At 44.5% G+C, this 57,671-nt stretch carries 46 protein-coding genes and 1 pseudogene (1 of these 47 running past the window's edge); 23 read left to right on the top strand and 24 right to left on the bottom strand.

From position 1 onward, the window contains the following. From AB5903_RS09135 to AB5903_RS09115, 5 genes are all read right to left on the bottom strand, one after another. On the bottom strand, positions 1–567 hold the 5' portion of the coding sequence (locus AB5903_RS09135) for an RteC domain-containing protein (protein WP_004295489.1). 294 nt of this gene lie to the left of the window's left edge; the window shows 567 of its 861 coding nt (coding positions 1–567); the start codon lies at positions 565–567; its stop codon lies off the left edge, out of view. Between the two features lie 105 nt (positions 568–672). Beyond that, positions 673–1,530: a helix-turn-helix transcriptional regulator gene (locus AB5903_RS09130; protein WP_004294809.1), complete on the bottom strand. Its 858-nt coding sequence runs from the start codon at positions 1,528–1,530 to the stop codon at positions 673–675. A 376-nt stretch (positions 1,531–1,906) separates the two neighbouring features. Then, positions 1,907–4,405, bottom strand: a complete 2,499-nt coding sequence (locus AB5903_RS09125) for a heavy metal translocating P-type ATPase (RefSeq protein ID WP_368117804.1) — start codon at positions 4,403–4,405, stop codon at positions 1,907–1,909. Positions 4,406–4,607: 202 nt separating this feature from the next. Then, positions 4,608–5,195 (bottom strand): AraC family transcriptional regulator, encoded by a 588-nt coding sequence (locus tag AB5903_RS09120; protein WP_117917336.1) that lies wholly within the window; start codon positions 5,193–5,195, stop codon positions 4,608–4,610. A 105-nt stretch (positions 5,196–5,300) separates the two neighbouring features. Beyond that, a complete protein-coding gene (locus AB5903_RS09115; protein ID WP_270424468.1) occupies positions 5,301–6,608 on the bottom strand; it encodes an MATE family efflux transporter in 1,308 nt (435 codons plus the stop codon). Positions 6,609–6,779: 171 nt separating this feature from the next. Here AB5903_RS09115 and AB5903_RS09110 point away from each other — a divergent pair, with 171 nt between their 5' ends. Next, a complete protein-coding gene (locus AB5903_RS09110) occupies positions 6,780–7,463 on the top strand; it encodes a tetratricopeptide repeat protein (protein WP_368117803.1) in 684 nt (227 codons plus the stop codon). 37 nt (positions 7,464–7,500) lie between these two features. Here AB5903_RS09110 and AB5903_RS09105 read toward each other — a convergent pair whose 3' ends face one another. The 5 genes from AB5903_RS09105 to AB5903_RS09085 form a co-directional block, all read right to left on the bottom strand. Beyond that, positions 7,501–8,826 (bottom strand): zinc-dependent metalloproteinase lipoprotein, encoded by a 1,326-nt coding sequence (locus AB5903_RS09105; protein WP_272711000.1) that lies wholly within the window; start codon positions 8,824–8,826, stop codon positions 7,501–7,503. Between the two features lie 64 nt (positions 8,827–8,890). After that, complete coding sequence (locus AB5903_RS09100) at positions 8,891–9,664, bottom strand: biotin--[acetyl-CoA-carboxylase] ligase (RefSeq protein ID WP_151878123.1); 774 nt, start codon at positions 9,662–9,664, stop codon at positions 8,891–8,893. After that, entirely contained in the window at positions 9,648–10,004 is a 357-nt protein-coding gene (locus AB5903_RS09095) for an MmcQ/YjbR family DNA-binding protein (protein WP_005657644.1), read from the bottom strand. The genes AB5903_RS09100 and AB5903_RS09095 overlap by 17 nt, the downstream gene beginning before the upstream one ends. Before the next feature lie 23 nt (positions 10,005–10,027). Further along, positions 10,028–10,393, bottom strand: coding sequence for a YraN family protein (locus tag AB5903_RS09090; protein ID WP_117856958.1), 366 nt, complete (start codon positions 10,391–10,393; stop codon positions 10,028–10,030). A gap of 778 nt (positions 10,394–11,171) precedes the next feature. Further along, entirely contained in the window at positions 11,172–12,374 is a 1,203-nt protein-coding gene (locus AB5903_RS09085; protein WP_272710977.1) for an ROK family transcriptional regulator, read from the bottom strand. A gap of 324 nt (positions 12,375–12,698) precedes the next feature. Here AB5903_RS09085 and AB5903_RS09080 point away from each other — a divergent pair, with 324 nt between their 5' ends. From AB5903_RS09080 to AB5903_RS08995, 18 genes and pseudogenes are all read left to right on the top strand, one after another. Beyond that, positions 12,699–13,781 carry a DUF4434 domain-containing protein gene (locus AB5903_RS09080; RefSeq protein ID WP_272710979.1) on the top strand — a complete coding sequence of 361 codons (1,083 nt, stop codon included), beginning with the start codon at positions 12,699–12,701 and terminating at the stop codon, positions 13,779–13,781. After that, positions 13,765–15,207 carry a sugar porter family MFS transporter gene (locus AB5903_RS09075; RefSeq protein ID WP_272711002.1) on the top strand — a complete coding sequence of 481 codons (1,443 nt, stop codon included), beginning with the start codon at positions 13,765–13,767 and terminating at the stop codon, positions 15,205–15,207. Before AB5903_RS09080 ends, AB5903_RS09075 begins: the two co-directional genes overlap by 17 nt. Before the next feature lie 78 nt (positions 15,208–15,285). Beyond that, entirely contained in the window at positions 15,286–16,458 is a 1,173-nt protein-coding gene (locus AB5903_RS09070) for an AGE family epimerase/isomerase (protein WP_272710980.1), read from the top strand. 67 nt (positions 16,459–16,525) lie between these two features. After that, positions 16,526–18,388 (top strand): FAD-dependent oxidoreductase, encoded by a 1,863-nt coding sequence (locus AB5903_RS09065; RefSeq protein WP_272711003.1) that lies wholly within the window; start codon positions 16,526–16,528, stop codon positions 18,386–18,388. A gap of 21 nt (positions 18,389–18,409) precedes the next feature. Next, a complete protein-coding gene (locus tag AB5903_RS09060; RefSeq protein WP_272710981.1) occupies positions 18,410–20,599 on the top strand; it encodes a GH92 family glycosyl hydrolase in 2,190 nt (729 codons plus the stop codon). A 32-nt stretch (positions 20,600–20,631) separates the two neighbouring features. Continuing rightward, positions 20,632–23,652 (top strand): TonB-dependent receptor, encoded by a 3,021-nt coding sequence (locus tag AB5903_RS09055; protein WP_272710982.1) that lies wholly within the window; start codon positions 20,632–20,634, stop codon positions 23,650–23,652. Positions 23,653–23,667: 15 nt separating this feature from the next. Then, positions 23,668–25,542, top strand: coding sequence for a RagB/SusD family nutrient uptake outer membrane protein (locus tag AB5903_RS09050; RefSeq protein ID WP_117940842.1), 1,875 nt, complete (start codon positions 23,668–23,670; stop codon positions 25,540–25,542). A 33-nt stretch (positions 25,543–25,575) separates the two neighbouring features. After that, positions 25,576–27,585, top strand: a complete 2,010-nt coding sequence (locus tag AB5903_RS09045; protein ID WP_272710983.1) for a family 10 glycosylhydrolase — start codon at positions 25,576–25,578, stop codon at positions 27,583–27,585. A 21-nt stretch (positions 27,586–27,606) separates the two neighbouring features. Beyond that, on the top strand, positions 27,607–29,409 hold the full coding sequence (locus tag AB5903_RS09040) for a hypothetical protein (RefSeq protein ID WP_272710986.1): 1,803 nt from the start codon (positions 27,607–27,609) through the stop codon (positions 29,407–29,409). Between the two features lie 88 nt (positions 29,410–29,497). Continuing rightward, positions 29,498–30,370: a hypothetical protein gene (locus tag AB5903_RS09035; protein WP_272710987.1), complete on the top strand. Its 873-nt coding sequence runs from the start codon at positions 29,498–29,500 to the stop codon at positions 30,368–30,370. Further along, complete coding sequence (locus AB5903_RS09030) at positions 30,354–31,505, top strand: glycoside hydrolase family 10 protein (protein ID WP_272710988.1); 1,152 nt, start codon at positions 30,354–30,356, stop codon at positions 31,503–31,505. Before AB5903_RS09035 ends, AB5903_RS09030 begins: the two co-directional genes overlap by 17 nt. Positions 31,506–31,523: 18 nt before the next feature. After that, positions 31,524–32,927, top strand: a complete 1,404-nt coding sequence (locus tag AB5903_RS09025) for a DUF5009 domain-containing protein (RefSeq protein ID WP_272710990.1) — start codon at positions 31,524–31,526, stop codon at positions 32,925–32,927. Between the two features lie 30 nt (positions 32,928–32,957). After that, positions 32,958–34,157 (top strand): glycoside hydrolase family 10 protein, encoded by a 1,200-nt coding sequence (locus tag AB5903_RS09020; RefSeq protein ID WP_368117802.1) that lies wholly within the window; start codon positions 32,958–32,960, stop codon positions 34,155–34,157. Between the two features lie 458 nt (positions 34,158–34,615). Beyond that, a complete protein-coding gene (locus AB5903_RS09015) occupies positions 34,616–35,512 on the top strand; it encodes an IS982 family transposase (protein WP_272710993.1) in 897 nt (298 codons plus the stop codon). Then, positions 35,509–35,766: pseudogene (locus tag AB5903_RS09010) on the top strand (DUF4372 domain-containing protein); the annotation flags it as partial. The gene AB5903_RS09015 and the pseudogene AB5903_RS09010, both read left to right, overlap by 4 nt. Positions 35,767–35,784: 18 nt before the next feature. Next, positions 35,785–36,060, top strand: a complete 276-nt coding sequence (locus AB5903_RS09005) for a hypothetical protein (RefSeq protein ID WP_272711004.1) — start codon at positions 35,785–35,787, stop codon at positions 36,058–36,060. A gap of 586 nt (positions 36,061–36,646) precedes the next feature. Then, positions 36,647–36,880, top strand: a complete 234-nt coding sequence (locus AB5903_RS09000; RefSeq protein WP_004293731.1) for a hypothetical protein — start codon at positions 36,647–36,649, stop codon at positions 36,878–36,880. Positions 36,881–36,943: 63 nt separating this feature from the next. Then, positions 36,944–37,378: a nucleoside deaminase gene (locus AB5903_RS08995; RefSeq protein WP_272710994.1), complete on the top strand. Its 435-nt coding sequence runs from the start codon at positions 36,944–36,946 to the stop codon at positions 37,376–37,378. 107 nt (positions 37,379–37,485) lie between these two features. Here the strand turns inward: AB5903_RS08995 and AB5903_RS08990 are convergent, their stop codons facing one another. The 3 genes from AB5903_RS08990 to AB5903_RS08980 form a co-directional block, all read right to left on the bottom strand. Next, positions 37,486–37,800, bottom strand: a complete 315-nt coding sequence (locus AB5903_RS08990; protein ID WP_005657637.1) for a DUF4834 family protein — start codon at positions 37,798–37,800, stop codon at positions 37,486–37,488. A gap of 67 nt (positions 37,801–37,867) precedes the next feature. Beyond that, a complete protein-coding gene (pssA, locus tag AB5903_RS08985; RefSeq protein WP_117956126.1) occupies positions 37,868–38,575 on the bottom strand; it encodes a CDP-diacylglycerol--serine O-phosphatidyltransferase in 708 nt (235 codons plus the stop codon). A 2-nt stretch (positions 38,576–38,577) separates the two neighbouring features. After that, entirely contained in the window at positions 38,578–39,267 is a 690-nt protein-coding gene (locus AB5903_RS08980; RefSeq protein ID WP_005657633.1) for a phosphatidylserine decarboxylase family protein, read from the bottom strand. Between the two features lie 172 nt (positions 39,268–39,439). Here AB5903_RS08980 and dnaE point away from each other — a divergent pair, with 172 nt between their 5' ends. The 3 genes from dnaE to AB5903_RS08965 all read left to right on the top strand — a co-directional run bounded on the left by dnaE (position 39,440) and on the right by AB5903_RS08965 (position 44,006). Then, positions 39,440–43,237, top strand: a complete 3,798-nt coding sequence (gene dnaE, locus AB5903_RS08975; protein WP_368117801.1) for a DNA polymerase III subunit alpha — start codon at positions 39,440–39,442, stop codon at positions 43,235–43,237. A gap of 84 nt (positions 43,238–43,321) precedes the next feature. Next, the gene (trxA, locus tag AB5903_RS08970; RefSeq protein ID WP_005657629.1) at positions 43,322–43,636 is read left to right on the top strand and encodes a thioredoxin; all 315 of its coding nucleotides are present in this window, start codon (positions 43,322–43,324) and stop codon (positions 43,634–43,636) included. A gap of 37 nt (positions 43,637–43,673) precedes the next feature. After that, positions 43,674–44,006, top strand: a complete 333-nt coding sequence (locus tag AB5903_RS08965; protein WP_022103869.1) for a hypothetical protein — start codon at positions 43,674–43,676, stop codon at positions 44,004–44,006. A 93-nt stretch (positions 44,007–44,099) separates the two neighbouring features. Here AB5903_RS08965 and AB5903_RS08960 read toward each other — a convergent pair whose 3' ends face one another. From AB5903_RS08960 to AB5903_RS08925, 8 genes are all read right to left on the bottom strand, one after another. Continuing rightward, a complete protein-coding gene (locus AB5903_RS08960; RefSeq protein ID WP_005657624.1) occupies positions 44,100–44,318 on the bottom strand; it encodes an immunity 17 family protein in 219 nt (72 codons plus the stop codon). Positions 44,319–44,354: 36 nt separating this feature from the next. Beyond that, on the bottom strand, positions 44,355–44,780 hold the full coding sequence (gene tsaE / locus AB5903_RS08955) for a tRNA (adenosine(37)-N6)-threonylcarbamoyltransferase complex ATPase subunit type 1 TsaE (RefSeq protein ID WP_016661944.1): 426 nt from the start codon (positions 44,778–44,780) through the stop codon (positions 44,355–44,357). A gap of 81 nt (positions 44,781–44,861) precedes the next feature. Beyond that, complete coding sequence (locus tag AB5903_RS08950) at positions 44,862–45,683, bottom strand: metal ABC transporter permease (RefSeq protein ID WP_060385326.1); 822 nt, start codon at positions 45,681–45,683, stop codon at positions 44,862–44,864. Positions 45,684–45,693: 10 nt separating this feature from the next. Continuing rightward, the gene (locus AB5903_RS08945) at positions 45,694–46,116 is read right to left on the bottom strand and encodes a hypothetical protein (protein ID WP_005657616.1); all 423 of its coding nucleotides are present in this window, start codon (positions 46,114–46,116) and stop codon (positions 45,694–45,696) included. A gap of 163 nt (positions 46,117–46,279) precedes the next feature. Next, positions 46,280–47,554, bottom strand: coding sequence for a 3-phosphoshikimate 1-carboxyvinyltransferase (locus tag AB5903_RS08940; RefSeq protein WP_117856963.1), 1,275 nt, complete (start codon positions 47,552–47,554; stop codon positions 46,280–46,282). Positions 47,555–47,658: 104 nt separating this feature from the next. Continuing rightward, entirely contained in the window at positions 47,659–48,258 is a 600-nt protein-coding gene (locus tag AB5903_RS08935; RefSeq protein WP_272710996.1) for an aminotransferase class IV family protein, read from the bottom strand. Beyond that, complete coding sequence (locus AB5903_RS08930; RefSeq protein WP_005657611.1) at positions 48,242–49,225, bottom strand: aminodeoxychorismate synthase component I; 984 nt, start codon at positions 49,223–49,225, stop codon at positions 48,242–48,244. The genes AB5903_RS08935 and AB5903_RS08930 overlap by 17 nt, the downstream gene beginning before the upstream one ends. A gap of 4 nt (positions 49,226–49,229) precedes the next feature. Continuing rightward, positions 49,230–50,825, bottom strand: coding sequence for an aspartate:alanine exchanger family transporter (locus AB5903_RS08925; RefSeq protein WP_117903567.1), 1,596 nt, complete (start codon positions 50,823–50,825; stop codon positions 49,230–49,232). 130 nt (positions 50,826–50,955) lie between these two features. On the opposite strand from AB5903_RS08925, the gene AB5903_RS08920 reads away from it, so the two are divergent. Further along, on the top strand, positions 50,956–51,345 hold the full coding sequence (locus AB5903_RS08920; protein ID WP_005657607.1) for a DUF2721 domain-containing protein: 390 nt from the start codon (positions 50,956–50,958) through the stop codon (positions 51,343–51,345). A gap of 168 nt (positions 51,346–51,513) precedes the next feature. Here the strand turns inward: AB5903_RS08920 and AB5903_RS08915 are convergent, their stop codons facing one another. The 3 genes from AB5903_RS08915 to AB5903_RS08905 all read right to left on the bottom strand — a co-directional run bounded on the left by AB5903_RS08915 (position 51,514) and on the right by AB5903_RS08905 (position 57,385). Further along, entirely contained in the window at positions 51,514–54,780 is a 3,267-nt protein-coding gene (locus AB5903_RS08915) for a S41 family peptidase (protein ID WP_272710997.1), read from the bottom strand. Between the two features lie 71 nt (positions 54,781–54,851). Further along, positions 54,852–55,637 (bottom strand): TerB family tellurite resistance protein, encoded by a 786-nt coding sequence (locus tag AB5903_RS08910; RefSeq protein ID WP_005657604.1) that lies wholly within the window; start codon positions 55,635–55,637, stop codon positions 54,852–54,854. A gap of 689 nt (positions 55,638–56,326) precedes the next feature. After that, on the bottom strand, positions 56,327–57,385 hold the full coding sequence (locus AB5903_RS08905) for a hypothetical protein (protein WP_016661939.1): 1,059 nt from the start codon (positions 57,383–57,385) through the stop codon (positions 56,327–56,329). Between the last annotated feature and the right edge of the window lie 286 nt (positions 57,386–57,671).

Genomic DNA, 57,671 nt, shown 5'->3' with positions numbered 1-57,671 from the left:
GTTCCGGAGGTTCGTGCTCTCCAGTGATTCCAATTCGCCCATAAGATAAACCGACAACATATCGTTGGCCAGGATTTTCGCCACCTTGAAATCCGCGTTTGTCGAAAACTGCGGGTCGAGTTCATAGTAGAAGGTTTCCAGGTATTGCTCCGTGTCGGTCTGCCCGCGCAGGAAATAGAGGCTGTCCAGGTGTGTAGCGCCGCTGCGGAAATAGCGGATAAAGTCGAGGCGTTTCTGCGTGTACGCGTTGATGGCCCGAACATGGGCGTCCAGGTACTCCCGTTGTGCCTCGATACTTCCTACCGGACGGTTCATCTCGATATTGTAGAGCTTGCGGTAATAGATCAGACGGCAAAAAAGACGGGGTTTGATTTCTTTGAAGAACTTTATTTCCTCGTCATCGTTTTGAAAACGGTAGCCGATGATATATTGTTTCAAACGGTCGAACGCTTCTCCCAGGACACGTGACGCTTCAAGCGACTTTTTCAACACGTCGGTATCCCGCGATTCGATACGTTCGATACTCCGCAGGACTTCGCTGTTTAATTTTTCTATAAATGCAATCATAATCCGTCTTGTTACTTTCGCGTATAAAGTTAGCGAATCGAAAAACCGGCGGATTACGATTTTTATCTTTCTCTTCGTTTTTTTATCACGGAGCCGATTTTAATGTCAGATCCGACCTTCCTGGCGGATGGAAGTGGGATTGCTCCCCATATTCCGCTTGCAAAAGTCCGTAAAGTGGGATTGGGCGGAGAAACCGCACATGTAGGCTATTTCCTGCAACGTGTAGTGTGTCGTCCGCAACAACTCCCCGATACGTTCGATACGGCGCTGACGTAACCACGAGGAGGCCGAGCAGCCGAAAACCCGCTGGAAACGCCGGCGGAAGGTAATCGTGCTGGAATACCCGCAAACCCCGGCGAGTTCCGTGACGTTATCCGAGGCAAGATAATTCGATTTGACACGGGAGATGAACTCGTAATCGTCCCCCAGGTGCAACAGCTCCTCGAACTCCCCGACATCGGCGGGAGTGAGATGTTCATAAGAGGCGTCGAGCATTTTCAGCATGACAGCAGCGTTACATTCAACGGGCATACCCAATGTCTTACGGGCTTCACGCAGGTAATTCTTGAACCGCAGCCGCAGCGTGTCGTGATGCGGGTAGGAACACTCGGACAGAATGGTGCAAACCGTCCGCAGTTCATCGACACAACAGTAGCCGAAATACCACGTTACAAGACGCTCGACGTAATGGACGACATGAAATTCCTCCGAAAGCATCAGAAGAAGCAGGAACGGGGTGAAATCCTGGTATTCCCTCGTTATGGGACGGGGTGCTTCGTCAAGCAAGGAGGCGATGTCCCGCATCAGCAGAGAATCTCCCGAGTACGCTTTTATTTGTTCGGAACTGCGGGCATAATCCCGGTAACGCGATATGACCGCCGACAAAGCATTGAACTTCACGGCGTGAACGCCTTCTATAAAGGAAGGGCGAAGACTGTTGTAAATGGATAAGTCGGTTTGCATAAGTCATTTCTATAAAACGGAGCCGCATCCCCTTGTTGCCAAAACTCCGCAAGTCGTTACTTATGAACCGCTTGGAACACGGTACGAATCCTAATTACAAATATATCGCATCTGATAATCCGGAACAAATATCAGCAGGTAAAAATGAAAATAAACCTCGTTATTTTTGATTATTACCTGCAATAATATTATATTTGCAAACAAATAAGAGTTGTTTGACAGCATGAGAAATATAGTGTATCAAAGCACTTTACCAATTTCTTATCCGTTGCCCATTCTCATGCGAGTTTCTTTTAATCTATTTGTAGTCAATTAAATACCTTCAGACTACATCAAATATAGCAAAATAATGCCAATCGGTATAAACAAATTTCGGTTATTCTTTCAACGTGTAGTCGCCGGCTTGGGCGGTGACCACTGCCTGTAACTCGTCGAGTGTCTTTTCGCCTTCCGAAAACTCCACGACCGCTACCGGCGGGTTGAGGGTTACGGTGGCATGTACGCCTTCCATACTGTTCAATGCTTTTTCCACATGCATGCGGCAATGGTTGCACATCATGCCTTCCACTTTAAATTCTTTTTTCATGACGTTTTCAGTTGATGGTTCTACTTTATTTTCCGGTTGTCCTGCCGGGGTGGAGGCAGGGCTTTCCGCAGTCTCTATCTTTTTCCTTTTTAGCCGCAGACTGTTGGTTACTACGCTGACACTGCTGAATGCCATGGCTGCACCGGCTATCATTGGATTCAGCAGGAAGCCGTTGACGGGGTAGAGTACGCCGGCTGCAACGGGTATACCTATTATGTTGTAAATGAACGCCCAAAACAGATTCTGACGGATGGTGCGCACAGTCAGCCGGGAGAGTTTCAACGCTTCCGGTATCTTTGTAAGGTCGGAAGAGATGATGGTCATCTTGGCCACATCCATGGCGATGTCGCTGCCGCCGCCCATGGCAATGCTTAAATCGGCTTGCGCCAGGGCTGCACTGTCGTTGATGCCGTCGCCTGCCATTGCCACTTTCCTGCCGTTTTTCTGCAGGCTGCCGATAAAGGCGGCCTTATCCTGCGGCAGCACCCCCGCTCGATAATGGAGGATGCCGGCTTTGCGTGCAATCTCCCAGGCAGTGGCTTCGTTGTCGCCCGTCAGCATATAGACTTCGATGCCGGCGGCTTGCAATTCGCTGACGGCTTGTATGGAGCTTTGTTTTATTTGGTCTGTAATCCCGGCTATGGCAAGTGCGTTTTTGCTGTCGGCAAACCAGATGACGGTCTGCGCATCCGTTGCCAGGCGGGCGGCTTCATCGCTTAGCGACCGGCTGACGGTAATCCGGTTTTCTTCCAGCAGTTTCCGGTTGCCGGCATAATAGGTCTTTCCGTCCGACTCGCCTTTCACACCTCTGCCGGTAATACTTTCAAAGTTGTCTATACTTACGTCCCGGGCATTCTGTAAATGGCGGACTACTGCTTCGGCAAGCGGATGTTCCGATAACTTTTCCAGACTGTAGAAGATGTTTTCATGCGCTACCGTCTGCGTTGCCCAAATCAAATCGCCGACTACCGGCTTTCCTTCGGTCACGGTTCCGGTCTTGTCCAGTACCACCGTATCAATCTTTTTGGCGGTTTCCAGGCTTTCGGCGTCTTTTATCAGAATGCCCCGTTCCGCACCTTTGCCGATGCCTACCATGATGGCGGTGGGTGTGGCAAGTCCCAGGGCACACGGGCAGGCGATGATAAGTACCGTAACCAGCGCCAGCAATCCGTGTGTAAAGCCGTTCTGCCCATCCAGCAGCATCCATGCGATGAAGGACAGCACGGCAATGCCGATAATAACCGGCACGAAGATGCCCGCAATCTTGTCTGCCAATTGCTGGACGGGGGCTTTGCTGCCTTGCGCATCCTGCACCATGTGGATGATTTTAGCGAGCAGCGTATCTGTCCCTACTTTCTCCGCGCTGAACCGGAAACTCCCTTTTTGGTTGATAGTGCCGGCAAAGACTTTGGCGTTCTTTTGCTTGGCTACTGCTACCGGTTCACCGCTCAGCATGCTTTCGTCCACGTACGAACTGCCTTCCGTAACGATGCCGTCCACGGCAATCCGCTCTCCCGGTTTCACTAAAATAATGTCTCCCGGACGAATCTGTTCAATCGGAACAACCTTCTCAGATGAGGGACCGGTGATAACGGTTACCGTTTGGGGTTGCAGACCCATGAGTTTCCTGATGGCGGAAGAGGTATTTCCCTTAGCCTTTTCCTCCAGCAACCGCCCTAACAGGATAAAGGCGATAATGACGCTTGCAGCCTCGAAGTAGACGTGCGGATGGATGCCCCTTTCCAGCCAAAATTCAGGGAACAGCATGTTGAACAGGCTGAACAGGTAGGCGATTCCGGTGCTGTTGGCTACCAGCGTATCCATATTGGCGGTGCCGTGTTTCAGTTGTTTCCATGCGCTGGTAAAGAAACTTCTTCCCAACCAGAATACGACGGGAGTAGAGAACAGCCACATAATAAGATTGGCGTAAGGCATATCCATAAAGAACATGCCGATAACCATAACGGGCACGGACAAGACGATGGCCCATGTGGCGCGGAATTTCAGCGCGCGATATTTTTTGTCGTGTGCCTGCTCCACTTTATCCGGTGTATTCTCATCCTGTTTAATCAGCAAGTCGTATCCGGCATTCTGCACGGCCTGCTGCAGGGCTTCGGGAGAGCAATTCTGGGAGTCATATTCCACAGTTGCCGTTGCCGAAGCATAATTTACGGTTGCTTTTCGGACGCCGGGCTGGCGGTTCAGCGTCTTTTCCACTCTTGCGGAGCATGAGGCGCAACTCATTCCCATTACGGGAAAGGTTTCTTGAACGATGCTTTTGTTTGTCATATCAATAGTAGTACAATTTATTTCTTCCAGGATAAACTTCCGGTTTAATGGGAATAAACTTGAAGTTCAATAGGAGTAAACTTGAAGTTTAATAGGAATAAACTTTTAGTTTAATGTGGATAAACTTTTCTATGAAACAAAGATACGGCAAGGAAGTTGTCCGATAGTTGCAAAATTCGGGATATGATTTATAAGATTCTGCTTATATTTCGTCAAGCGGCTTGCGTTTGTTCCCCTTTATTTTCTTGAAGTGACTGGGAGTCATTCCGGTTACATGCTTGAATTGGGCGCTGAGGTAGGAGACACTCGAATAGTTCAGTATATCGGCTATTTCGTTCAGGGATAGTTCCCCGTACATCAGCAGTTCTTTGGCACGCTCTATCTTCTGTGCGATGAGGTATTTTTCGATAGTGGTGTTGGTTGTTTCCGAGAAAAGCTTGCTTAATGCGCTGTAGTCCCGGTGCAGCTTGGATGCCAGGTAATCGGACAGATTGGTTTTCAGTCCGTTGTCATCGTAATGTACCAATTCGATGATAGCATCCTTTATCAGCTCTACTGTCTGTGATTTCTTGTCGTCAATCAGTTCGAATCCGAATGTTTCAAGCGAGGCTTTTACACGCTGATACGTTTCGTCGCTGATTGCGTCGGGCAGGACGGCGATGCCCAATTCTACCGAAAGCGGGTGCAGCCCCAGTTGCTCAAGCTGGCTTTTCACCACCATGATGCAACGGTTGCAGACCATGTTCTTGATGTGCAGTGTGTTTTCGGGATTGGGTGTAATATCGGGCATTCCGTTCTTTTTCGGGCAAAGATAATAGGTATGGTTTGTTTTTGCTTTCATTTGTCTGCGAATAAATATTAATGGGGTTTATGGCAACCTCATCGTGAAATGCCTTTAGTGAAAGCTTTTTTCCATAACCTTCCGGCTGAGCAATGTCTGCATAGCGCCCCGCATGGACAGGTAAACAAGAAAAGCAAGCCACAGGGCATGGTTGCCTAAAACCGTGTGGAATCCGTAGTACACCGCAAAGAAGCTGACGGCTGAGGCTGCCATGGAGAGAAGCATGCCGCGCGTTGCCGTTGCGCCGATAAAGATGCCGTCCCAGATAAAGGCGGCAATTCCGGCAGCGGGTATGGCAAGCGCCCAATAGAAGTAAGTGTCGGCGGCGGTTATTACGTTCCGGTCATCGGTCAGCAGTGCCAGAAAAGCATTGCCTCCCGAGGCATAGACCAGCGTGAACAGTACGGTCAGCCCGGCGCCCCATATAAACAGATGCCGGACGGTATCGGTAAATGCTTTCCGGTTGCGGGCACCTATGTATCGTCCGCTCAGGGCTTCTCCCGCATAGGCGAAACCGTCCATCACGTAAGAGAAAAGGGTGAAGAGTTGCATCAGCAACGTGTTTACCGCCAGGATAATTTCACCTTGCGAGGCTCCTGCCGAGGTAAAGAATAACGTAACGGCTACCAGACACAATGTCCGCAGGAAAATGTCGCGGTTCACTTGGAAAAAGCGTATCATTGCTTCTTTTTGAAGCACTCCTTTCCAAACGATATACTTCTTCAGTTTGCCGTAGCGGTTCATCCACAGTGCCAGCCCCATAAGAAAACCCGCATATTGGGCAATCAATGTTCCCAAGGCTACGCCTTCCACTTTCATCCCGAAGAAACAGACAAGGCTGAGGCTTGCCATGATGTTGACAATGTTCTGCGTAATGGCTATGTACATGGGAATGCGGGAGTTCTGCATACCGATGTACCACCCGGAGAGTCCGTATAGCCCCAGCATGGCGGGAGCGCCCCATATGCAGATATGAAAGTAGAGTGTTGCCATTTCCCTGACTTCTTCCGTGGGGCGGATAATCTGGAAAGCCGCTTGCCTGATAGGAACTTGCAGCAGGATAAGGCATAATGCCACGGCAAGTCCTATCCCCACCGAACGTATCAGCAGGCGGACAATTTCCGGCAGGTCCCGCTTGCCGTAAGCCTGTGATGTCATGCCGCTGGTTCCCATACGCAGAAAGCCGAATATCCAATAAATGATATTGAACAGCATGCCGCCTACTGCAATGGCGCCGATATAGGCAGGAGAACCCAGGTGTCCTACAATGGCTACGTCAATCAGCCCGAGCAGGGGCACGGTGATGTTCGATACGATGGAGGGTAAGGCTATCTGTAATATCTGTCTGTCTATGGGATTCATTAGCAATGTTTTATTTAAGAGAACGCAAAGGTACGCAGAAAAAGAAAAAACAGTGGGAAAGATTAACTATATTTCTACTTTCATCTATTGACGATTGCTGCGGAAATCCGTAAATTTGTAGATGAATTTCTATTGGGATATTTCAGGCTGTTTAACTATATACACTTTAAAATGAAAACCTTGACTTTTCTTTTCTTCGGACTCCTGCTGTGTCCGATGACGCTTTTGGCACAATCGGCAGATGTATTGTTGCAGAAGGTGGCTGATGCCTTGTCGGCAGGTAAGGACGATTATGCCGTGAGTCTGTTCCGTCAGGCTGCCGATGCGGATGCGGGACAGACGGAGATGTTCTATTGGACAAGCGTTGGAAAAGCCACTGCGGCAGCTCCGCGGCTTGCGCAGGAACTGGCCGTTTGCTACAGAGACAAACGGAATTACGACAAGGCATACCTTTTTTATAAGGAGTGGCTGCAGTATTATCCGGAAGATGTTTCCGCACTTGTAGCCTGTGCAGAGATGCAGATGATGCGCGGTGAAACGAAAGACGCGATGAAGCTCTATGAGAAAGTGCTGGCTTTGGATGCCGACAATCTTCAGGCAAATATATTTTTGGGCAACTATTACTACCTGCAAGCCGAGCAAAAGAAGAAAACGTTAGAGGACAACTATAAGAAAATCGTAGCGCCCACACGTATGCAGTATGCCGGTTACCGTAACGGATTGTCGGATATTTACTCCAATGGGTATAGCAAGGCTAAGGGGTACTTGCAGAAGGTGCTTCAACTCTTCCCGTCTACCGAAGCAGGGAAGACCTTGGAGCGGATAAAGAAATTGGAAAAAGAGATGAATAATTGACGGTTCATCTCTTTTCTTTTCCTGCCTGTAGCAATGTCTATTTGGCGGTACGGATTGGCAACTCCATAAGTCCGTCTGGTGCAGAACGGGTGTCTGCTTCCTGAACGGCTTTGGGGCCCGGTATCAGAGGACTGTATAACAAGACATGCCGGATGCGTGCCCGCTGTTCGGGAGTAAATTGGTCGGAATGGCTGATTGCGTAATCCATGATATTGCGTGAGACAAAGGATTCGCCTGTCAGGCAATTCTCACGGTTCACCAAATTGGCAAATGTGAAGTTTTCCGGTTCATTCGCCGCGATATATGCGTAATTCATATCGTATGCTTCCTTATTGTAGGTGGGGGTATCTGTGCAATAGTCGGTATCTTTACAACTGTTTCCTCTTTCTGTTTCGGAGAATACATGGTGTAATCCTAAATAATGCCCTAATTCATGAGCCAACGTAACGGTAATGTCTGCTGGTTTGTATGTGGTTGCCGTACTTTCTTCGTTGATGAACCGGCTGTTGATGGATACACAATAGGGGAAGGACAAGTTTTTCAGTTCTAATCGGGATACATTGATTTCACTGAGACCGGCCAGGCTGTTCGCCCCTTTTGTGGTAAACGGCAGATGGGATATTCCTAATGTCGTTGTATTACTGCCGGGCTCATTGGCAAAGTTGTAGACCATTATATTGATATATCTGTTGGGGTCCCATACATATCTTACATACCCTTTTCCCGCAGTTTCGTTTATATCATCATTCATAAAGGCATCGCAATCTATCGGATAGCTGCCCGGCCATGAAATGTATTCCACTCCCGGCTGGTCCGTCTTTTCTCCATCCGGACTTGCGGTGGCGAGTGTAAAGGTAAGGTTCATGTCTGCGCTTTGCACGCTCTTCTTATAAAGCCGGTTTACTGCGTTCAATATTTCAGACAGGCGGTTGGGACTGACATACTGTTGCGCGTCGGACTTGTTTTGGTAAAGCACATGGAAAACCACCGGCAGATTGTAGTGATATTGTTCTATGGGTGTATATCCAGCCGCTTGAGTGATTTCTATTTTCCTGCTCATCTTGGTGGCTGGTGATGCGACTGTTACTGTAACTTTTCTTTCTTTACTGTCGGGGTTGGCTTCTATTTGCAGGGTCAATGTCTGATTTCCGGAGCCTTTGCCTGGAGTGACGTTGCACCATTGTGCCGTTTTGGATATTTGCCACTCCACATCGCTTGTTACGGAAACCGTTAATGTGGCTCCGTCGCCATCGACATTGCTGAATGACGATTCGGAGAGTTCCAAACAGTTGGCTTCATTATCTTCGCAACCATATAAGATAAAACTTGCTATAACGGCTACAATTAAGGCTTGTATCTTCATGGGTTTATATATTGATTTCATACAAAACGTGTTTTATAAAGATAATGTTTGCCAATTTGTCTAATCAGATAATGTATTGCACCTCTTTAAATAAATATTCCCGTTCCTTGCCGTTCTCGTCTTCCAGGACAAAACGTCCGTCTTGTTCCACACGCAGCAGGCGGGCAGAGAATTTGCCGCCGGCATCTTCGTAAGGGTGAAAACCTCTGCGGCGGAATAGGGAGCGGGCATAACGGGCGGTTATTTCGGCGGTATAAGTACCGCTGTCTTCCGTTTGCAAACCGTTGTAGTAGATTTGTACCCTTTTCAGTATGTGCGATAGAATCTCATAGCGGTCGTGTTCCTGACCGGTAATTTGTTTCAGCGATACCGGGTTGGGGGCATCACTGTGAAACTCATTCTGATTGATATTGATTCCGATGCCGGAAATGCTGCGTCCGATGAAGTGTCCGGATAGGTCGTTCTCTATCAGTATGCCGCATATTTTCTTGTCTCTCCAGTAAATGTCATTCGGCCACTTTATCGTAATTTCGTCCGACCATCTGTCCAGCTCTTCCTTGATGGAAAGAGACACGATTTGTGATAGGATAAACTGGCGGCGCGCTTCCAGAAAAGTAGGATAGAGGACAAAGCTGAAAAGCAGGTTCTTGCCTCTTTCCGCTTCCCAGGTGTTGCCGCGCTGGCCTTTGCCGGCTGTTTGAAATTCGGCTGTAACTGTAGTCAGTTCAGCAACGGATTCTTGCAATTCATTACATAACTGGCTGATGTACCGGTTGGTTGAGTCGGTTTCATCCAACGCTATCAGCGGATAAGGAAACATTTCAGGGCAGGGCTTCATACTCATTGCGCATTTTTTTAGTGAATTTCTTTATTACTTCTTCGTAGGAGTGGTCTATCAGATGTTTTATCAGTTTGTCATCTGCATCACTGTCCAGGAGCACCTGGTTCCAATACTTCTTGTTGAAGTGCCAGGCTCCTTCAACGGCATTGTAGCGGTCGCGCAATTCCAGCGCGTATTCCGGGTCGCATTTCATGGTGATGCGGTCGGGAGTGTTGAGATTGATGCATAAAAACATCTTTCCCATTACCCGGATAACGAGGAAATCCTCACCGAAAGGAGTATCTTCGGTTGCGGCCTTTTTACTGAGGCAATATTCGCGGGCGGTTTCTATATTCATTGTATTCAGGGGTTAGGGTTCTTTTAAAACACAGGCGGGTAAAATGCTTCTTTGATGTGCTCTATCTCGAAAGCACCGGCATCGCCCACTGCTGTAATAATGTCGAAGCGCACGGGGGCGTCAATGCGGAAATGTTTTACGTAAGCATCGGCTGCTATGACAATACGGCGTATTTTCTGCCAGTTGACGGCATCTTGCGGCTTGATGTATTCCGTGTTACTTCGGGTTTTTACTTCTACGATAATCAATCCGTTGTCCTTGGTGGCAACAATGTCCAGTTCCAAACGGTTTTTCCGCCAGTTCCGGTCGCGTATCACATATCCGTTATGTTCCAGATAAGCCGCAACCGCATCTTCTCCGGCTTTTCCCAGAGCATTATGTATTGCCATAGTACAATTTTCTTTCTTTCAGTACAAAAATACGTTTTTTGTTCGAAAGTGGAAATATTTGTTCCAGTATATTCTCAAAGAGCTATAAATTAATCATATTCGTCACTATGTGCTTTAAAAGAACGGGATTTAAGAACATAAAAAAAGAACGAACCTAAAGAACTGCCTTATGAATGCACAGTTTTTCATAAACGAGATTGGATGTAGTTTCAACTTTTGCAAATCCAAGTCTGAGAAACCGGCGAATATCTATTTTGTGGCATGTGCCAGGAACAAACAAATAAAACTTTCCATTGAAGTAAGGGTATCGGACCAGTGGAACATAAAGAAATAGGAGGTGTATATCAGTTGCAGGCTGACTGAACTGGATAACGAAAACAATACCATCGTCAATGAAAAGATCTAGAGTGACAATGAAGGACTGAATGGCGTTTCCAGTCCTTTTTGAATTTTTATGTTTAAGAGCTCCGGGATTAATTAACTTTTCCTTTTGCTTTTTTGTCCCTATCTTAGGAGCTATTTTCTCAAATCTTCGTTATGTTCGTAATATTTCCGAGTATATCCTATAAATTTCATCTTCTCTTTATTAACAGTTTAATAATTTATATTTCCGAATTCCATAATATGAGGCAGTATTGGAAATCGGTTATTATGATGCAGGTTTATTCTGTGCTTTTATCAGTAACTAACTACCGCCTCACTTTTTCAATTTATTGTATATGATAGTTGCATTCTTGGTATACTCTTTGTCAATCCCATTATACCGGCAACGTCCGTCTTAAATTTCGAACATTCTGCTCCGTGCCAGCATGCAGGCTCCAACTACTCCAGCTTTGTCTTTTAGCTTGGAAACAGTTACCGTGGCGTCTTTGTTGACCAGATTCAATGAGTATTTCCTTATTGCCGTTTTAATTGGCTGCACTATATAGTCTCCCGTCGATGATAGTGTACCTCCGATTATTACTAGTTCCGGATTAAATATGCTGATTAATCCAGCTATTTGCCTTCCTAGTTTTTGGCCTATTTCCTCCACTATCTCAATGCATAGCAAGTCCTCTTTGTTGACTGCAGTGATGATTTCATCCAATGTGGGCGGATTTTCTGCAGTCCGTTTTGACAGTATGGAGCTTTCTCCGCTACCGATTCTTTCCAACAGAATGCGGTACAGTGCCGACCCTGAGGCTTCCGTTTCCAGGCATCCTTTTTTGCCGCAGTGGCACAGTATTTCATTGTCGAAAACATTGACGTGCCCGAATTCTCCGGAAAATCCGGATTTTCCCGTGTATACCTTCCCGTCTATGATGATGCCGATTCCGAGCCCCCAGCTTATATTGACAAAGATAATGTCTTTTTCCCCTTTGACGCATCCCTGCATGTGCTCTCCATAGGTCATGGCTCTTGTGTCGTTGTCTATGCAGACCGGGTATCCTATCTTTTCATTCAGTATATCTGCCAAAGGACGCTCTGAAAAGTTGAACATGCTGAAACTATATCCTGATTCCGGATTTACCCTTCCGGAGATGTTAATGCAGATATTCATTATTTTCTTGTCGTTGATTTCTGTTCTCTTTATGAAACTTCGGATGAGTGCACACAGTTCGTCCAAAGCTTTCTGTGTATTTTCGAACTTGTACGGTATGTTCATCCTGATTTCCACCATATCCCCCTTGAAATTGATTAGTCCGATGTTTATGGCAAATTTCTTAATGTCCACCCCAATGAAGTATCCTGATTCTGGGTTGAGTCCGTATAGACTTGGATGGCGGCCGCTACTGGTCTCCAGTTTCCCGTAGTCGTTTATATAGTTGTCCTCACACATTTCATTGATGAATTTGGTGGTTGTGGGCACACTAAGATCGAGTTCCTTGGCTAAATCGGTAATAGTGGAACTTCCATTATATATATAATGTGTGATAATCCTTTTTTTCAAGAGTGCATTCTTGCTCCCGGCTTCCATTTCTTTTAATAAATTCTGTTTCATAGGTATATGTTTTTATATTATTTGCTCTATTTGATTTAATATATTGACATATTTGAATTAATTAGTTTGAAATATTGCGTATTTGATTCGTTATTATGTAAATTATTTAGTATATATGTATTAATATATGTTAAGTATTAGCTATATATTAATCAAATACTTTATTAATCATTACAAAGATATTAAATATATATATATTTGCAGCATGATAATTGAATAATAGCAATTAATATCTAAAACAATGGAAAGCATAATTGATTTTTATCTTAAAAAAGCGTATTCAATAGGTTTTATATATAATAGTTTATCTTAATTTTATTAATAATGAAAACACGCAGGGATTTTTTAAAGAGGACCGCTTTGTTGGGTGCGTCTGCATTCATGACCCCTTCATTGTTAGGGCGAGAGAGTGATGGAGATTGTTTCTTTTCTCAAGAGTCTACCTCTTCCATGCTGGTCCCCATGGGCGATGCACTTAAAATTACCGGCACGTTCTTGGATGAGATATCCCATGATATTCCCCATCAGAATTGGGGGGAAATGGAATGGGATCAGGATTTTCGGTATATGCGGAGTATTGGAATTGACACGGTCATAATGATCCGGTCGGGCTATCGCAAATTCATCACTTATCCTTCAGCGCATTTATTGGGCAAAGGGTGTTATATGCCTTCTGTTGATTTGCTGGATATGTTCCTTCGCCTAGCGGATAAGTACAGCATGAAGTTTTACTTTGGCCTCTATGATTCAGGACGTTACTGGGATACGGGTGACCTTTCTTGGGAGATAGAGGATAACAAATACGTGATAGACGAGGTTTGGCAGAACTATGGCAGCAAATACAAGAGTTTTGGAGGTTGGTATATTAGCGGTGAGATAAGCCGTGCTACCAAGGGAGCTATCGATGCTTTCCATGCTATGGGCAAGCAGTGCAAGGACGTTTCCGGAGGTCTGCCCACTTTCATCTCGCCGTGGATTGACGGGAAAAAGGCCGTGATGGCTAACGGCAGTTTACTGACGAAAGCCGATGCTGTGTCAGTGGATGAACACGAGCGCGAATGGAACGAGATATTCGACGGCATACACGACGTAGTGGATGCTTGCGCCTTTCAGGACGGGCACATCGACTACGATGAACTGGATGCCTTCTTCACAGTGAACAAGAAACTGGCAGACAAGTATGGCATGCAATGCTGGACCAATGCCGAAAGTTTCGACCGAGATATGCCCATCAAATTTTTCCCTATTAAGTGGGATAAGCTACGAATGAAGCTGGAGGCTGCCAGACGTGCTGGCTACGACAAAGCCATCACTTTTGAATTCTCCCATTTTATGAGTCCTCAGTCCGCCTACCTACAGGCAGGGCATCTGTACAACCGTTATAAGGAGTATTTTCACATCAAGTAAGCACGCTAAATGTACAATAACCATGAATTCTACAGTAAATCTCCATTATCTGATATTCCTTTCTGTGGTGGCTGCTTTGGGTGGTTTCCTTTTTGGTTACGATGCTGCAGTCATTTCAGGTACTATCTCGCAAGTGACATCACGCTTTTCACTTGATGAAATACAGGTAGGCTGGTTTGTCGGCTGTGCATTGATAGGTTCTATCATCGGCGTGTTGATGGCAGGCAAGTTGAGTGACCACTGGGGACGCAAGGTGACGATGCTCGTGGCCGCTATCTTTTTCTCCGTGTCCGGTATCGTTTGCGCATTTGTCAATTCGTTCGACCAGTTGGTGATGGCACGTATTCTAGGAGGTGTCGGTATCGGTGTCGTTTCCATTGTTTCACCGCTTTATATCTCCGAGGTTTCCATCGCAAAATATCGCGGCCGTTTGGTTTCCCTTTACCAACTTGCCGTTACTATCGGTTTTCTAGGAGCTTACCTCACTAATTTCCAGTTGCTTCATTTCTCGCAGAGTGGTACCATGCTGGGTAACGAGTGGATGAATCGTATCTTTGTGTCCGAAGTGTGGCGGGGAATGTTGGGAGTCTCCGGAATCCCATCCGTACTCTTTTTTTGCATTATCTTCTTTATTCCCGAGAGTCCCCGCTGGCTTATCCTGAAGGGACGTGATGCACGTGCTGTAAACATTTTCCGTAAAATATACCTCTCCGAGGCGGAGATGAATGCCCAGTTGCAAGACACCAAATCCGTTATCTGCTCCGAGGCTAAATCTGATTGGAAGTTCCTGCTTCAACCAGGCATCTTCAAGGCCGTACTGATAGGTGCCGCCATTGCCATTCTCGGTCAGTTTATGGGTGTGAATGCCGTACTCTATTACGGTCCCTCTATTTTCGAGAAGGCCGGTCTGTCGGGCGGTGACGCCTTGTTCAGCCAGGTGCTGGTGGGCATAGTCAATGTAATGACTACCATCATTGCCGTATTCATCATTGATAAGGTGGGACGCAAGAAGCTGGTCTACTACGGTGTGTCCGGAATGGTGCTCTCGTTGCTATTCATCAGTTTCTACTTTCACTTTAGCGAAAGCATGAGGCTACCCAACTCTTTTCTACTTTTCTTCTTTCTTTTCTACGTCTTCTGTTGTGCCATCTCCATTAGTGCGGTCATCTTCGTACTGCTGTCCGAAATGTATCCCACGCGCATCCGCGGCATGGCTATGTCCATCGCCGGGTTTGCCCTATGGATAGGTACTTATCTTGTGGGCCAGCTCACCCCCTGGATGCTCCAGAATCTTACTCCAACCGGAACATTCCTGCTGTTCGCCCTCATGTGCGTGCCCTACATGCTGATAATCTGGAAACTGCTTCCAGAAACCACAGGCAAGTCGCTGGAGGAGATAGAATGCTACTGGATGAAGAAAGAATAAAATCGACCTTATTTATAATAATCAGGTTTCGGACTTGCGAAGCCTGAATCACAAATAATAACCTTCAAACATACCATTATGGATTTTAAAAAATTAGCAGAACAGTACAAAAACGAGTTGCTTGACAATGTACTTCCTTTCTGGTTGCGACATTCGCAGGACTTTGAATGCGGAGGTTACTACACATGCCTGGACCGTGACGGTCGGGTGTTCGACACGGACAAGTTTATCTGGCTGCAGGGGCGCGAAATATGGCTGTTCTCCATGCTCTACAACAAGGTGGAAAAACGTAAAGAGTGGCTCGACTGCGCCATTCAAGGCGGCGAGTTCCTAAAAAAGTACGGCCACGACGGCCACTATAACTGGTATTTCTCTCTCGATCGCCAAGGTAATCCGCTGGTGGAACCCTATAACATCTTCTCCTATACCTTCGCAACAATGGCGTTCGGGCAGCTCAATCTCGCTACCGGCAACCGGGAATACGCGGAGATAGCTAAGAAAACGTTCGATATCATTCTCTCTAAGGTAGACAATCCCAAGGGGCGATGGAACAAGCAGCATCCCGGTACGCGTAACTTAAAAGGATTTGCTCTTCCAATGATACTTTGCAATTTGGCGTTGGAAATAGAACATTTATTGGCTGAAGACTATTTGTTAAAGACGATGGATACTTGTATCCATGAAGTGATGGAAGTATTTCTGCGTCCGGAACTAGGAGGAATTATTGTGGAAAATCTGAACGAAGATAATAGCTTGGTGGATTGCTTTGAAGGTCGTCAGGTAACCCCCGGCCATGCTATTGAAGCTATGTGGTTTATTATGGATTTGGGCAAACGCTTGAATCGTCCGGAATTGATAAATAAGGCTAAAGATACTGCATTGAAAATGTTGGAATACGGTTGGGATGAAGAATTTGGCGGTATATACTATTTTATGGATCGTAACGGATTCCCCCCGCAACAATTGGAATGGGATCAGAAGCTTTGGTGGGTACATATTGAAACTTTGATTTCTATGATTAAAGGGTATCAATTGACTGGTGACTCCAAATGCTTGGAATGGTTTGAAAAGATGCATAATTACACTTGGAGTCATTTTAAGGATAAAGAACATCCGGAATGGTTTGGTTATCTAAGTCGTAGAGGTGAAGTGCTTCTTCCTCTGAAGGGTGGAAAGTGGAAAGGATGTTTCCATGTGCCCAGAGGTTTGTTCCAATGTTGGCAGGCTTTGGAAGAACTTGCCAATAAGTGATGTTGTGGTGATACGTTTTTAGAGTTAATTAGATATTTATATTATGAAAAGAAGTTTACTTATAACAATGCTGCTGTCTTTTCTCTTGGGAAGTTCATGTGTGAATAAGAATGAAGAGGGAATAGATGTGTTGATTATTGGAGGAGGTGCCAGTGGAGTGTCGGCAGGTATTCAGGCTTCTCGTTTGGGGGCAAAGACTCTGATTGTTGAAGAAACAGATTGGCTGGGTGGTATGCTTACTGCTGCTGGGGTAAGTGCGATAGATGGTAATTATAATCTTCCTGCAGGGATATGGGGCGAATTCAAAAATCGTCTGGCTGTACATTATGGAGGTTTGGATTCTTTAAAAACTGGATGGGTAAGCAATGTGCTTTTTGAACCTTCTGTAGGAAATGAAATTTTCAATGAAATGGTTGCGGCCGAGAATAATTTGCAAGTTTTGAAAAAAACTTCGTTGAAGACGTTGAAACGAAAAGGTCAAAAATGGTCTGTTCAGGTTAACTTGCCTAATGGTAAAGTGAAGGATATAGAGGCCAAGATTGTAATAGATGCAACAGAATTGGGTGATGTGGCAAAGCTTTGCGGAGTCCGTTATGATATCGGTATGGAGAATAGGCATGAAACAGGTGAGGATATTGCACCGGAAGCAGCCAATAGCATTGTGCAGGATTTGACGTATGTGGCTATATTGAAAGATTATGGTAAGGATGTGACCATCCAGCGTCCAGAAGGATATAGCCCCAATGAGTTTGCATGTGCTTGTACGAACGAGCTTTGCGTTTCTCCTAAAGAATCGAATCGCGTCTGGTCGAAAGATATGATGATAACTTATGGTAAATTACCCAATAACAAGTATATGATTAATTGGCCGATTGAAGGCAACGATTATTATATCAATCTGGTGGAGATGTCAGCAAAGGAACGTGAGGAGGCTTTGAAAGCGGCCAAACATTATACAATGTGCTTTGTATATTTCTTGCAGCATGAGTTGGGGTATAATACATTGGGATTGGCGGATGATGAGTATCCTACGGAAGATAAGTTGCCGTTTATTCCTTATCATAGGGAATCACGTCGCATCCATGGGCAAGTACGTTTCACGTTGAATCATATCACAAAACCATTTGATCAAAAAGAAAAATTATATAGGACATGTATCGCAGTAGGTGATTATCCGGTAGACCATCATCACACTCGTTATCAAGGTAAAGAGAAACTTCCTAATTTATATTTCTATCCGATACCATCCTACGGTTTGCCGTTAGGAACTTTGATACCTCAGAATGTGGAAGGTTTGATTGTTGCGGAAAAATCAATTTCTGTGTCGAACATAGTGAATGGAACTACTAGATTGCAGCCTGTGGTTATGCAGATAGGACAAGCAGCAGGAACTTTGGCAGCTTTATCCATCGAACAGGACAAGAAGATAGCCGAGGTATCGGTACGTGATGTGCAGAATAAGATTTTGGAGGCCGGAGGCTATTTGTTGCCCTATTTGGATGTGCCAGTTGATTCTCCTTTGTTCGCATCATTGCAACGGATTGGTTCTACAGGTATTATGAAAGGAGTAGGACGCAATGTAGAATGGTCTAATCAAACTTGGTTTAGAGCTGATGCATTGTTGGTAAAGAATGAACTACAGGGATTGTCTGATGTATATCCGAGTGTGGGTGTTACAATCGAAGGTAATTTACCCGTATCATTGCGAGAGGCTGCTGATTTGATAAAGAAAATAGCTGTAAGCGAAGGTATCGATATGGATGTGGATAAAAAAATAGAGGAACTTTGGACTGAGTTCCAATGGGGAAATGTTGATTGGACGGAAAATGTCTCTCGTGCGAAAATGGCTTTATTGATTGATAAGATTTTGGATCCATTCAATAAAAAACAAGTTGATGTTTATGGTAATTATATTGGACAGAAAACTTGAAGAGATATCTGAATAAAGAATATGAAAAACATTAAAAGTATACTTCTTGTTCTTATGTTATTAGTGTGTGCTTGCGGGTGCAAACAGATTCAAGAAGAAGAGAATAAGCAAAGAGACTATGTGGCTTTGGTTGATCCGTTGATTGGTTCAGGAGGACATGGACACGTTTTTGTAGGAGCTTCTGTCCCCCATGGTATGGTACAATTGGGCCCCAATAACTTATCTAAGGGTTGGGATTGGTGTTCTGGTTATCATGATTCAGACTCTACTATTATTGGGTTTGCTCATACGCACTTGAGCGGAACCGGAATTGCTGATTTAGGTGATATTATATTTATGCCTGTACATGGAGTAAATGGTAATGTGGATATGTTGTATCCTAAGGATTATGTCTCTTCTTTCTCCAAAAAAGCACAATATGTAACTCCTGGTTATTATTCCGTCTCTTTGGAAAAATATGGTATTTCAGCAAAGTTGACAGCAACGGAAAGAGTTGGTTATCATAGTTATGTTTATCCGGATTCAGTAGAGGCACAGCTGGTTGTTGACTTGGATGAAAGTGTACAATCATTAATAATGCGTAAAGGAACCTTGAAAGCTGAATTAGTGCAATTGAATGATACGGCTATTTCGGGTTATCGCATTTCGGATGAATGGGCTATGGATCATCGGGTCTTTTTTAATACAATATTTTCTGCTCCTATACGTGATTTTAAACTTTATCAGAAAGATAAAGCCGTTAGAGGACTTTTAAATTTTGGTTGTCTTGATGAGCCTTTGGTGGTGAAAACAGGTATTTCATACACATCGGAAGATGGAGCTGCGTTGAATTTGGCAAAAGAGTCAAACAATAAAGATTTTGATGCAGTGCAGGCCAAAGCTTATGCCAAGTGGAACCAATGTTTAGGGACAATTGATTTTCATGCAGAGTATGATGCAGAGAAGATATTCTATACAGCCTTGTATCATACGATGATTTCACCTTCAATATTTGCTGATGCTGATGGAAAATATCGAGGGGCAGATGGCAAGATACATAAGGCCGTTCCGGGCTTTACTCCGTATACTATATTCTCTTTATGGGATACTTATCGGGCTGTACAACCTTTGAATACGTTGATAGATGGTAAGGTTGCTGATTATGTGAATACTTTATTAGATATTTATGATTGTCAAGGTACATTGCCTGTGTGGCATTTGGCTGGTAATGAAACTAGTTGCATGGTGGGTGTTCATTCCATCCCTATCATTGTAGATGCTTGTTTGAAAAACATTCAAGGTATAGACAAGGAGCGTGCATTCAAGGCTGTTCGGAGTATAGAACAGATGAATGAAAATGGTTTGGACTATGTACGCAATCAAGGATTTATTCCAGCTGATAAAGTTTCTTGGTCTGTTGCTAGGGGGTTGGAGTATGCTGTTGATGATTATGCTGTTGCTATGTTGGCTAAGGATTTGAATAAGGAAGAAGATTACCGATTATTTTTAAAGCGTTCGAAGTACTATACACATTATTTTGATGCTTCATTGGGATTTATGCGTGGTAAATTATCAGATGGTAATTGGCGAATGAATTTCGATCCTTTTCATAGTGTGCACTTGGAAGATGATTATGTGGAAGGAAATGCATGGCAGTATACTTGGCTTGTTCCTCACGACCCAGAAGGTTTGATTCAACTTTTTGGTGGGAAAGAACGCTTTGTTTCAAAATTGGATAGTTTGTTTACGGTAAGTTCAGAATTGAATGAAGGCGCCTCCATTGATATATCAGGTTTGATAGGGCAATATGCTCATGGAAATGAGCCTAGTCATCACATCCTATATTTGTATGCATATGTGGGAGAAAATGAGAAAATGGCTCGTTTGCTTCGTCAAGTGTATAACAATTTTTATTCAACTCAACCGGATGGGTTGATTGGAAATGAAGATTGTGGCCAAATGTCAGCTTGGTATATTTTCTCTGCATTAGGTTTTTATCCGGTTAATCCTGTTGATGGGACTTTTGTCTTTGGAACTCCATTATGTAATGAGGCAACGTTGAAGTTGGTGAATGGCAAGGAATTGAAAATTAAAGTAAAAAACAACTCCAATGAAAATATCTATATCCAATCTGTTAAATTGAATGGAGTAGAGGTTGACTCTTCTGCCATATCTTATCAAGAGATTATGAATGGAGGAGTCTTGGAATATGAGATGGGAAAAAACAATTAATCTATTACTAAATCAAAATTAATTAATCAATTATGAAAAAAATCCTGTTTTTACTATGTTTGTTGGGGGCTGTCTGTATGCAAGCACAGAATCTAACGGTAAAAGGAGTGGTTTCGGATGATATGGATGTATTACCCGGTGTTACAATTGTTATTGCTGGTACCGATAAAGGTACAGTGACGGACATTGATGGAAAATATTCTATTGATGTGCCTAAAGGAAGTAAACTTATATTCTCTTATGTTGGGTACCGTTCTCAAACGGTTACTGCTAATCAGAGTAGATTGGACATTAGATTGTCTGTAGATGCTATTCAACTGGAAGAAGCGGTGGTTGTAGGTTATGCTAAGCAGAAAAAAGCAACTTTGACGGGAGCAGTTTCTTCTGTAAGTTCTGAGACTTTGACTAAGAGAAATGTAGCTTCTTTGTCAACGGCTCTTCAAGGAGCGATGCCTGGTGTTACAATCCAACAGACTTCAGGACAGCCGGGAGCAGACGGATCTACAATTCGTGTTCGTGGTATAGGTTCTATTAATTCTAATCAGGATCCTTTGGTATTGGTGGACGGCATTGAAACGGATATAAATCAAGTAGATCCTAATACGGTTGAATCTATATCGGTATTGAAAGATGCGGCTTCTGCTTCTATTTACGGTTCGCGTGCATCGAATGGTGTTATCTTGATTACAACTAAAAGAGGAAAAGAAGGAAAGATTACTACTACTTATAGTGGATATGTAACGATTCAACGTCCTACTAATATGCCCGAACCTGTTGCAGCTTGGGAATATTTGCAGGCAGAATTGAATTCTTGGGATAATGCTGGTATGACGGTGACAGAGACTCAGAGAGCTCAACAATTAAAATTGATAGAGGAACAGCGTACTTTGCGTCCAGATAATTGGAACCGATATGATACAAATTGGAAGGAAGAAACCATTAGTGATTATTCATTGATGCATAATCATAATGTCACAGTAAGTGGTGGTAGTGAAAACTTGTCTTTCTTTGGTTCTGGTTCTTATATGTATCAAGATGGTTTGATCCCTAATGATAATTATGATAGAACCAATTTGAGATTGAATGCTGATGCTAAGATTTTACCTTGGGCTAAGTTGGGCTTGGAGACTAATTTGCGCCAATCTAATTTGTCAAACCCGGGAATGGGAAGTCCTAAATCAATTATCAACCAGGCTTTATATATGTTGCCGACTATTTCAGCAGCAAAAGAGTTGGATGGTAATTGGGGATATGGAAAAAATGGTCTGAATCCGACTGCTATGGCCAATGATAGTGGAGAAAAACGAACTACGTCAACTGAAGCGTTGGTTAATGGAACTTTGACATTGACTCCTATAAAAGGACTGGATATAATAGGTCAATATTCTCGTAGACAAGTGACGAATCGTGGTCGTAGTTTAATCACTCCTTATACAACGTCTTTGAAAGGACAAGTTTTGGGAAATTATCCGGCACAGGATGGACTTACAGAATCTTGGAATCAAACAATTCGGAATTATTATCGAGCTCAAGCTTCTTATGAGAGGACAATAAAAGATCACTATGCTAAGTTATTAGTTGGTTTCCAAGCAGAAGATAGTGAATATACCTCATTCTCTGGAGGAAAGAAGGGTTTTGATTTAGGACAGAATTATCTGGATAATGGTGATGGATCTACAGCTACATCTAGTGGAGGAGCTAATTCGTGGGCTATAATGTCATGGTATGCTCGTTTAAATTATAATTATAAGCAGCGTTATTTATTGGAGATCAATGGGCGTTATGATGGTTCTTCTCGCTTTACGCCTGATAACCGTTGGGGTTTCTTCCCATCTGTATCGGCTGGTTGGGTTATCTCCCAAGAAAACTTTATGGAAAAAGCGAACGATATTGTTGACATTTTGAAATTAAGGGTTTCATACGGTCTATTAGGAAACCAAAATATTGGTAATTATCCTTATGCTTCTACAATAAATCCAGGTTATGGTTACTATTTGGGTGACAATAAAGAATTGACTCCGGGAGTAGCTCAGATTGCATTGTCTAATGCAGATATTACTTGGGAAAAATCAAAGCAATTTGATTTAGGTATTGATTTGAGCATGTGGAACGGTTTGTTGACAGTTACCGCAGATTATTATATTAAGAATGTATATGATATGCTAATGAAATTCCCTGTGCCGTATTATGCTGGTATGAAACCAGCATATTCAAATGCGGGTGATATGTCCAATAAAGGATGGGAAATTAGTATTGGACACAGAAATAAGATTAATGATTTTACTTATGGAGTTACATTTACACTTAATGATAATCGTAATAAAATTACGGATTTGAATGGCTTGAATTCGCAGGATAAAACATTGGTAGAAGGCTATCCTAATCAAGGTATATGGGGATATTTGACTGACGGATATTATAAAGATTGGGATGATGTTGCAAATTCGCCTAAATTGAGTAATGCTGCACGTCCAGGTTTTGTGAAATATAAAAAAGTATATAAGGGCGAGGATACTGATCCTATGTTGATAGATTCGCGTGATATGGTTTATTTAGGTGACCCATTTCCTCATTTTGAGTATGGATTGACATTAAATGCAGGTTGGAAGAATTTTGATTTAACAGTTTTCTTTCAAGGTGTTGGACAACGTTCTGCTTATATGAGTGGAATAGGTTTGAAGCCATTTGCCAATGGATCAAATCTTTTTAGACATCAGTTGGATTCATGGACGCCGGAAAATCAGAATGCCGAGTATCCTATTCTTGTGCCAGAGGCAAATTCTTCAGATAATTACGTGAAATCAGACAAATGGGTACGTGATGCTTCTTATTGTCGTTTAAAAAACTTGGTTATAGGTTACACATTGCCTTCTGCTGTTGCTAGTAAATTGAAGATTGCTAGTTTAAGACTATATGTTAGCGGACAGAATTTATTTACGATAAGTGATTTTTATAGTGGTTATGACCCTGAAGCTTCTTATAGTGGAACTCAGGGAGGTGAATTCTATCCTATTATGCAAACTTTTACATTTGGCTTAGATTTAAAATTTTAAAATAGAAAATAGTATATGCAAAATATATTGAATGTCAAAGCTTTTTTTGCTTTGTTTTTAGTGACTTTTTCTTTTACAAGTTGTAGCGATTATTTAGATCGTGAGCCTATGAGCGAATATTTGTCTTCAGATTTTTATAATAATGAAGGAGCTATAAAACAAGGTGCAACAGCTTGTTATGCTTTGTTAAAGATGGATCATACGAATGGAAGTAGCAGTAATATTCCTTTGTCTATATTATGGGATATGTATACTCCTTTTGGAATTGAGCGTGCTGATAATAGTTCTATGGGAGTGGGAAATATAGATTCTCGTACAAATTTTACTCCAGAATTTATTTGGGCTACCCTTTACACTTCTGTAGCAAGATGTAATTCTGTACTTGATGGAGCGGCTCCTTTTTATAATACTTTGTCTGATAAGGCTAAAGTTTATTTGGCAGAAATTAAAGTTTTGAGAGCTCATTATAACATGCAGTTAGTTTCATTGTGGGGTGATATACCTTATTTTGAAACATCGGTTACTGCTGAACAACTCAAGAATATGACTCGTACTCCATGGAGAGAAGTTGTAGATAAGATTATGATTGATTTGGAGGAAGCAGCATCAATTTTGCCTTGGGAGGCGTCTGAGTGGGGACGTGTTGATAAGTCTGTTGCTTTGGGCTTGAAAGCCCGTATGGGACTTTATGCAGGTTCTTGGTGTAAATTTGGTTTTGGTCGTGATGCTGTGAAAGATGAAGCGCAAGCTGAAATCTATTTTAAAGAATCTGCTGCCGCAGCCAAAAGAGTGATAAATGAGAGTGGGCGTGATCTAGCTATAAATTATAAGGACTTATTTACTCGTACTGGACAGATGAAGTCTGATGTTAAGAAAGAGAGTATGTTGTTTATGATGTTCTCTGATTTCGGTGATAAAAGCTATCATTATATGTCATTGGGAGAGCAATGTCGTATGATTGGGCAGAGTGGCCGTTTTCCTACTCAGCAATTGGTAGATACTTATGAAATGAAGAATGGTAAACGTATTGATGAGGTCGGTTCGGGCTATGACCCTAAGAAGCCTTTTATCAGTAGGGACCCTCGTTTGAAAGAGACTGTTTATACTCATCATGATACGATTATTGGTAATACAGGTTCGAATAAGATGAAATTCTTGATGGAGCTATTTAATCCTCAGACTAAATCGTGGGATGAAACCGGTGCAGAGAAAATGGTTGCTAATTTGGATTATGAGGGATCTGTTGCTCAATATGGTTATGTATTTAGCGGAGTAGGATTTGCATGGAAAAAATACAACCATTTTGATGACGAAGCTTCTGCGACTCCTACCTATAACATTCATCTGATGCGTTTTGCTGAAGTGCTGCTGACTTATGCAGAAGCTAAAATTGAATTGAATGAATTGGATGCTACAGTATTTAACGCAATTGATCGAGTTCGTGCTCGTGTAGGTATGCCTGGCATCCTGACAGTTGATCCTACTCGTGAAAACAGTCAGGCTAAGATGCGTCAAATTGTACGTCGTGAAAGAAAGGTAGAGTTGGCAAAAGAGGCTTTAATGCTGTTTGATATGCGTCGTTGGCGTACAGGTGCTTTGCAAAACGCAGAACCTACATATGGTTATCCTTTGCCGGTAGGTGTCGATGCTTCTAAGGGGATATATCCTGACGGATATGAGCAGGCAACTTCTGACATGGTGCCTTCTTATGGTGAACCTGGCTCAGAAAGAGATTTGAATGACATAGCCAGCTATGCTAAGTTTGCAGCTAAGTTGCGTATGCGTGATAAAGACCGTACTTGGGAGGATAAATTCTATTTATGGGCTATTCCGCAAACGGAGCGTAACAAGTGCCCGTGGCTGACACAGAACTTAGGCTATGGCGAGTAATTCTTTGGAAAGAATTATAATATGATAGTTAGTATGAAAAAATTGATTTGTTACATAGCATTTATTGCATTTGCTTCTTTTGTGTGTGCTCAACAAAAAGTGACTATTGAAGCTCCAAGTCCCGACCCTACATTGGTAGTAAGAGGACCAGAAAAGGAAATACGCTTTGTAGACCAGCCATTTTGGGAGAAGGTAAGTAACTGTCTTTATTTGTTCTCGGATGCATTCAACTCGAAAATTCAGTCTGATCGTACGGTGTATACGGCTTTGCAGATTGATAAGAATATGCGTGTAACAGCTATTGTAAATGGAGGGGTGGATAAAAACATTCGCCCTTCCTATACTCAAAAGCTGGAGATAGCTGTGCCTGCGGGAGGATTTGTCTTGTTGGCATCAGACGACGACTACACTTTTGCCGGGTGGAAAAAATTTGTTGCTGAAAATTTCAGGATTGGAGACCTTGTAAAATTGCGTATTGACGGTGAGATAGTCTCTTTGAAGCAGGTTATTGCAGCAAAAGAAGGAAAGACGCTGCCTACGATTGAACTGAAGGATGACTATATGCAAACTGTAACAGGAAAATCGGTAGAGGTCAAGGGTATTGTGACTTCTTACAATAAGAAAGAGGGGCATCAGTTGTTCTTGAAGCAAGGTGATTCTTCGATTGTATTACCCGTCAGTAGAAATGGAGAGTTTAAGGCTAATTTGGACTTGAAGCAAGGTACCAATTATTTTGATTTGCTCTTGATGCAGGATGGGGTTGAGGTAGGTAAACAGTCTTTGACCTTTTATGTGAAAAGTCAGCAGGATGACCAAAAAGAGCGTGTGATGTGGGTAGAACAATTTCCAAATGCTAAGGTACTTGTGAACAGGGAAGCTGTTTCTGCCATGATAAAAAACGTAAAGTCAGCCGATTTTACAGCGATTGGTCTGGATATTAAGGGGCCGGAAGGTTATGTCTCTTATCGGAAAAATGATCTTTCCCATTGTCCTTATTATACGGCAACTTCCAATCCGAAGAAGAAAGTGGAAGATACCGGATTTGATTTGCTTCAAACTGTTTTGGAAGAAGCCCATGCAGCAGGCATTAAAGTGTATGTTAGTTTCAATTTCTTTACGGAAGGTAATATAACAACTCATGACTCTGCAATATTAGGACAGCATAAAGATTGGGAAGAAATTGTACAACGTCCTGAAGATAAAGGAAAATTGCTGAAAATAACAGAGAGTACGCGTGGTAAAGAGGCTGCAGAAGGTAAACTTGTTGCTTTGGCTTTTGTGAATCCTTCTAATAAGGAGGTACAGGACTATCAGTTGCTTCGCGTGGAAGAGGTTCTTAAAAATTACAATGTGGATGGCATTGTATTAGACCGTTGCCGTTATGATAATTTGTATGCTGATTTTAGTTATGCATCTCGTAATGCTTTTGAAGATTATCTCGCAGCGCAGGGCAAACGATTGGATAATTTTCCTGCTGATGCTTTTCGTATCGATTCGTTGGGGACAATGGTGAAGGGAAAGTATTTTAAAGAATGGATAACTTTTCGTTCTCAGACAATCTCTGATTTTACTGGGCGTGTTAGAAATTTGGTGGATTTGTATAAAAACAAAAAGAATCCGAATTTGAAGATGGCTGCTTATGTGGGATCATGGTATGAGGTTTATTATCAGAATGGAGTGAATTGGGCCAGTCGTTCTTTCTCGTATAATTCACGTTTGGGATTTCCAGAGAGTGTGATTTACGGCGAGGAATATAACAAGACCAGCTATTTGAAATATTTGGATTTTCTGATGATAGGTACTTATTATAAAACGGCTAAAGAGGTGAATCGTTATATCACTTTAGGCAATATATTGACATGTGGTGAATGTCCTATATTAGGATCTATTAGTCTACCGGATTTGAAAGTTCCTAATCAGGGAAGAGTGTTGGGGGCTTCGCTTAAGAATTCTGCTGGATTGATGATTTTTGATTATTGCTATGTGGATTGGGCTAATTTTTTCGAACAGATGAGAATAGCTTATTCCATTATGAATAAATAATATATAAAACGAAGAATTATAATGAAAAATATTTTGATTAAATTGAATGGGGCATTGCTCTTTATAGCATTGTTCTTTACAACAATGTTTGTGTCATGTTCTGACGATGATGATAATCGTTCTTTTGAAACAGTACGTATTGTGGGAGTTAAGATTGATAGTAAGTTGTTTACTCCTTCTGTTATAACAGAAACGGAAACTGTGGTTGAGGTACCTGCCGGTAAGGATTTGTCAAACTCTAAGTTACAGGTATTGGTGGCTAATGGTGAACTTCAGAATTTTGTGAATGAAGTGGAATATGATTGTAGGAAGCCCCTCCCGATTAAAATCAAGGGTTATGATGGTACGGTTGTTCAAACAGATTTATGTATTAAGTCAGCTCCGAAGTTGCTGTCGTTGGTGGTGAAAGGATTGACTATTGCAGCAGAAGATATTCATGAAAGTGCATCTCGAATAATTGTTCAGGTTCCTGAGGGTACAGATTTGATGGCTTTAGAGGTTACACTTGAATTTGCAAACGGTACATTGCAGGATTTTCAAAATGGAGTTGCTAAGGATTATACCAATCCATGTAATTTTTCTTTGTTGGGAGTTGATGAGAAAACTGTGTATCCGTATGAGTTGATACTTACTACTGGACCGGTTGGCCCAGCGTCTATTGATGCTATTATTGTAAATGGAGTAGAATCTGATTCTCTTGTGGTAGAAAATAATGTGTTGACTCCTTATATTCCGGCATTAATGAACTTTTCTTCTGTAGATGTGGAATTGAAAGTTGGATTTGGTAACATAGTTGAAGAGGGCTTTACCGGCAAAGGTTTGAATTTGATGACTGGTGCTAATGTTGTTACAGTGACTGGAACAAACGGAATTGCAACGGAATTTGTGATAGGTGTACCACAGCTCTCTTTTGAGCCTCTTTGGACAAAATCTTATTCGGAATTAGGCTTTGGAGCCAATGACTTGTGTGCTGTTGGTTTTAGTGATCAATATTTATTGGCTGGCAATTACACTTCAGTTACCAAAACTCCTGTATACTATACTTTCAATGGTGAACAAGCCGGGCAGCTGTCTGCAGAAGGTGTGAATCCTACAGGTTATGGATTCCGTAAATTTGCAACAGATGAGCAAGGGAAGGTTTTGGCTTTGTCTCTTGGTATGAGCGGTGGAGAACAATGGATTTATAAATGGGATAACGTTGCAGGTAAGGGAAGTGAGTATATTTCATTCTCTAAGGCAAGTTTGGGGGTTGATTATAATCCTCGTGCTGCCGGTATTAATGTTACAGGTTCGTTGGATGGTGATGCCACAATCGTATTGACTATTGCCCAAAAGACAGATCTTTTTGTATGGACAGTTTCAGGCGGTGTATTGAACTCTACTCCAAAAAAATATTCTTTCCCGATTTCAGGAACAAGTTATTATTGGAGTATATGCGCTATGCCTATGGATAAGAAGGGATATCTTGGTTTTGCAGCAACAGCAAAAATGGACAATTCGGGCGTAATATGTTTGAGTGACATGATGAGCGAAACTCAACGCTTCTCAGGAATGTCAACCACGGATGGAAAGACTATATCTTACAACGGACGTGATTATTTGGCATTTGTTTCCCATAATAATAACAAAGGTACGATGTGGATTTGTGATATAACGGATGGCCAGCTGGATTCTTATAAGCATCCTATTTTCAAGCGTACAATGAAGGTAGAAGGTGGAAATGCTAATGCCACGATGGATGCTGATATGGTAGTTATTGATGGTAAGTTGTATGTGGCTTTTGCTTGTACGAACTTAGGATTGTATCTTTATGAATTTGAATAAAACTGTTTTTTAGCGAATGAATAATGAGGGTGTGTCAGGCGAAAAAAGCATTGTGATGCACCCTTATTTTTAATAAATCAGACTGATTATGAATATGGCATTGAAAATGGCATCTTGCTTAGCCCTTTTATGTTTCTGCTCTTGTGGAAATGGACAAGTTACGGAAGATATCGTAGAAGAGGATCCGATAAATACGTTCTTTAAAGATGAAACGCGTCCTTTCGCTCAGAAGTGTTTTGATGGCGCATATTACCGGAAAGCTGTTTCTGGTAAGGATAAATGGTTAGGTATTGGTGGAACCGTTGTACTTCCTCAAATTGAGTTTGATGAAAATAGAAAGAATCCCAATAAGCCGGGACAATACTTGGACAATCCTTCCGTTTATTTGGGAGGTAATATGGGCGGTCAAGAAACAGACATAGGTTTGACTTGGGAGGTGGTGAAAGAAAGTGGGGTTGTTAGTCAGGAGCGAAAGGCATTTCGACCTTTTATGCGCAGAACTGACCATATCAGTGGTCAAGAGAAAAATTATGCCAATGCACCTGCCGAAGAAAGATATTATTGGTATCCTGGCGAAGAGGTTACTATATCCATTCAGATTGTAGATGATTATAAATTGAAGTTCGTTGTAGATGGTGCAGGCAAACGTTTTGAAACAGATTATGAATGTGCTGGATACAAGAAAGGAAATATTGGAGAATTCAAACGCGTAAATGCTATAGATCAAGTAGCTAATGAAGGAAAACCGGTACAGCCGACACAAACACTGGTCAAAAATAGTTGTTGGAAAGAGACTTATTTGTTCCGTTTCTATAAGGACGAAGTGGTGAAGGCGCCTATGCATAAGGGACGATTTACGGATATGCGCTGTCCGGATTCTATATATTTTGATATAGATGCTTCGGAAGAAGAAAGTAGTAAAGGTAGCGAATGTATAACGATTAATGGTGGAGGAATTTAAGATGAAGAAGGCTTTGATGCAGGTTTTGATGTATGTATGTTTGATGTTGCCTTTGGGGGCTTGTAGTAGCGATACTCCTCAAGAGCCCGAGGGAGGAACTACTGCCCCTGAATATTTTTCGGGTGTTTGGATAACAAGTTCGGCAAGTCAGGTATTGGATTCGAAAGAAAATATAAAGAAGGCTGTAGACGTATGTGAAGAATATGGTATTAATCATATTTTTGTGGTAGTATGGAATAACGGGAGGACTCTATATCCCAGTCGAATAATGAAAGACTTGATTGGTGTAGAGATGATGGAAAAATATCAGGGACGTGACCCGTTGCGTGAAATAATAGACGAGGCACACGCTCATAATATTAAAGTACATGCGTGGTTTGAGTATGGATTTGCAGCATCGTATGGACAGAATGGAGGGATGATTCTGCAGGCTAAGCCTGATTGGGCTGCCCGTGATAAGACAGGCGCTCTGTTGATGAAGAATGGCTTTGTGTGGATGAATAGCTTGCATCCTGAAGTGCAGGGATTCCTACTCTCTTTGGTGAAAGAGGTTGTCCAAAGTTATGATGTGGATGGCATACAAGGAGATGATCGTTTGCCGGCGATGCCGTCTGAAGGCGGATATGACGACTATACGCGTAATTTGTATAAGAGTGAACATCACGAAGCCGAACCTCCTATGGATGAAAAGAATGGGGAGTGGGTAAGTTGGAGATGTGAAAAATTGACAACTTTTATGGCAAAACTCTATCAAGAAGTGAAACTGCAGAAGTCTTCTTTGATTGTTTCAAGTGCTCCGAGTGTTTTCCCTTGGTGTAAAAACGAATATTTGCAAGATTGGCCTTCTTGGTTGGATAAAGGATATGTGGATTTGGTGATTCCTCAACATTATCGTTATGACATAGACTCTTATCAGTCTACTTTGGCGCAGCAGTTGTCTTACGTTGAGGCAAAGGATAGAAAAAAGTTTATGCCGGGTGTTTTGATACAGAATGGCGACTATAATCCGACGGAAGATTATTTGAGGAAGATGGTAGAGTGTAACCGACGCAATCAAGTTTCTAATGAGTGCTTTTGGTTTTATGAAGGTTTGGGAAAGCTATCTTCATTCTTCGTAAATTATAGAAACAAGTAACAAATTGATGGGTGTAAAATGAAACGTGCTATATCTTTAGATGTTTTTCGTGGCTATGCTATTGTTACAATGATTTTGTCAGGCACCATTGCTTCTGGAGTATTGCCTGGTTGGATGTATCATGCACAGGTAGGGCCGCGTTCGAATCATACTTTTGATCCTACAATTTTGGGAATTACATGGGTCGATTTGGTATTTCCGTTTTTTCTGTTTGCCATGGGAGCAGCATTCCCGTTTTCGATAGGTGGGAAGATAGAGAAGGGAGAATCGACTTGGCGGATTATGTGGGAATGTTTGTTGCGTGGTATGAGGCTGACTTTCTTTGCAATATTTATTCAGCATATGTATCCTTGGGTGACATCTTCTCCTCAAGATGCTACGGCTTGGTTATTATCCATAGGAGTTTTTTTATTAATGTTTCCTATGTTTATGAAGATTCCTTTGAAGATACCGTCTTGGATGCGGGTACTGATAGAGCTTTTGTCGTATGGAGTAGCAATTTATCTTTTGCTGTCTGTCTCTTATGCGGGTGATCGCAAGTTTAGCCTCTCATTTAGTAATATTATTATATTGGTATTGGCTAATATGGCATTGTTTGGCTCTTTTTCCTATTTGTTCACACAGCATAATAAGTGGTGGCGGATAGGTATACTGCCTTTTGTTATGGCTATTTTTTTAGGTAGTTCTACAGACGGCTCTTGGCAGAAAGAATTTATGGATTTTTCTCCTCTTCCGTGGATGTATCGGTTCTATTATTTAAAATACCTGTTTATAGTTATTCCGGGAACAATAGCAGGGGAATATTTGAAGGAGTGGATGTCTGTTAGGACGGAGCAAGATCGAATGCAGTCGTTAGAAAATCGTCGGACATTATGGGTGTTGCTGATTTCTGTATTGATTGTTGTTGTAAATTTGTATGGTCTTTATACGCGCAGTCTTGTACTTAATCTTTTTTTGACCATAGGTTTATTGGTCTTGTTGGAGCGTTTGCTTAGAATGCCGGGAAATGATGCGTCTTGTTGGCATAAATTATTTATGGTCGGAGCTTATTTGTTGATGTTAGGCTTATTCTTTGAGGCTTATGAAGGTGGAATTCGTAAGGATCACTCAACCTATAGCTATTATTTTGTAACATCAGGATTGGCTTTTATGGCCTTGTTGGCATTCATTGTAATTTGTGATGTTTATCGTTGTGAAAAGTTGATGAAACCATTGGAGATGGCTGGAAAAAATCCTATGATAGCTTATGTAACTCCGAATTTGGTGGTGATGCCTTTGATTAATCTTTTAGGACTAAGTGGATATTTGGGTATGCTGAATGGAAATGCTTGGTTAGGATTGTTAAGAGGTGTTGTTGTGACAGGCTTGTCTGTTATGATAGCAATGTTTTTCACTAAGTTAAAGTGGTTCTGGAGAACTTGAGTTTATGCATATAGAAAGGAGTATATAATTATGATTAGAAAAATGGAAATGAATAAACGTTTGTTTTTGTTCTTGTTTTACTTATGTATAAGTGTCTATGGCTTTTCGGCAGATAGAGTGGAAGGCATTCGGGGGGTGTGGGTGCCTGCACCTCGGTTTACGTCCGTTCTTCATAGCCACGAAAATGTAAAGCAATTTGTTCAGCTGTTGGAACAATTGAATTTGAATTCTGTTTTCTTAGTGGCTTATGCTGAAACGAAGACCATTTATCGCAGCGAAGTTTTGTTGCGGTATTCAAATTATCAACATTTGGAAGATGGTTATTTGTTGTCTGAATATGATTATAAAAGTGCTACTAATGACCCCGTACGTGATTTAATAGATGAGGCGCATAAGGTGGGAATTAAAGTATTCTTTTGGTTTGAATATGGATTTATGGGTGAAGGTACTCCTATTGCTTCTACCAATCCGTTGTTGGCAAAAAATCCTCATTGGTTAGGAATCAATAATGAACAGCAGCCTGCTAATTATAATAGGCATGATTATTATTTTAATTCCTATAATCCGTCTGTTCAGAATTTTTTGATAGATTTGATTGAAGAAGCTTTAAACTTGTATCCTGATTTGGATGGAGTGCAAGGTGATGATCGTCTTCCTGCGATGCCGCGTAATTCGGGATATGATACATATACTGTTTCATTATATCAGGCGCAGCATAACGGTAAATTGCCACCGATGGATTATAATGATAAGGAATGGGTCGGTTGGCGTTTAGATATTTTGAATGATTTTGCTCGCCGTTTATATCGATCGGTTAAGTGTATAAGTCCTGATGCTATGGTAAGTTTTGCACCTAATCCTTATCCGTGGTGCGAAGATAATTTAATGCAAGATTGGCCGCAATGGTGCAAGGATGGAGTTTGTGATTTACTGGCAGTTCAGTGCTATCGTTATTCAGAGGATGCTTATAGGAATACGGTATTAGAAGTGTTGAACCATATAAAGATGAGTAGGGCTAACTCTTTGTTTGCACCAGGTATGATTTTAATGGAAGGTAGTAATTCTAAAATGACTCCGGAATTGCTGCTAAAGCAAATCAAGATTAACCGAGATTTAGGATTGAATGGGGAAATCTATTTTTATAATAAAGCATTAAACAATTCTAAAGTTCAAGAAGTTTTAAAGAAGGTATATACAGAGAAAATCCTTTTTCCGACTTTAAAAGAATAGATTTTTAGGGTATTGATTGGTACAGGATAAATATTGGGACTTTGTATTATAGCGAAACCTGTTGGCGGAATTAAGTTAATGCATACTTGATTCTGCCAATAGGCTTGCTATTAATGTAATTTATGTGTTGTAAGGCGGTCAATACCTAATTTAGCCAATAATTCTAGCAAACAGGCTGCCAGATTTTCTGACACAGACAGGTTATAGTATGCTTATTATCAGTCGCGTATAACTAATTTGTTTTTATTGCTGTCCGATAAAAAATGCAAATACATAAAAATAGAGCTGACTTCATTTGCAATGTCAGCCCATTTTTGTTAGATTTCTGTCGCCAAACTAAAAATTTAATTAACGTGAGTTCGAAATAAGAATAAATATATTTCACTTATAATTAGAAACATAGCGATAAAAGTATTAAATTTATAGTGCTGAATTATAACATTTAAACGATTACCACTATGTTTCCAGAGTCTAAAGTTACAGAGATTTATTGTATGGCCGATGATTTTTGCAAGGAATTTACATTGCAACAGGAAAAATATATGATTAAGGATATGAAGACCATGCATCGTAACAACCCCAACCGTATGAGTGATGCAGAGATTATGGTTATTCTAATCCTGTTTCACTCCGGTGGTTTCCGTTGTTTCAAGCATTACTACAAGGAGTATGTCTGTAAACATCTGAAACACCTTTTTCCTCGTCAGGTTTCTTATAACCGTTTTGTGGAACTGGAGAAGGAAGTATTGCTTCCCATGACCATATTCATCAAAAAAGTACTGCTGGGAACTTGTACCGGCATCAGTTTCGTTGATTCCACTCCCTTATGTGTATGTCGTAACCAAAGAATCTTGATTCATAAGACATTTGAAGGGCTTGCCGAGCGTGGAAGATGTTCTATGGGATGGTTCTTCGGATTCAAGCTGCATCTGATAATCAATGACAAAGGAGAGATCCTCAATTTCATGTTCACACCTGGAAACGTGGATGACCGGGAACCGTTGAAACAGGGTAAGTTTCTGGAAAACATCAAAGGAAAACTATGTGCAGACAAGGGATATATAGGTCAGGCTCTGTTTGAAAACCTTTTCCTTAATGGCATACAGCTTGTTACTAAAGTTAAAAATAATATGAGGAACTCACTGATGAGTATTGCCGACAAGATTTTGCTAAGCTTGATTGAAACGGTCAATGACGGACTGAAGAACATCGCACAGATTGAACACTCAAGACATCGTTCATTCAGTAACTTTATAGCCAACTCCTTGTCGGCTATCGCGGCATACTGCTTTTTTGAAAAGAAGCCCGCCATTGACGTAAATTTTGTCAATGACGGACAACTTGCTATTTTTTGATTTTATTTCGAACTCACGTTAATTATATAAGCAGAAGTATACATCTTAGCGGACAACTGCTTTACTGTCAGGCCATAAAATTACTGAATAAGCCAAAAATCCTTCAGATAAGCCGTAAACATGGTGGAGAACACTATATAAAACGATTTGATGGCCGGACACATCTTGTCGTCATACTTTATGCTGTTGTCATGCATTTTGATTCCTTGTGTGAGATAATGGTTTCTCTACAGGCAGAAGCCCGCAAACTTTGTCATCTTGGTATAACCACAATGCCATTACGTAGAACTCTTTCCGATGCTAACCAACGACGTCTGGAAGCTATATTTGAGTCCGTCTATCATGACTTATACGTCACATACAGGAATATACTTTTGGGGACATCCGTAAAACAGGATGCAGTCTGGATGAAGCGTTTGCAGATTATTGATTCTACTACCATCACTTTGTTCTCCAATCTCTTGTTCAAGGGTGTAGGATGTAAAAAGAAAGAAGGTATAAAGGTACACACTGTCATACACGCTAACGGAGAATCCTTTCAGATCTAAAGTTCACTTCAACAGCAACCAATGATTCTTTTATGCTAAGTCCATCAGCACTGAACAAAGGAGAAATAGTTGTCATGAACCGTGCACATATTGACTATGAGAAATTGGAGGTGCTCACACAAAGAGAAATGCTGTATATGAAAAAATGAAGAAGAATCTGAAATACAGTATTATGGAGAATTGTATATACCAGACTAAAGAAGGCCTTATGGAAGTACAGATACAGCATGTTATATTCTGAAAAGTACTGAAGGGTGGCGAAATCTTGACTCATTATGCCCATATCATTATTTATATCTATGCTGATACAAGAAAACACAAACTAGTTTCATTGCTTACAAACAATTTGAAGTCAGATCCTGGTAAAATTATAGACATTTACCGAAACGTTAGGAGATTGAATTACTGTTCAAGCAGATAAAACAGAACTTCCTATTGAAATACTTCTATGGGGAAAGTGCAAATACCATCAAAATACAGATTTGGGTGATTCTTATGCTTAATTGATTTTATCGGACAGCAATGATAAAAAATACGTTTTTTCTGTTTTGTTTTTACAGAAGTAAAGCTAATTTTGCAAAGAAATATGAGAAAGAGAGACAAAACGTGTGCAAAAGCAACACCGGAAGAACCTAAACGCGAGCAGCGCATGGTATGCCTGATGAGCGAAGAAGAGCTGCGGATTGTGGATCGTTATCTGGAGAAGTATAAGATAACGAACAAATCGCGCTGGCTGAGGGAAACCATTCTCATGTTTATCCATAAGAATATGGAAGAAGATTATCCTACACTGTTCGGTGAGCATGACATGCGAAGATAAGAAGTGGTGGAATAGGAGATGATGTGCGATGTGGAATGAGATAAACAGCAAGTAGTAAGAATTATGACAGATACGGATTATATGAAGCAGGCGCTTTTGGAAGCGCAAAAAGCAGGTGAGCGGGGTGAAGTGCCCGTTGGTGCCGTTGTTGTTTGCAAAGGCCGTATCATTGCCCGTGCCCATAATCTGACTGAAACGCTGACGGATGTCACCGCACATGCCGAAATGCAGGCTATCACTGCCGCCGCTGCTACGCTTGGTGGCAAATATCTGAACGAATGTACTCTTTATGTAACCGTTGAACCGTGCGTGATGTGTGCCGGTGCCATAGCATGGGCACAAACGGGACGGCTGGTATTTGGTGCGGAAGATGAGAAACGGGGATACCAGCGTTATGCACCAAAGGCTTTGCATCCTAAAACTGCAGTAGTGAAAGGAGTACTGGCGGATGAATGCGCTGCATTAATGAAAGACTTTTTTGCAGCAAAACGCAGATAATACTTTTCTGAAAAATTTCGCTATAACAGGTTTGCCTTGTAGTGCGGAATACAAATAAATTATCCTACGGGAGAATTATTGTGTAATGATATGACTCTCTGCAATTGCTATTCTTCTTTGATTTCTTCGAAATCCACATATTCCCCCTCGTCCTGGGAAAACAGTTTCTTGTGCCTGCCATGTGCGGTTTCTTCTTTTATTCTTGTTTTAGGTTCTTCGTTGGAAGAAGAGCCGGACTGTTGTCTGCCATTGAAAGAATACCCTCTTCCGGATTGATAATTTCCATTGTCGTTCCGGTAAGTGTTTGATGAGCGGCGGCTACCCAAGCCGAAAATACTCCGGATAACAGTGCCGATGATGCTAAGTCCGATAAGCAGGATGGCGATTATAATGATAAATAAAAATCCTAAAAAATGAAACATGGGCTAATGTCTTTTTATGTGTTCGTTTTCAGCGAACGATAATACAACAACCGTACCAAGAAAATGTTTACTTACGCTTTCCTGTGAGAAGTGACAGCAAGATGTACCATACAATTACCGCTGCGAAACCGCTGACTTTCAAAAAAACAAGAAGCGGAATACAGATAATCAGGAAACTGAAACTTACTTTGTTGTCTTTCCATGAGAGGCTCTTGAATTTCAATGAAAACATCGGTATTTCCGATACCAGCAACCACGAAAACAAGCAAACCAATGCTAAGAGATAAAGCGGATTAAAGCTCTCCGAGATAAGTATGGGATGTATTCCCGCCACTAACGACGCCCAAAAAAGGGCATTGGCAGGAACCGGTACGCCGATAAAGGAACTAGTCTGGCGGGTGTCATTGTTGAACTTAGCCAGACGCAACGCCGAGAATACGGAAATGAGGAATGCTGTGTAAGGCATATAAGGAGCGATGAACTCCATGGATGCCGGATAATGCATTTCTTTAAATAAAGAGTACACTATTAGTGAGGGCGCTACGCCGAAACTTACATCATCCGCCAGCGAATCCAAGTCTTTGCCGATGGGAGAGTGTGCATTCAGCAGACGTGCCATCATGCCGTCGAAAAAATCGAATACGGCACTGAGAATAATGAATGCAAGCGCCAGGTTGTAGTTGGCTTCAAAAGCCATGACGCAGGCGATACACCCGGAGAACAGGTTCAGGCAGGTTAAGGTATTCGGTATGGAGCGGGTAATGCAGTTTGCCATTGTTACTTGAGTTTTGCTATTACGGTCTGGTTGCCGGTAGTCAGTTGTCCGAGTTTAACAAGAACTTCCGTACCCAGCGGAAGGAATACATCCACACGCGAACCGAACTTGATGAAGCCCATATGTTCGTCGATATAACACTCTTCGCCCGGTTCGGCATAAGTTACGATACGGCGTGCCATGGCGCCGGCAATCTGGCGTGCCATGATTTCTACACCTTCGGGGGTTTCGATTACTACAGTGGAACGTTCATTGTCGGTGCTTGCTTTGGGCAACCAGGCCTTCATGAACTTACCGTTCTGGTGAGATACCGACTTCACGGTTCCATCCACCGGATACCAGTTGGCATGTACGTTGACCAGACTCATAAATATGGAAACCATGATACGGCGGTCATGAAAATATTCGGTTTCTTCAACCTCTTCCACTACCACAATCTTTCCGTCAGCTGGGGCAACTACGATTTTTTCAGTATTTTCCTGGCCGAACAAACGTATAGGACAACGGAAGAAGTTCACTAAAATGCCATAAACCACAAGGCTGATAACTGCCACTACATAGAAGGGAATCTTACATTCCAAACCGAAGTAAAGCCCTGCGTTTACGGCGAGTATCAACAATAAACTGCCGGCCAATGTATGTGTTCCTTCACGGTGAATACGTATTTTCTTTAATTTTTTAAGTCGACCCATGTATCTTGTTTTATTCTTTCTAATGCAAATTATCTGCAAAAATAGGCTTATTTTGAAAATCTAACAAGAATTTAGTCATAGAATTACAGATGTTGATAACTTTTTGAGGAATATTTTTGTTAGATGTAGCATAGGTCGTACCTTTATGCTCACTTATAGAAAGGATAAATTTATGCAGGATTTTGTTCATTTGCACGTACACACCCAGTATTCACTTCTTGACGGTCAGGCCAGCGTAAGCCGGCTGGTAGACAAGGCGATGAAGGATGGTATGAAAGGTATAGCCGTTACCGATCATGGCAATATGTTCGGTATCAAGGAATTCACCAACTATGTCAATAAGAAGAACAGCGGTCCGAAAGGGGAGATAAAAGACCTGAAAAAACGGATTGCCGGCATAGAGAGCGGTGAGATGGAATGTGAGGATAAGGAAGCGGAGATAGCGGCTTGCAGAGCAAAAATAACGGAAGCCGAAAATAAACTGTTCAAGCCCATTATCGGTTGTGAGATGTATGTGGCACGCCGCACAATGGACAAGAAAGAGGGCAAGCCCGACCAGAGCGGTTATCACCTGATTGTATTGGCGAAGAATGAAAAAGGTTATCATAATCTTATAAAGCTGGTGTCCCGTGCATGGACTATGGGATACTATATGCGTCCGCGTACCGACCGCAATGAATTGGAGAAGTATCATGAAGGATTGATAGTCTGTTCCGCCTGTATCGGTGGGGAGGTTCCTAAAAAGATTATCAACGACCAGTTGGAAGAAGCGGAAGAGGCCATCCGTTGGTATAAGAATCTTTTCGGGGATGATTATTATCTGGAATTGCAACGTCATAAGGCAACTGTTTCCCGTGCCAATCATGAGGCTTATCCTTTACAGCAAAAAGCCAATGCCAAACTGTTGGAATATGCCAGGAAGTACAATATAAAAGTAATCTGCTCCAATGACGTTCACTTTGTGGACGAGGAGAATGCCGAGGCGCACGACCGCCTTATCTGTTTGAGTACGGGCAAGGATTTGGACGACCCGAGCCGTATGCTTTACACCAAGCAGGAATGGATGAAGACCAAGGCGGAGATGAACGAGCTTTTTGCCGATGTTCCCGAAGCGCTTTCCAATACACTGGAGATTTTGGACAAGGTGGAATATTACTCCATAGACCATGCTCCTATCATGCCTACTTTTGCCATTCCCGAAGATTTCGGAACGGAAGAGGAATACAGGCGGAAATATACGGAAAAAGATTTGTTCGACGAGTTTACGCAGGACGAAAACGGAAATGTCGTCTTGGACGAGGAAGCCGCCAAAGCCAAAATCAAGCGTTTAGGCGGTTACGAAAAACTTTATCGTATTAAATTGGAAGCCGACTATCTTGCCAAACTGGCATTTGACGGTGCCAAACGGCTTTACGGTGACCCGTTGTCGGACGAAGTGAAAGAACGTTTGGTTTTTGAGTTGTACATTATGAAGACGATGGGTTTCCCCGGTTATTTCTTGATTGTACAGGACTTTATCAATGCCGCCCGTACGCAATTGGGCGTTTCGGTGGGACCGGGACGTGGTTCGGCTGCCGGTTCGGCCGTGGCGTACTGCTTGGGCATAACCAAGATAGACCCTATCCAGTACGACCTGCTGTTTGAGCGTTTCCTTAATCCCGACCGTATTTCCTTGCCTGATATTGATGTGGACTTCGATGATGACGGACGCGGTGAAGTATTGCGCTGGGTAACGGAAAAGTATGGTCAGGAGAAGGTGGCGCATATCATCACGTATGGTACTATGGCAACCAAACTGGCCATCAAGGATGTCGCCCGTGTACAAAAGCTGCCTTTGTCGGAATCCGACCGTCTGGCAAAATTAGTTCCCGATAAAATTCCCGATAAGAAACTGAATCTCCCCAATGCCATCGCCTATGTACCTGAGCTTCAGGCTGCGGAAGCATCGCCCGACCCGTTGGTGCGCGATACGTTGAAGTATGCCAAGATGCTGGAAGGTAACGTGCGCGGTACGGGTGTGCATGCTTGCGGTACGATTATCTGTCGTGACGACATCACCGACTGGGTTCCTGTGAGCACGGCAGATGATAAGGAAACGGGAGAGAAGATGCTCGTTACCCAGTACGAGGGTTCGGTCATTGAAGATACCGGATTGATTAAAATGGACTTCCTGGGACTGAAGACCCTTTCCATTATCAAGGAAGCCGTTGAAAATGTACGTTTACACCGGGGACTGTCGTTGGATATCGACAAGATTTCCATTAAAGACCCCGCTACCTATAAATTATACTGCGACGGACGGACTATCGGTACCTTCCAGTTCGAGTCCGCCGGCATGCAGAAATACCTGCGCGAGCTGCAGCCGGGTACTTTCGAGGATCTGATTGCCATGAATGCTCTTTATCGTCCGGGACCTATGGACTATATCCCTGACTTCATCGACCGTAAATGGGGACGCAAGCCTATTGAGTATGATATTCCCATCATGGAGAAATATCTGAAAGATACCTACGGCATTACCGTCTATCAGGAGCAGGTGATGCTTCTGTCCCGTTTGTTGGCAGACTTTACCCGTGGTGAGTCCGATGCCTTGCGTAAGGCAATGGGTAAGAAACTGCGCGACAAGCTGGACCATATGAAGCCGAAGTTCATTGCTGGCGGACAGAAGAACGGACACGATGCGAAGGTGCTCGAAAAGATTTGGGCGGACTGGGAGAAGTTTGCATCCTATGCTTTCAATAAGTCTCATGCCACCTGCTATTCATGGGTTGCCTATCAGACGGCGTTCCTGAAAGCCAATTATCCGGCAGAGTACATGGCTGCCGTAATGAGCCGAAGCTTGTCCGATATAACGACGATAACCAAACTCATGGACGAATGTAAGTCCATGGGCATCAAAGTGCTTGGACCCGATGTGAACGAATCGAACCTGAAGTTTACCGTGAACCCCGAAGGTAATATCCGTTTCGGATTGGGTGCGGTGAAAGGAGTAGGTGAGGGTGCTGTGCAAAGTATCATGGAAGAGCGTGCGAAGAACGGGCCTTATACCGGTATTTTCGATTTTGTGCAGCGCGTCAATCTGAATGCCTGCAACAAGAAGAACTTGGAATGTCTTGCCCTTGCCGGTGGTTTTGACAGCTTCCCTGAGTTGAAGCGCGAACAGTATTTTGCCGTCAATACCAAGAATGAAGTCTTTATTGAAACATTGGTACGCTATGGCAACCGTTATCAGGCAGATAAGGCAGCAGCGGTCAACTCCCTGTTCGGCGGAGAAAATGTAGTGGACATAGCCACTCCCGAAATTCCGCAGGCAGAACGTTGGAGTGATCTCGACCGGTTGAACAAGGAGCGGGATTTGGTAGGCATTTATCTCTCCGCTCATCCCTTGGATGAATATGCCGTGGTGCTGGAATATGTTTGTAACACACACATGGCGGAACTGGAGGACAAGACCGCCCTTGTGGGACGTGAAATAACTATGGGGGGCATCGTTACTTCCGTCCGCCGGGGCATCAGTAAAAACGGCAATCCTTATGGCATTGCCAAGATAGAGGACTATTCCGGGTCGGCAGAGCTGCCTTTCTTCGGAAACGACTGGGTGACTTACCAGGGATACCTGGGCGAGCGTACCTTCCTTTATATAAAGGCGCGCTGCCAGCCTAAACAGTGGCGGCAGGACGAACTGGAGCTGAAGATTACCTCAATGGAACTGCTTCCCGATGTAAAGGAAAAACTGATAGAGAAGATAACAATCCTTATCCCGCTCGGCGTGCTGAACAAGGCATTGGTGACGGAATTGGCGGAACTGACGAAGGAGCGTCCCGGTACAACGGAACTTTACTTTAAAGTGACCGACTCGGAGAGCAAGATGACCCTTGACCTGGTGTCCCGTCCGGTGAAGCTTTCCGTAGGCCGTGAGCTGATCTCTTATTTAAAAGAGCGTCCGGAGCTTGATTTTCGGATAAATTAATTATCTTTGCTTCACTGATGGCAGTAGGCGGATAATGCTGATACTGTACTGTTGAATTGATATTTAACTTAATATTTAGAAGAAATGGCATTAGAAATTACAGACAACAACTTCAAGGAAATCCTGGCAGAGGGTAAACCTGTGGTAATTGATTTTTGGGCGCCGTGGTGCGGACCTTGCAAAATGGTGGGTCCTATCATTGAAGAACTGGCCGGCGAATATGAAGGCAAAGCGCTTATCGGTAAATGCGATGTAGACGAAAACGGAGATGTTGCCGCCGAATACGGTATTCGCAATATTCCTACCGTACTGTTCTTCAAGAATGGAGAACTGGTGGACAAGCAAGTGGGTTCTGCTCCTAAACCGACTTATGCAGCGAAAATTGAAGCACTGTTGTAAGCTGGTGGTACTATTAATCCTTTAAAAATATAAAACTATGGGACTGGAAGACGATTTTTTGAAGAATGATCTCGATGATGAAAAGACCATTGAGTACATCAAAAACTATTTGCCGCAGGAGTTGAAAGAGAAGTTCTCTGACGATGAGTTTTATTATTTTCTCGATTTGATTGACGAGTATTATTCCGAGAGCGGCATCCTCGATGTGCAGCCCGACGGTGACGGATATATCGAAATCGATCTGGGAAAAATCGTAGATTACATCATCAAGGAAGCTCATAAAGACGAAATGGGCGATTATGATCCGGATGAAATCCTTTTCATCGTGCAGGGCGAAATGGAATACACGGAGTCATTGGAGGATGAGTAATTCACAGTTTGGATTATAATGAAAAAGGAAAGGCGCGGGATGAAAACCTGCGCCTTTCCTTTTTTCCGGTATGTTGTATATCAGTCTTTCCGTTTATGCTACCGGCGGAGTATTCAGAAAAAAGAATACCGCCGTGCCGATAAGTATCATTCCCAATACCCCGTAAAACCAGCGTGCTTGCCGGCGGCCTACATTCCGTACGACAAACTGCGTGTTCTGGGCGGTAAAGAACCAATCCCAATCTAAGATTGCAGCCAGCAGGGAGATAATTCCCGCAACGGCAAAAATACCCTGAACGATGTACTGGCTCATGTAGTGCGATTAGTGGTTGATGATTAACGGCCGGTACTAATCCAGCGGTTGCAGTGTAACTTCCCGTTCACCGTTTTCTATCTCTTCGATGGTGACTTTCACGGTATTTCCCGGCAGCAGCTCTTCAATCAGTTCCGGCCATTCGATAAAGCAGAGCGCACCGCTGTACAGATAATCTTCGTATCCCATATCGTACACCTCTTCCAGTTTCTTGATCCGGTAGAAATCGAAGTGGTAAATCAACTCTCCGGCAATTTCGGAACGGTATTCGTTTACGATGGCGAAAGTAGGAGAGGTAATGACATCGGATACGCCGAGCTCTTCGCAAACCGCCTTGATAAAGGTGGTCTTGCCGGCTCCCATTTTGCCGTAAAAAGCAAACACGGTATTGTCGCCCATTGCCTCGACGAACCGGCGGGCGGCTTCATGAATCTGGTCTAATGACTGAATCTTGATTTCCATTATTTTGTATTTTTCTGCAAAGATAATGCAAACCGAGAGCATAAAAAATGAACGTGCTCATTTTTTATGCCGAGGCGCAGCTTATCTTCGCTTTTTCTGCAAAGATAACCAAAAACTTTTTCCCCCTTTACAGATTGCATAAATAATAATGGAGAAGAAGATGATGGCTGCTCCCGAAGGAACATTGAGATAGTATGAAATGAGCAGCCCGCCCAGGCAACTGAGGTAACCGATGCCCACAGACAGCCAGATGATGCGGTGAAACCTATGCGAAAAGAGATTGGCAGTCATCTGCGGGATTGTCAGCAATGAGATGACCAGCACGATGCCTACCATACGCAGGCAGGCTACGATAGTCAGCGCAATGAACATCATCAGTACATACTCAAAGGTCTGTACGGGTATTCCTTGCGAACGGGCGAATTCGCGGTCGAATGCCACATAGATTATCGGATGCAGGAAAAACGAGAAGAACAGGATGAGCAGTGCTGCCAGTCCGCCCAGCAGGGCGATGTCGCCAAACGTAATAGTCAGGATATTCCCGAACAGGTAGGCGGAGAGGTCGGGTGCAAATCCGGGAGACAGGAATGTGAATATGATGCCCAATGCCATTCCCAGTGTCCAGAATACCGCAATGGCAGAGTCCTCGCGCATGTCTTTCCGCTTGCTGAGCCATTCCACGCCGAATGCCGACAGTACGGAAAAGACCGCTGCCGACAGAATCGGTGAAATTCCCGCATACAGTCCCAGGCCTATACCGCCGAAAGAGGCATGCGTCAGTCCGCCGCTGATAAAAACCAGCCTCCGGGTGACGATGTACGTACCGATAATTCCGCAGACAATGCTTGCCAGCAGACTGCCGATGAGGGCATGTTGAAAGAATGTATATTGTAAAAGTTCCATGCGGCGGGGGTTAGTGGTTATTTCTTCTTTCTCCTACAATCAGGAATACTTCGTCTTTTATATTGTCGGGCAGTGCAATGCCGCGCAGTTGCAGGCTGCGCACCCACCCTGCCACGTCTTCCGACTGCATGGTGTAGAACACGTCACGGAACTCATCTTCCTGTTCGGGCGTATACTCGTCGGGAGCGGTTCCGATGTATTTGTCCAGCTCCTCGTCGTCATAGTATTCTATCTTCTTGCTGACGGCGGCGAGCAGGCTCTCTTTTTCGCATACCTCGTGCTGTCCGCAACATTCCGCATCCACTTCCTGCACTTCGGGCATAGCGTCCAGTTCGCCATTGTCAATTTTCTTCTGGAGTCTGCGGTTGCGTACGGTTCCGGCTATGGCAGCTACGACGGCAAGGGCAATCAGGCTAATAATCAGTATCCACATACGTTCTCTTTCCTTGAAAAAAAGTGTCCTTATACAATAGAACGGACAAAGATACACATTGTTTTCGTATCTGCCCGCTTTTGAACAGGCAAAAAGAAAGTGTGCCGGAATGCTTTTCGACCGTCATGCAATCAGGCTGTCCGCAGCGGTGCGTCGGGCGATGTTAATGACAGATGGTAAAGCCTGCTTGCTTCAAATCTTCCCAATAGCCCGGATAGGATTTGGATACTACCTGGGGTTCGTCAATCCTTATCTGCGGCAGTGCGATGCAGGCGGGGGCAAATGCCATTGCCATGCGGTGATCTTCGTAGGTGGCGATAACGGGAGCGCTTTCGGCAGGGCAGCGTTCACCCTCCCACAGCAGGATGCTGTCCTGCTCGGAACGTACCGCATAGCCTAATTTGCGCAGCTCGGCGATAAGGGCGGTGATGCGGTCGGTCTCTTTGATTTTGAGGCTTTGCAGACCGGTGAAGCGGAAAGGGATATTCATCAGGCAGCAAGTGACGACAAAGGTCTGCGCAAGGTCGGGAATATCTACCATATCTTCTTCAAGACGGTCAACGGGCGTCCCCGCGAGCGTGAGCCGTACCCCTTTGTCCGTGTATTCGGTGTGTACGCCCAGGCGGGAGAAAATCTCCGCACCGCGGCTGTCACCCTGGTAACTGTGGGGGAACAGTCCGAGCAGCTCTACCGTTTCCTCTTCATTCCCTTTCGGTGACTCTCCACTCCCCGTTTTCCGCTCTTCATTCCCCCTCAACGCCAGTATCTGATACCAGTAGGATGCCGCGCTCCAGTCGCTCTCTACAGTGAACGGAACATCCCGGTAACCGCCGGGATATACAGTGATACTGTTTTCGGAACTCCATTCGGTATGTCCGCCGAAGTCCCGTATGAGCTTGAGGGTGAGGTCGATGTAGGGACGGGAAATGATACAGCCCGTAAGATGCAGGTGCAGCCCTTTGGGAAGAACAGCTCCTATCATCAGCAAGGCGGATATATATTGTGAACTCACGTTTCCGGCAAGTGATATTTCACAGCCTTGCAATTCCGAACCGGTGATGCGCAGGGGCGGGAAGCCCTCATTGCCTGCGTACTCGATGTTTGCACCGAGCTGGCGCAGGGCGTCTGTCAGAATACGGATGGGCCGCTGCTGCATACGTTGCGTTCCGGTAATGATACGGACACCGGGCGTTACGCTGAGGTAGGCGGTGAGAAAACGCATGGCCGTCCCTGCCGCCATGATGTCTATATGTTCGGGATTGCCTTGCAGCGCACGCACCATGACGCGGGTATCGTCGCAATCGCTCAGATTGCAGAGTGTCTGCCTGCCATGGGCAAGGGCGTGCAGGATAAGCGCACGGTTACTGATACTTTTGGATGCCGGCAGCCGGATAGCGGCATGCATCGGTACATCGGGAGCGGAAACGGTATAACGCATAGTTGTATTTGTTAAGTTACGGTAGCGGATGACTTTATACTCCGCTTGCAAAAGTAAGACAAATCTTTGGGAAATGGAAACTGTTGGCTCCACATTCGTGCTTTTCAGAATACCGGATGCAGGCAATCGGCGGGCAGTTCCACTTCGCCCCAGTCTATCATTGCATTGAACAGGCGGACGGTGGAATAAGCCGGAAGTTCTTCCGTGCGTATGTCCTTTTCCGTAAGAATACCTTTGTCCAGCAGTTCGGCACGTTTGGTCCCTTTCAGCAGAGGATGTTGCGGAGTATGCCAATGGCTGCCGTCAAAGAGGGCGATGTTGGCGATGCTGGTGTCGGTGAGCAGATGCCGGCGTACAATCAGAATATCATCATACGCGCCGCGCCGGGCAAACAACCGGTTGAGCGCACTGCGGTCGGTGCTTTTGCAGGCGTAGTCGATGTCGTCGGCCTGTATCAGTGCCAGTGAACGGACGGGGCGCAGGGTATAAGGGGTACAGGTCACTTCCTCGATGCCGTTTTGCCCGTACATTATACGCAGCTTGTGTACGCCGCTTCCGGGAATGGCGGGCAGATAGCCGGCAAGTTGCAGAGCGGGGCTTTCAGGCCAGAAGTGCGTACGGGTATCGTTCATTCTCCGTTCATGGTAAGCCATGTTGCGCACTTCTCCGCAATCCACCCGTATGGTTTCAATAAATCGGCACATATATTTTCTGTATTACTTCGTTGTATTCGCTTTCCCAACGGCTTTGGGCGGTGATGCCGCCGCCGGCTTTGAAATAGAGCTGTCCGTCTTCCTGCTCGATGAAGCGTATCATGACGGCGCTGTCCAGCCGTCCGTCGGCGTAGCAGCCCATGACTCCGGTGTAGAATCCCCGTTCGTAGCCTTCCGCTTCGGCAATGATTTGCATGGTACGCGGTTTGGGAGCGCCGGTAATGGAGCCGGCGGGCAGCAGACTGAACAGAATATCGCCGAGGCGCTTTGTGTAATCGCCGGGCAGCATGCCGCATATTTCGGAGCTTGTCTGCAGGATAGGCCCTTTGTTGGTCTGCAGGCGGTCTATGTAGCGGTAGGACGCTACGGTGACGTGTTCGGAAACCATGCTGAGGTCATTGCGTATCAAGTCTACAATCGTGGCATGTTCGGCAGCTTCTTTGGCATCGTCCAGCAGGATTGATTCGGCATGGGGCAGGGTGGCGTCAATCGTGCCTTTCATCGGGAAGGATTTTATCCTGCCCTCTTCCATGCGGACGAAGATTTCGGGCGAGAAGCAGACGAACCGGTCTTTCAGCCAGAGTTTGTACAGGGCGTGTGAATGCAGGAACACATCTTTCAGCGTCAGGTTGGTGCGGAGCGGCACTTTGCATGTCAGATTGGTCAGGTAGCTGTTGCCGCCCAGCAGGTTGCGCCTCACGGTATCGAAAGAACGGCGATAGTCGGCGGGAGCGGGCGGTGTGAATTCCCAGTCTATCGTTCCGGCATACCGGGCACCGGCATCAGGTGCATTGCCTGTTCCTCTGAACTGGTAGAGGCATACGGACGTATCTATCCCGTCGAGAGGTTCTACGTACGAATGTTCCTGCATGTAGTCGATAACAAACAGGAAGGGCGTACCGTTGCGCCCGAACGTATTCATCCGGGCAATAGCTGTTTCTTTATCCAGTGCTTTCATTGTCTTAAATCATTGTAGCTATGATTTGAATGGACAGTATGAGGAATACCATTGCAATGGGGTAGACCGTTGCGTATGCCACGCTCGGAATATTACTGTCGGTCATGGAATCGGCGGCTGCCAGACCGGGGGTACTTGTCATGCCGCCGGTAATGGTTCCCAAGAGGTCGAGAATACTGATTTTAAACACCATCCTGCCTACAATCACGGCTATCAGCATGGGAACCAGGGTAATGGCTGCACCTACTCCGAACAGCAGCCAGCCGCTTTCCTGAAAGGTGGCAACCAGGTTCTTTCCTGCCGACGTACCTACTTCGGCGAGGAACAGCAGCAGTCCCAACTGTCGCAGCAGTTGGTTGGCAGGGCCCGACATCGACCAGATGACAGGACCTGTCTTGCCTATTGCGCTGAGGAACAGGGCCACTATCAGGATACCGCCCGTCAGTCCCGGTGAGAACGACAAACCGCCGGGAAAGGATATATTCAGTTTGCCGAACAGCACTCCGAGCACAATACCCATTGCAATCGGGAAGAAATCGGTATCGGACAGTTTTTTGGCGTTATTGCCCAAGAGGCGCGCCAGTCCTTTCAGTCCTTCCTTTTCGCCTACCACCGTCAGCTTGTCGCCGAATTTCAGCGCGAGGTCGGGCGAGGGGGCAAGGTCTATTCCGCTTCGGCGGACACGCGTTACGGTACAGCCGAAGTTCTTCATCAGGTTCAGGTCGCCCAGTTGCTTGTTTATCATATCCTTTTTGGTCAGCAGCAGGGATTCTATCTCTTGGGTGTGGCTGAGCGGGAGTTCCCCTTCCTCGCGTTCGCCCACCAGGGTGGCAAGCTGGTTCAGGGCTTCGTCACTGCCCACTGCCTGTATGTAGTCGTTTTCACGGAGCACGGTGTGTGCGGTGGGGATGGAGATTTGCTCGCCGTGCTTGTGGCGGGAGATTACGGCACCGGTTATGGCACGGGCATTGATTTGCATCAGGCTGCGTCCGAAAACTACGGGGTTCGTGACACGGTAGATGCAGGTGAGCAATTCGGGAAACTGTCCGCGGCGCTCTTTCTCCAGGCGGCGGGCTTCCCGGTCGAGGTCGATGTGCATGATGCGGGGCAGCAGTTTCACGAACAGGATAACGCCGATTACTCCGAACGGATAGGCGATACCGTAGGCAATGGATGCCAGCGGCGAGTGGGTGCTGTCAATGGCAACGGCAAGTCCCGGCGTACTGGTAAGCGCTCCGGCTATGAGTCCCACCACGCTCGGCGTGTCGATGTCGAAGGCATATTTCAGCCCCGTTGCCGTGAGGGCGGCGGAGCAGATAATGAGCAGGGTGATGATGATGAGGGTCTTCCCTTTGCTCCGGAAGGAGTCGAAGAAGCCGGGTCCCGCCTGTATGCCGATGGTGAAGATGAACAGTACGAGTCCGAAGTTACCCAGCTCCTTGGGGATGATGACGCCGAAATGCCCGAATAGCAGGGCGATGAAAATAACGGCGGATACGTCGAGTGACAATCCTTTGATTTTAATCCTTCCCAACATGAAGCCGAGGGCTACGATGAGGAACAGGGCGAAATAAGAGGAATTGAGCAAGTCTGTGAACATAGGCTTTGATGAATTAGGTCTTTTCTTGGGAACAAAGGTAATGGAAAAAAGTTAGATAGGGAAGGCTATTTTCCTTTTCGGTTTTATTGCTTACCTTTGCAGGTTTTAAAAGAATGAAGAAAAACGTTTTATGGAAATTGATTTAACTACCCCCGCTTTGCTGTTCTCGGCAATATCTTTGATAATGTTGGCATATACCAACCGTTTTCTGTCCTATGCCGGTCTTGTACGTGCTTTGAAAGAGCAACATCAGAAGAGTCATTCGTCGGTGACGGCCGCACAGATTGCCAATCTGCGGCAACGGCTTTACCTGACGCGGGCTATGCAGGTAACCGGTATAGCAAGCCTGCTGCTGTGTGTGGTCAGCATGTTCTTTATCTATATCCGGCTTCATCTGGTATCGGTCTATATCTTTGGCCTGGCATTGGTGCTGCTGATTATCTCGCTGGCAATTTCGGTGTATGAGATTTATATCTCGGTGAAGGCATTGGAGATACATCTGAATGATATGGGCGATTGAAAAGGAGCTGCCGGAAGCCCCGACATATTGTCCTTCAAAAAAGAGGGTGTGTCAAAACTAACATTCGCTTGCTATTTGTTTCTTTTTAGGCACGGATTACACGGAAAATACAGATTTTCTTTGTTCTTTTTCCGTGAAATCCGCGAAATCCGTGCCTAAAAGAAATCATCATTTGTCCAGTTCTTTCAGCAATTCTTCTACGGCAACTTTCAGTTGGGTATCTTCACCCTTTACGATGGTTTCGGGCGAGTTGGCCACTTTGATGTCCGGTTCCAGTTGGCTGTTCTCCAGGTAGCTGCCGTCGGGCAGGCGGTAACCCACCACGGGGATGCCGAATACGAGCGACGGGTCTTGCAGACGCTCCCAGGATACGCTTGTCATGGTTCCCGGAACGGGCATACCCACCAGTTTGCCGATATTCCGGTGGCGGTACACCCACGGTGTGCCGTGTGCATTGGAATAGTTGGCTTCGCAGGTCACCATAATGGAAGGCTTGTTCCAGCGGCGGCTGGGCATGTCGCAGGCTTCGCGGCCGCGAACCACTTGCGTGAAGTATTTCTGGCCGCTGAACAGAATTTCGATGTCCTCGTGCAGGCGTCCGCCGCCATTGAAGCGGGTGTCGATGACGATGCCCTCGCGGTTGTTGTATTTGCCCAAAATGTCCGAGTAGACGGAACGGAAACTGTCATCGCCCATTGATTCGATATGAACATATCCCAGCCGTCCGCCGGACCATCTGTCCACATCTGCCGCACGTTGTTTCACCCAGCGGGTATAGAGCAGGGTATTCAGTGCGCTGCCGCTTATCGGAATTACCACCTCTTCCCAGCGTTCTTTGGTTTGCGGGTTGTAGAGTGAGACGAGGGTTTTCTTTTTGGCTTTATCATTCAATAATGTGTAGTAATCCATTTCAGGGGTAATCTCTGTGCCGTCAATCTTTTCAATGATGATGCCTGTCTTTGCTTTGGTTGAGGCGTTATCGAACGGACCTTTCTCTATGACTTCGGCAATGCGCATCCCTTTGTCCCGGTAATTCCAGTCGAAAAGCAGTCCCAGGCTGGCAGTCGGTTCGCTTTGTCCGGAAGCGTAGTAACGACCGCCGGTGTGCGACACGTTCAGCTCGCCCAGCCACTCGCTCAACAGTTCGGCAAAGTCGTAGTTATTGTCTATGTGAGGCAGGAACTTGCGGTAGGCGGCGCTCATGGCATCCCAGTCTACGCCGTGCATATCGGTGTTGTAGAAACGCTTCTTCTGCTGTTTGTACACGTGGTTGAACATATATTCGCGTTCCGCCGCCAAATCCATTTTGGCCTGCGCTTGGTAAGTGACAGGCTTCAGCTCATCGGATGCCATATTCATCTTCTGCATGGTTTTGCCGCCCAGCAGGAAAAGGTTCTTGCCGTCTTTGTCCATTTCCATGGAAGCCCAGCCGGCATCCATTTTGTGAAGCAGCCGGGTATCTTTCTTGCGGAGATCCATTTTCCAAAGGTCGTAACCGCCTTCAAAGGCGGCAAAGTAATAAAGGGTCTCACCGTCTTTGGAGATGATGACGCTGCCCATGTCCGAGGAATTCGGGGTGAGGCGTACCATGCGGTCTTCCATGTTTTTCAGTTCTACGGTGATGTCCTTTACCTGAGCCTTATCATCGTCCGCGGCTTTTTCTTGGCCTGCATCTTTCTTGTCGCCTTTCTTACCTTTGGCAGTGTCCTTGCCTTGCGCTTTTTTCTGTTCGGCTTCTAGCTCCTTGCGCAGTTCGTAGTCTTCCTTGCTCAGGCAGTATTTGTCGTAGGCGTCCTGATTGAGGAAAACGAGCATGGCATCGTCCTGCGAACCCCATGAGGCATGAGCGCGCATGCCGTAACGCTCCGTCTTGAAGAGAATGGCATTGCCGTCGAGGGCAAAACGGGGCGAACCGCTCATGTAGCCGCTGTTGGTCAGGTTGATGATGGGGCTGTTGCCCTGTGCGCTGACAAGACCTATATCGGAATACGGGTCGTGCCTGTTGCCGATGAATTCGAGGGTGAACCATTTTCCGTCCGGCGACCAGGCATAGTCGAACCCGCCGTCTGTGCTGTACCAGGTGGAGCCATCGGTAATCTGGCGCACTTTCTTCGTATCAAGGTTCACCACCATGAGGCGGGTACGGTCTTCTATGAATGCCAGCTCTTTACCGTCGGGCGAGAATTGCGGGAAAGCACGCTCAACGGTGGCTGACGGCAACAATGCCTCTTCTTCTACAATGGTGGCGTTCGGGAAGTTGGGGTCTTCCTTGCGGACTATTTTGGCAAGATACAACTGCCAGTTGCCGTTGCGCTCACTGGCATAAGCCAGCGTGCGGTTGTCGGGCGCGAAAGACAGGCCGCTTTCACCGGCAGGGGTATGGGTTATCTGTTTGGTTGTGGCATAGTCTGCCGAAGTGACGAACACTTCGCCACGGGCGATGAATGCCACTTGCTTGCCGTCCGGCGAAACGGTTGCCGAGGTGGCTCCGTTGGTAAAGGTCAGGCGGGCTGTATCGGGCCGGTCGTCGCGGATAATCTCTATTTGTACTTTTTGCGGGGCGGCGCCATCCTGCTGGGTATATATTTCACCGTCGTAACCATAGCACAATGTTCCGTTGCCGCTTATGGAGAGGAAGCGCACGGGATGGGTCTTGAAACTGCTTACCGCTTTTACCGCTTCGGGGTGTGCCGGCTGTAGGGAGTACACATTGAACGAACCGCCGTTGCGCTCGCTCAGGAAGTACAAGGTCTGTCCGTCCGGCGAGAGGACGGGGTTGCGGTCTTCGCCCGCGTGGCGGGTGAGGTTGGTGTGCTTCTCTGTACGGCAGTCGTACATCCATATGTCACGTGTAATGGAAGAGGTGTGGTGCTTCCGCCACTGGTCTTCAAATCCTTTTTGGTCTTGGTAGAAAAACATGTCGCCCGTTTTGTCGAAGCAGAGGGCTTCGGCGGGAGTGCCCAATACCTGTTCGGTGCGTCCGCCGGTTGCGGGGACTTTATAAAGCTCGGTCATGGCAGGACTGGGGAAGAGCGCACTTCCGGCCGGGTCCTGTATGGCGGCGGAGAAAAGGATGTACTTGCCGTCGGGCGTGAATGCGGAAGGGATTTCTCCTGCCGAGTTGGTGGTCAGGCGTTGTGCCGCACCGCCATCGGACGGCATTACGAATACGTCGAAATTTCCTTGCCTGTCGCTGGCAAACGCTATCTGTTTGCCGTCCGGCGACCATACGGGAGACGATTCGTAAGACTCCTGCGTGGTGAGCTGTGTGGCCGTACCGCCTTTTGCGGAAACTTTGTAGATGTCTCCCTTGTAACAGAAAACGATTTCCGTGCCGTCGGGTGAAATCTGTATGTCGCGCATCCAGAGAGGAGTTGCGGCATAGGTGGTGAGGGTAGTGAAACCCAGTGTGAGATAAGCAAAAATTTTCTTCATATCGGATAGGATTCTATTAATATTCTTGGGGGGGGATTGAAGCCCTTTTTCGGTGAGACAGTCTTTCGCGGCTATTTGATACCTCTTGCTTTGTAGATTATCTCTTTGGCATTGTTGATATCCTGGAGTTTCTCTTCGGCGGCGCGTTTGATGTCTTCTCCCAATGTGGCTACCCGGTCGGGGTGGTGCTTCAGTACCAGTTTGCGATAGGCGGCACGCACCTCCTCATCGGTGGCTGTAGGAAGAATTTCCAGAACTTTGTAGGCAGCTTCCAGGGAGTTGCCGCCCAGGTTGAGCATGGATTCCACTTCTTTTTCGGACAGTCCCATATAGGTTGCCACTTCTTTCAGCGCTTCTATCTCTTCGCGGCAGACGTTGTTGTCGCTCCGGGCTATGTTGGCAAGGAATCCCAGCAGTTGCAGGCGTTCCTCGTATGTGAGGTTGGCGGCTATCTGCCTGCCGCAATCACGGATGGTCTGTCTGAATGCGAGAGGATTCTGCATGTCCATTCGCTTGCGTTGCTCGAAGAGGTTGAGCAATATCCGTTCGCCTTCGCCTACTGCCGCAACGCCGAAGTTGGTCCGTAGGAAATTGCGGACATATTCCATTTCACTGTGCATGATGCGTCCGTCTGCCCGTATGATGTACGAGGCCATTACCAGCATCGAAAAAAGAAAACTGTTCCGTTGCCCGGCAAAGACATCTTCCTCAGTCTGCCCGTTGCCATAGTCTGTCGTATAACTTGCAGTATTGTCACCGAGCTCTATCAGCGACCCGAGTGCATATCCTGCCAATGCGCCGAGCGGTCCGCCTGCCATGAAGCCGATGATACCGCCAATCCATTTTCCTGCTCCCATAATTTTGTTCTTTTATCTGCAAAAATAGCAATTCTTATCCGAATAAGAGAAAGGGGTTAAAAAGAAAAACGGTCGTCACTCGTCACTTTTAGTCTTTATCCCTTTGTGGGAGAGCGATACAGACGTGGTGACACGGACGACGACAGGTGACGACCAAATTCGGTCGTCACGGAAAAAGGCTCTTTTTATCCGTCTTTCAGTTTTTAATCATCCTATAATCAGCGTATTATTGTTTAAAACAAGATTTCCTGCATTTGGGGAGATTTTGTTCATATCAGGGGCTAAAAAAGGTTAAACCGTGACTTTGCCTCCCGAATGCGTAAGATAAATGTGATGTTGCCTTGTTGTTTTTCCGCTATTGCATCTTGTATAATGTTGCAACAGCATGTAGTATTCCTCGTTTTCCAATTGCGGGCTGTAGAGCCCGCAGCTGCAAACCCTGCGGTTCGCAGTTGGCAACCGCAGAGCCCGCAACTGGAAAACGGGGTTTTTATTGTGGTACGGCTACATTTATCATGCTGCTTTTCAACAAAAAAGAATAAGGAAAGTGCTGTTTTTGTGTGGGAAAAACGGGTTAGGCTTAGGCAAAAGAGAATGGAAGAAGCGGGGATTTTTTACGTTGAGCTGTTGTTGTAGATTTATTTTATTAAACTTGTAGCAAAGCATTGATTTTTCAGAAACTACAGACATTACTGCATCAATCCACCTTCAACAAAGAAAACGACTTCATTCAGCCGTTGTTTATTTTTTTTCTCGTCTTTAAAAACAGCAGGAATATGTAACACATTATCTTGAATCAGATTATCCATTAAATACCACATAACCTCATGGTACAAAATCACCATTGCTGTTTTTTCATCACTTATATTATATTGGGTTGCTATATTGCTGCAATTACTTTTAAGTTCAGAAGAAATGGAGTCAACCAGCTTTTTGATAATGTGATGAAAACGGTCTTGCTGTTTTTTTATAATAGGAAATTGTATATCCCCGTTACTGTTTGTCAAGCCATAAGGTATGAGTTTAGAAATAAGTTGTGGATTGTTTATTTTCCCAAATTTGGATATTTCTTCAGCACTTTCATCCATCGTTTTACTGCTTGGTGAGACTTCGCTGTTGAGATAGGTTAGTATAAAATTCATATCACCAAAGCCATTTGTTCCGAATTTGAGGTCTTTGCGTGGCTCATATAAAACCCAGTAGCAACCACTCCAACCAGCATGGTTGTTTATCTCATCGAATAAGACAAGTTTAGTCCACATCCTACCATCCAAAAGATATGAAAACACCAATGAAAGTGCGTTATTTTCAAATCCCATCTCCTTGATTGTATGTACGAGAGAGACAAAATCACTTTTAGTGTTTGAATACATGGATTTCGCAATCTCCTTACTGATATTTCTTAAAGAGGTTGTCTGTTCTTCGTCAAGAATAGGAATTGTGCATCTCCATTTTCCTTTGGTTCTGTCAATTAGTCCTCCTACTTCCAATAATAATAATTGGCTGTCAGAACACTTAACTCCCATTTTAAGAAGTTCATTTAGGGTGTGAGGCGTTCGTAGATTATATATTATTTCCCAATTATTATCTGCAAGAACATAGTCTTCCGGTTGATGTCCACTTACAGCAACGAATTGCGTAGCTTCCCACTTCTCATAAGCTCGGACATTAGTCTGAGCTTGTATTCTTGGTAATGAGATTGATAGCAAAAAGATTGTTAAAACAGAAAGTTTGAATTTGTTCATCATAATAAATTTAATTTATAATTCAGTGTTTACGTATATTTTTCCGAAAGTTTTTGCTCGTCACGTATCCGGCATAGCTCCCGATGTACTTTGGACCCGTAAAAATGGGTCAATGTAAAAACCTGAGGGGTAAATTTATAAATTGTTATCTTTGTCTCCAAATTCATAGCTTATGGAGTTAAACGGTTATCGCCTTCTTCTTCCTGAAGGCACTTTAGACTACTTTGATCTTGTTGATGTGAAGGAAAGCGTAAATGAAGTTGTGTTCTACCTTGAGGAGAAAAATATC

The organism is Bacteroides sp. 2201st1_D9_2201SCRN_220225, assembly GCF_040928965.1.
Classification (GTDB): Bacteria; Bacteroidota; Bacteroidia; order Bacteroidales; family Bacteroidaceae; genus Bacteroides; species Bacteroides stercoris.
This window is presented reverse-complemented; position numbering and strand designations above follow the sequence as displayed.

What these genes read in the sequence shown, in the direction of transcription:
- AB5903_RS09130 (WP_004294809.1), bottom strand. Translation starts at nt 1,530, where the DNA reads ATGCAAACCGACTTATCCATTTACAACAGTCTTCGCCCTTCCTTTATA.
- AB5903_RS09125 (WP_368117804.1), bottom strand. Translation starts at nt 4,405, where the DNA reads ATGACAAACAAAAGCATCGTTCAAGAAACCTTTCCCGTAATGGGAATG.
- AB5903_RS09120 (WP_117917336.1), bottom strand. Translation starts at nt 5,195, where the DNA reads ATGCCCGATATTACACCCAATCCCGAAAACACACTGCACATCAAGAAC.
- AB5903_RS09115 (WP_270424468.1), bottom strand. Translation starts at nt 6,608, where the DNA reads ATGAATCCCATAGACAGACAGATATTACAGATAGCCTTACCCTCCATC.
- AB5903_RS09110 (WP_368117803.1), top strand. Translation starts at nt 6,780, where the DNA reads ATGAAAACCTTGACTTTTCTTTTCTTCGGACTCCTGCTGTGTCCGATG.
- AB5903_RS09105 (WP_272711000.1), bottom strand. Translation starts at nt 8,826, where the DNA reads ATGAAGATACAAGCCTTAATTGTAGCCGTTATAGCAAGTTTTATCTTA.
- AB5903_RS09100 (WP_151878123.1), bottom strand. Translation starts at nt 9,664, where the DNA reads ATGAAGCCCTGCCCTGAAATGTTTCCTTATCCGCTGATAGCGTTGGAT.
- AB5903_RS09095 (WP_005657644.1), bottom strand. Translation starts at nt 10,004, where the DNA reads ATGAATATAGAAACCGCCCGCGAATATTGCCTCAGTAAAAAGGCCGCA.
- AB5903_RS09090 (WP_117856958.1), bottom strand. Translation starts at nt 10,393, where the DNA reads ATGGCAATACATAATGCTCTGGGAAAAGCCGGAGAAGATGCGGTTGCG.
- AB5903_RS09085 (WP_272710977.1), bottom strand. Translation starts at nt 12,374, where the DNA reads ATGAAACAGAATTTATTAAAAGAAATGGAAGCCGGGAGCAAGAATGCA.
- AB5903_RS09080 (WP_272710979.1), top strand. Translation starts at nt 12,699, where the DNA reads ATGAAAACACGCAGGGATTTTTTAAAGAGGACCGCTTTGTTGGGTGCG.
- AB5903_RS09070 (WP_272710980.1), top strand. Translation starts at nt 15,286, where the DNA reads ATGGATTTTAAAAAATTAGCAGAACAGTACAAAAACGAGTTGCTTGAC.
- AB5903_RS09065 (WP_272711003.1), top strand. Translation starts at nt 16,526, where the DNA reads ATGCTGCTGTCTTTTCTCTTGGGAAGTTCATGTGTGAATAAGAATGAA.
- AB5903_RS09060 (WP_272710981.1), top strand. Translation starts at nt 18,410, where the DNA reads ATGAAAAACATTAAAAGTATACTTCTTGTTCTTATGTTATTAGTGTGT.
- AB5903_RS09055 (WP_272710982.1), top strand. Translation starts at nt 20,632, where the DNA reads ATGAAAAAAATCCTGTTTTTACTATGTTTGTTGGGGGCTGTCTGTATG.
- AB5903_RS09050 (WP_117940842.1), top strand. Translation starts at nt 23,668, where the DNA reads ATGCAAAATATATTGAATGTCAAAGCTTTTTTTGCTTTGTTTTTAGTG.
- AB5903_RS09045 (WP_272710983.1), top strand. Translation starts at nt 25,576, where the DNA reads ATGAAAAAATTGATTTGTTACATAGCATTTATTGCATTTGCTTCTTTT.
- AB5903_RS09040 (WP_272710986.1), top strand. Translation starts at nt 27,607, where the DNA reads ATGAAAAATATTTTGATTAAATTGAATGGGGCATTGCTCTTTATAGCA.
- AB5903_RS09035 (WP_272710987.1), top strand. Translation starts at nt 29,498, where the DNA reads ATGAATATGGCATTGAAAATGGCATCTTGCTTAGCCCTTTTATGTTTC.
- AB5903_RS09030 (WP_272710988.1), top strand. Translation starts at nt 30,354, where the DNA reads ATGGTGGAGGAATTTAAGATGAAGAAGGCTTTGATGCAGGTTTTGATG.
- AB5903_RS09025 (WP_272710990.1), top strand. Translation starts at nt 31,524, where the DNA reads ATGAAACGTGCTATATCTTTAGATGTTTTTCGTGGCTATGCTATTGTT.
- AB5903_RS09020 (WP_368117802.1), top strand. Translation starts at nt 32,958, where the DNA reads ATGATTAGAAAAATGGAAATGAATAAACGTTTGTTTTTGTTCTTGTTT.
- AB5903_RS09015 (WP_272710993.1), top strand. Translation starts at nt 34,616, where the DNA reads ATGTTTCCAGAGTCTAAAGTTACAGAGATTTATTGTATGGCCGATGAT.
- AB5903_RS09005 (WP_272711004.1), top strand. Translation starts at nt 35,785, where the DNA reads ATGCCATTACGTAGAACTCTTTCCGATGCTAACCAACGACGTCTGGAA.
- AB5903_RS09000 (WP_004293731.1), top strand. Translation starts at nt 36,647, where the DNA reads ATGAGAAAGAGAGACAAAACGTGTGCAAAAGCAACACCGGAAGAACCT.
- AB5903_RS08995 (WP_272710994.1), top strand. Translation starts at nt 36,944, where the DNA reads ATGACAGATACGGATTATATGAAGCAGGCGCTTTTGGAAGCGCAAAAA.
- AB5903_RS08990 (WP_005657637.1), bottom strand. Translation starts at nt 37,800, where the DNA reads ATGTTTCATTTTTTAGGATTTTTATTTATCATTATAATCGCCATCCTG.
- pssA (WP_117956126.1), bottom strand. Translation starts at nt 38,575, where the DNA reads ATGGCAAACTGCATTACCCGCTCCATACCGAATACCTTAACCTGCCTG.
- AB5903_RS08980 (WP_005657633.1), bottom strand. Translation starts at nt 39,267, where the DNA reads ATGGGTCGACTTAAAAAATTAAAGAAAATACGTATTCACCGTGAAGGA.
- dnaE (WP_368117801.1), top strand. Translation starts at nt 39,440, where the DNA reads ATGCAGGATTTTGTTCATTTGCACGTACACACCCAGTATTCACTTCTT.
- trxA (WP_005657629.1), top strand. Translation starts at nt 43,322, where the DNA reads ATGGCATTAGAAATTACAGACAACAACTTCAAGGAAATCCTGGCAGAG.
- AB5903_RS08965 (WP_022103869.1), top strand. Translation starts at nt 43,674, where the DNA reads ATGGGACTGGAAGACGATTTTTTGAAGAATGATCTCGATGATGAAAAG.
- AB5903_RS08960 (WP_005657624.1), bottom strand. Translation starts at nt 44,318, where the DNA reads ATGAGCCAGTACATCGTTCAGGGTATTTTTGCCGTTGCGGGAATTATC.
- tsaE (WP_016661944.1), bottom strand. Translation starts at nt 44,780, where the DNA reads ATGGAAATCAAGATTCAGTCATTAGACCAGATTCATGAAGCCGCCCGC.
- AB5903_RS08950 (WP_060385326.1), bottom strand. Translation starts at nt 45,683, where the DNA reads ATGGAACTTTTACAATATACATTCTTTCAACATGCCCTCATCGGCAGT.
- AB5903_RS08945 (WP_005657616.1), bottom strand. Translation starts at nt 46,116, where the DNA reads ATGTGGATACTGATTATTAGCCTGATTGCCCTTGCCGTCGTAGCTGCC.
- AB5903_RS08940 (WP_117856963.1), bottom strand. Translation starts at nt 47,554, where the DNA reads ATGCGTTATACCGTTTCCGCTCCCGATGTACCGATGCATGCCGCTATC.
- AB5903_RS08935 (WP_272710996.1), bottom strand. Translation starts at nt 48,258, where the DNA reads ATGTGCCGATTTATTGAAACCATACGGGTGGATTGCGGAGAAGTGCGC.
- AB5903_RS08930 (WP_005657611.1), bottom strand. Translation starts at nt 49,225, where the DNA reads ATGAAAGCACTGGATAAAGAAACAGCTATTGCCCGGATGAATACGTTC.
- AB5903_RS08925 (WP_117903567.1), bottom strand. Translation starts at nt 50,825, where the DNA reads ATGTTCACAGACTTGCTCAATTCCTCTTATTTCGCCCTGTTCCTCATC.
- AB5903_RS08920 (WP_005657607.1), top strand. Translation starts at nt 50,956, where the DNA reads ATGGAAATTGATTTAACTACCCCCGCTTTGCTGTTCTCGGCAATATCT.
- AB5903_RS08915 (WP_272710997.1), bottom strand. Translation starts at nt 54,780, where the DNA reads ATGAAGAAAATTTTTGCTTATCTCACACTGGGTTTCACTACCCTCACC.
- AB5903_RS08910 (WP_005657604.1), bottom strand. Translation starts at nt 55,637, where the DNA reads ATGGGAGCAGGAAAATGGATTGGCGGTATCATCGGCTTCATGGCAGGC.
- AB5903_RS08905 (WP_016661939.1), bottom strand. Translation starts at nt 57,385, where the DNA reads ATGATGAACAAATTCAAACTTTCTGTTTTAACAATCTTTTTGCTATCA.